Genomic DNA, 57,671 nt, shown 5'->3' on the forward strand with positions numbered 1-57,671 from the left:
AAAATGTAGAAAATGAGACCTTTGCCCTCGGCTGCAGTGTGGCTATAGAAACGCCGGATATCGTTAAAATTCTGAAGCATGTAGGCAAAGAACTCGTCCGCATCCTCGTCTGAAACAGTTCCAGGCTCAAGCGGGTATACCTCGTCCTTGACCATAACCGAGAAATCATACCTCAAGCGGAGCTGCGCTTCATCCAACTCAAACATCGCCTGAAGCGCTTCTGCAACTTGCTCGGCACGTAAGGAAAACGCACCGAATGAGCCAAAGTCGATGCCTTTGTCTGACGTCAGCGGAACAACATAGCCAAGAGGAGGCTCTCCATCGGCAATATCTCCACAAAGTAAGTAGTGAATCGCCTCCCAGGATCTATCAATACCCAGTCCAGGATAATCGTCTATTTTCAAACTCTTTAATGCAATGTCGCCTGCTGCGATTTGCCGCACCAGGTTGTCATCCATAGCAAAGTAATATCCCCGCATCGCCACGTCGTTATCCTTCTTTCTGTTTTTAGTAGTGACTATACTTCCCTATCAAAATGTAACATCTGGGAATTGTGTATTTCAAGGAACATTGTACCCATGTTGCCGTCAGGACTTCTTACGGGGTGATCAAAATCCTGCAGTTGTATCATGTCTGCAGGATTTTGATTACGTCACTCTTCGGTTACTCTGGCTTGTTGCCAACAGTCGGATCAGGTGTGTAATTGCTCTTATAACCTTTATACATAACATCCGTAACCATTCCATCCGCAGCGTGGTGCAGATCATGACAATGGAACATCCAATCCCCTGGATTATCCGCCTCGAAAGCAACCACATACTCCTCACCTGGCTTCACATTAAGCGTATCTTTAATGACAGGTGCTCCTTCAAGCGGCTTGCCATTCCGACTTAACACTTGGAAGAAGTGGCCGTGCAAATGCATCGGGTGGTCATCCATCATCGAGTTATTTACAAACGTAACCTTGACCTTCTCTCCTTTGTCGACTTTAATTTTATCGGTGTCAGGGAATACCTTTCCGTTAATTGTATAGACCATCTTGCCGTCTTTCATTTCTGTATTTAAATCCATCAGAACATCCTGATCGAATTTCTGATCCAGTGTGAATTTGGTCTGCGCTTGCTTACCATAGTTCGTGAGGTCGAATGCTGGCAACTTTTCTTTCGCATTTGACGCGTCTGTCTGAGTCGTAACACCTTCGTAAGCAATAACCGTCCTCATATTTTTCACTCTGTCATCCGAGCTGTGTTCTTCAAGCAGCCAATTGCCAGGATTGTTGGCAGTAAATTCGATATCGTAGCGTTCACCTGGTGCAATGGATATCCCTTGGTCTGTAATCACAGCTGGACTATTTACAGGTTGCCCGTCTGAAGCAATGACTTTAAATTCATGGCCATGTAGATGCATCGTATGCGTAATATAGCCTGCATTGACAAGGCGAATTCGCACTTTGTCGCCTTCCTTGACGACCAGCTTATCAATGGCATCACCTGATTTGCCATTGATCGTATATACATCATACATGCTCATATCATGGCCACCCATACTGCCCATATCGCCCATATTCATTTTACTGTGATCCATACTTTCGCTATCATTTGACTCCGTTTGACCGTGTCCCATTTGGCTATGATCCATTCCCTCCATGTCACCCATGTTATGGCCATCTCCATTTGAATCACTTTCTGTTTCTTTTCCCATATCCATGCTACCTGAACTCATCCATTCATCCAGTACTAGTGTGTAGTCACGGTCGTAACTTTCCTTCGGGTCCTCAACAATAAGCGTGCCATACAGCCCTTTATCGACTTGATTTACACTGTCTTGATGAGAGTGGTACCAATAGGTTCCGGGAACAGTAGCTTTAAATTCATACGTAAATGATTTACCCGCAACGACCGCATCCTGCGTGACACCTGGAATACCATCCATGTTATTAGGAACAGGATATCCATGCCAATGAATAGATACTGGCTCTTCTAATTCATTTTTCAAATGAATTTTTACTGTTTCGCCTACTTTGACTCGAATTTCAGGACCTGGTACAGAGTTGTTAAATGTCCAGACTGGCAATGTTTTGTCTTTAGAAACTTGCAAATTGCTCGCTTGAGCCGTAATCGTGTACTCTTTACCATCCACGATAGGTGCAGCTTTAGTTAGCTTGTTCTCATTAGTTACTTCCTTAGGCGTAGCAGCAGTCTCGGAAGTCTTTTCCGAGTCCTGCATGTTCATTTTAGAGTGATCCATACCTTCATGTTTGTTTGTATCGAAACAACCTGTTAGCACGATGCTAATTGCACCGATAGCAAGAAGAATCTTTAGCTTATTTTTCATCTCAGTACCTCCATTGTTACGTTTTGTTCCTAATGTACACAACAATTGTGTGGAAACAATGGAGATCACAAAAAAAGCAAGGCTACCTTGACGGTTTCCCTGCTTAACGCATACTTCTCGTAACATACTTCTAATAGATCTAATCTACAGCCTTACAAATAATTGCACCCAATAGTGTGCATATGTGCTAGTAGCATTTCCGGGGACGTAGCCAACACCTAAATAAGTGAAATTCGGATTTAAAATATTTGCGCGGTGAACAGGACTGTTCATCCACGCAGTCATTACTGCCTGAGGAGTTGGGTAACCAGCTGCAATATTTTCGCCATTAGCAGTCCAATTCACTCCAAAGCGTGTTAACATCTCCCCTGGTGTCCCATAGGTTGGAGAGTCATGTGAAAAGTAGTTGTTGTCTCTCATATCTGCTGCTTTAATCGTTGCAATATGCCCTAAATAATCCGTGTATACCATGTCGGCGACTCTATATTCTAACATGACTAGCGGATTAAGCCCTCTACTTGTGCGCTCCAGATTCACCAATCGAAATACTTCATCAGCAAATTCTTGTTTTGCACGAACTCTTTTTTTAATAAGCAATCCTTTCGCATAAAGCACTTTTCTTTTCTGTAACGGATATGGTTTTGTTCTTCTACATGAGGAAATGGCACGACCTTTCTTCATAGCAGCAGCCTCCCATTATCATTACTAGCACACTCTCTTACATTTCTATGAATTTTTGCTAGCATGGTGTCGGCTGATTCACCCGCTCCCATCCTTAAAATGAGGAATGGTCCTTATCCGTTAGGCTAGCACACTCGCTATATCTTCAAAATATTGATGGATTAACATAAAGGTTATTTACGCACATTTCAAATAAGGATGGATTTTCATCCAAGCATCATAATTACTAGATTCATTATCTAACTTAGAACGCTTAAGGAGGATATGAGATGATAAGAAAACAGATTAAAAGACCATTGCTTCCGAAACCAAGAAACATCCAACTTCCCATTCAAAAAAATAAAAAGGTTCCGAAAATTAAAGTAATCTTTATGTCTCCTACTGAAAGGAGTTCGGAGAGTTTAGGAAATGGATTCCGACGTCATATCTTTAATGACGTGGAGATTCCAGCGACTGATTATGCTGAAATAAGATTGTCCATTCGTAATACCAGTAGGAAGCCTGTAAGTGCCGGCTGGTCCATCTATGATTTCCATCAAGCCTATGCCGTTGAAAGTTATCCAAGAACAAATACTGAATGGGTAATCACGGTGTATAATGGCACTGGTATTCCTAGATCGATAACTCCCTATTTAATAACGAAATCGTAAGTATATTCTATTGTTAAATAAGCATAGACAACCTAGGCTCCCCGCTTACTGCGGGGTCTTTCTATTTATGGGTATTTCCTATGAAAAATCAATGCGAGTAATGATAAGGTTTTTGAATATTATACAGGGTTATATAACAAAACATTATCAAATACATAAATGTTATTTTGAAATTCTATTCATTAGTTCTCGATTACTTAAGTTAAGTTAAGTTGTAATAGAAGTAAGTGATCTTCCCGCTTCGACCTTCCCTTCAATGATTTGCTTGATATGCTTTACTACAGTCTCAGTGGATTGCAGTTGTCCGTTCGCGTATGCTTCTTGAAAAAGTCCAGCGCATGAAAACTGTGCAGCGTCTTGTTCTCTTGCGCTTTGCTGCAAAGCCGTATCTACCATGCCTGGATCAATGGCAATGATCTCAACAGGATTTGTTCGATTGGACTGTTCTACACCAACACATTGCGTAAACATATTTAAGCCCGCTTTAGCCGTACAATACACACTCATATCGGGTACAGGATAAATTGCAGATCCTGAAGAGATGTTGATAATTTTCTTTCTTATCTTGAGCTCTTCGGTATGTTTGATAAAGCTAGACGATAGAAGCATTGGGGCTGTTAAACTAATTTGTAGGTTGGATACGATCTCATCGGATGTACAGAGCTCGATTGGCTTTAGAGGTTCTAGCATAGCAGCGTTGTTAATTAAGCAGATCATGTCTGCTTGTGCATGTTTGATTTGTGCAAAAATAGAAGATACCAAGTCGTTGATTTTATCTACTTCACTTAAGTTGAAATAGATATGTTTGTAGTTATTGTACTCGGATAGAAGTTTAGACTCTCCCCTTGATACTCCGTAGACATAATGACCATCTTCCAGTAAAGATTGTGCTAATGTTTCACCGATCCCCCTTGAAGTTCCTGTAATTATAAAATAACGAGTAGTCATGACCATTCTCCTCCTTAACTTAAATTGTTCGACACTCTATTTGCTTGAGCGCAGATTTTGATTAATAGCGTTAAACAACTCGGTTTTATGTTTCGTCGCAATGACAATCGGTTTAGCTTGATGTATGACGAGCTCGATCCCTTCTTTCCCTTCTATAATGAAACCCCATTTGTGCTTATTCACGCGAATTCCCCAGAAGATAAGCGCTGGCGTGATAACAAAAATCCACGTCCATTTCGGGAATCGCTGTACTTCCTTATATAAGATTTGACGATCTTTTGGCATGAAATATCACTCCCGCTCTCTGCTATTCCAGAATATTACTTTACAGTGATTGAAACACATATATAAAACTAGTGTCAATAAGTGGCGCTCTGTGCCTGTACCTATTAACCTTACACATCCTACAGGTATACCAACATACCAAACTTGCAGTAAAAAAGATGCATACAAAGCTGTATGCACCCTTCTCATTCCGATTCCTATTCAACGTAATAAGCTCACCTTTACTCCTCGTGCTCCTCCTGCTTGACTTTTACGGTTGTGCTGGCCGTAAGTTCCCCTCTTCCCTGATTACCGTCTGGAGATTGAGCTAAGAACGTCAGCAATGCGGCGTTTACGATCGATTCTTTATCTGTATTCACTTTCACTTGATAAGCAATTCGCACCGTTTGCCGCGGAGCAATGGCCTGCAGCGGGAGTCCGCCCGATAGATTCCCATTGGGCTGCGTTATACCGTTAATCGTTAACGAACCTGTTTGAAATAACACACCTACTGGAAGTTGGTCTCGGAGTACAGCATTCGTTAACGTCAAATTACTATTGTTTATAATTTCAACTTGATACGTAAGCGTATGACACGTTACTACAACCGATTGACTGGCACGCTTACTCATTTGTACATTTAGCTCCGCAAATGGAATGATAAGCGTATTGGACGTTTGGCTTAGTGCAACGATAGTTCCGTCAGGCAGCGCCTTATTATACGTAGCTATCACTTGATTAGCGAACTCTCCTTGTACAGGAATGGCAACAACGACGAGTTGGAAAGCGATCCGAATCGATTGACCAGGCTCGATTGTACCCACTTGCACAGAACGGTTTGGACGTACAAGCAGATTCGTAATGGGCACTCCATTAACCGTAAGACTGCCTCGTACAAAGCGCGTACCTGCTGGCAAAGGATCTCTAAGAATAAAGTTGGTTAACTCTGAACCGCTTATATTCTGAATATCAATCACGTAATCGATAAAGGAACCAATAAATCCAAGTGAGACGTCTGATGATTTGATAATTCGAAGATCAGGATCCATATTGGGGATGGCAACGATATTAGAAGGAATCTCGATCGGAACTGGTGCGCTCCCTTCCGCTGCTTGTTCTGTACTTATAAAAGACTGGTTAATGACAATTCCATTCGATGTCAGACTGTCAACGATTGCGGTGAACGTAATTGTTACCGTTTGCCCAACTCCGATATTTCCAAGAGGCAGTCCTTCTATGCTGCTAGAGCCGATTGGAACCAGCTGACCATTTACACGGACACTATTTGGATCGATCCTAATGCCCAAGCTAATAGGATCTCTGAACAACACATTCTCTGCCACAGCCGTTCCTGCATTGCGCACATTCACCGTAAAATTCAATGGTTGACCAACGAATGCCATACTTGGTGTAACGGTCTTATCAACAATTAGACTTGCACTTGTTACAGGAATAACAACAGCATTCGTTGGCTGTGTAAACGTGTCTGTCTGCACGGCCGCTCGATTTACGACCTCCCCGGAAGGCGGTATGGCCAAAATAATAGCTTGAACGGTGACAATGGCGGATTCATCCGGCAGCAATGTACCGATTGGAACCGAGGCTGTGCCTAAATCAGGCTGATCATTACCATTCACCGTAATGCTGCCGCGAAGGAACACCAGTCCCTCATTTAAAATGTTTATCAACGATATATTTGCTATCGGAGCGGTGCTCGTATTGGTGATGGAAATGGAAAACGTTACGGTCTGCCCGATAATCGCGGTTGCCACATTCGCGCTCTTCGTTACCGTAAGTGTAGGAGCTGGAATTGGTGTTAAGCTTTGCACTGGAACGACAACCGTATTGGATAATGCCGTTAACGGTACCGTCGTACCATCCGCTCGTGTAAACGTAAAAGAAGCACTTGCTGTATTCGTATATGCTGTAAAATCAGGTGGCAGCGCAGCCGCCGTTACTGTGAAATCAATCGCAACGGTTGTTCCTACTGGCAACGAATCGATTAGAATACTGAAATTCGGTGTGGTTGTAACTGTAGCTGGCACAGATACGGTAACGGATCCAGGTGTAAGCTCTAGACCTAAATCGATAAGATCTGTGATTGTTACCTGACTAAGCGCGTTCGTGCCTTGATTCGCAAATTCAATATGATAGGAGTAAATGTCGCCAATAAATACGGATGATAAGCTCGCTGCTTTTGTAAACGAAGTCTGATTTTGTAGTACGGGCAATGACACCAAATTAGACAATACGGTCGCAGCAGCTCCTTGTGCCTCAACTTGGAAAGACACCGTCGCCGTATTTTCATAACGTCCCGTATTCGGAAACGCATTTGCAAATAGAACGAATGAAATCGTACTTTGACCACCCGCTGGAATATCTGGAATTGAAATACCAGCACCGATGTCCACATCTGGAAGTGCCGACCCATTAACCAGTAGTGTACCGTCTACAAATACAAGTCCTGGCGGAATAAAATCAGTAACAATCGGCTGCAGCGCAGTAACGTTGCTTTGATTCTCAACCACGATCTCATACGTGACTTCTTCACCGACAATCACGTCGGCTGCATTGGCTGATTTACGGACGAGTACAGCATCTTGAGCGACTGTTATGACAACCGTATCGGTGTCAATTTCCCCTGGCAATCTTCTTCCGTCAGGTGTTTCGAAGTCAAAGGTAAACGTCGCTTGGTTGCTCAACTCTCCCGTAATCGGAACGCCTGTTACGAACACGGTATAATTCACGGTCACCCCTTCACCTGGCAATAAAGAAGGCAAAGACACAGGAAAATCAGGTCGAAGATCAGGGTATGTCGTACCGTTGATGGTAAATGTGTTCAGCACAAAGTCCACGCCTAAAGGGAGAGGATCGACAACCTGAATGTTGTTCAACACCGATGTGCCTGTATTGGAAAGTATCAGCGTATAAGTGATCTGTTCTCCCGTCAAAACCGTTGTTCGATTGGTGGACTTGGATGCTGCTGCGCTATTGGTTACGACCGGAATGGACAGTGTATTTGAGCTGGCCGTATTGGGCGGGAATGGCCCTACATCACTCACAGGAGTAAATACGACTTGAGCTGTGTTAACAAGTGTACGGGATGGCGGAATGGCGTTAACAAGAACAAGAAAGCTGATTTCAACACTGGATTGAGGTGCAATGTTTTGAATAAATATGCCGTCATTCGGGTCTGCAGCTGATATGGAAATGCCATTTACTGTGACGGTTCCTTCGACAAGTTCAGTTCCATCAGGTAATGGATCTGTGACCGTCACATCGGTTGCCTGCGTAGTTCCCGCATTTGCTACAATTATCGTATAGGCAATGGTCTCTCCGACGAAGGCGGAAGCATGATCCGCGGACTTAGTAACATTCACTCCTGTTGTAAACACCGGAATCACTGCTGTGTTTGAGACTTGAAGCAAAGATTCGAACACCCCTCCTGGTGTAACAAAATCGAGGATGGCTGTCGCTTGATTAACAATTTGAGCAGGGTCGGGAACGACGTTCACCTGTACTTGGTACGTAATCTCAAGTGTGCTGCCTGGTGGAATGGAAGTCAGACTAATGCCTACTGCCGGATTAGCTTCTGAAATTGATACTCCGTTCACGACAACGCTGCCCGGTACAAATGAGACAGAGGGAGATAAAGGATCGGTAAACGTTCCTTTACTCGATGATATTGTCCCTGAATTTGTAATCAGAACTTGATACGTGATGATATCGCCGACACGTGCCTGTGTAGTCGACGCATTTTTCGTAATCATAAAGGATGGAACTAATACATTCGTGCTGTAGCTAGTCGAGCTAGTACCTGAAACGATAGGTCCTCCTGGTAATGAAGTAAATTCGAAATTTGCTGCAGCCACATTCGTCAATATGCCTTGCGGAGGCAAGCCAACAACGACTACATCATAGCTGACTGTAAGTGCACCTCCAGGGACAATGTCTGGAAGAGATACACCGTTAGATGGATTCGCTCCGCTAACAATCGTTCCATTTACACGTAATGTATCACTTTGAAAAATAACAAAAGAAGAAAGAGCATCCAGAAAGACGACCCTGCTTGCGGTGACTTCCGAAGTGTTGGCAATTGTAACATTATAGGTGAGCGACTGCCCGACGAACGTGTCCAACGGTGAGGAAGTTTTCGTTAAGTTCAAATCAGCAGAGTTCGCATCAATTTGTAGCCCTAGAACCGGGATTACATAGAAATCACCAGTCGACGTCTCTCTTGTAACCACCTGTGTGAGTCCATTTGTCAAAAGTCCGCTAATATCAACATTGGTAATATCCCAGCCCTGTCTTGCTCCCGACACATTTGTGCCTGGACTTCCATTTATATTGTTTCTCGTGCCAAATGTACCAGAACTATCAAGCAACCCATCATTCCCGTTGATTTGGGAGGCGAAGAAGTTGTTTGGAAAATTGTTAGGCCCTGAAACTGGTGTTAATTGTGTACTTGTTGGTCCAAACAGAAGCTGATCTCCTACAATCGTGACATCTCCTTCTCCCGCGCTTGCCAATAGTCGTCCTCTTACAGTCCCTTGGACTGGTGTAGAGAACCCTGTCAGCACCTGTGTTCCAGAAACGGCTCCACCAATAATGTCCTGATTATAATAGAGTGCAACCGCCCGGAACGGAAGTGTTGGCAAGGAATACGCTACCTGCAGTGTCCAACCTCCATAAATATTGAAATCATTGTTTACCAACGTTACTGGAATGGCTCCGACTGAATAGGTGCCAGGCTCGCTTACTAACGAAGTCACGTCACTGGTGTTCGAGTAAGCAAGACTGGTCGCATTAAATGCTTTAAAGTTGCTAATTTGAGGCAAGATGGAAAATGTACTCGAACTGGGGGTAGTTAAAGTGACTGCATTTTTAACTAGCGCTCGGGTAGTTACATCAAAATAACCTGACCATGTTAATTGCGCACGCAAAATCTCTGCCCCGGAAGGTATTTGCAAAATAGCAGCTGATGAATCTTGTGTGTAATCACCTGTCGTCCCGTTTGGGAAATTGCCAAATACAGAAGCTGTATTTAAGGTAATGAGTGCACCTAACGTACCTTGTGTGCCCTGCTGCCCAACCGTCAGATTCCCGTTTAAGCCGATGGTGTTGCCTGTAAACGATAACTGAACCCGGTCAATGGTGTTATAAATAAGCGTAACCGGCATTGATTTATCACATCCCTGTTTATTCTTTTCTCCAATGTATGCAATCGAGTGGGCAATTTCTCATAAAAAAAAGCCACGATGATGTGGCTTTAGGGTTCCAATGATTATTCTGTTACGAATATACTATCAAAGTAACTCAGTCCATCGTAAGCACGATTTTGCCACGACCGTGTCCGATTTCCATTTCCTTGTGGGCATTGGCAGCTTGATCAAGCGAGAACGTGTTTCTAATGTGAATGCGTAGCTTTTCTTGGCTGTACAGATCGACAAGTTCGTTTAACCGAGCTGCTGAACGTTTACTGGTAATCCAACGAATACCAAGCTGCTTATACAGCTCGAAGGCAAATATGGTTCCAACACGATCCTTGTCTTTAACGAGCTCCACTGCCGCCTGCAGTCCGAGACCGCCCGCCGTGTCAAGTGCAGCATCCAAGCCGGTTGGGGATATCTCACGTATCCGTTCGATCAGACCTTCTTCATAGGTGAGTGGAATCGCACCGAGGGAGCGAAGATAGTCGTGATTCACTTCTCTAGCCGTAGCGATTACCGTAGCTCCCTTATCTAGAGCTATTTGCAACGCAACCGTTCCAACCCCGCCGGCTGCGCCGTTGATGAGAACAGTATCGCCTTTGCCTACTCGAAGCTCCTCTAGTGCGGTATGCGCCGTCTGACCGGCACCAGTCAATCCACCAGCTGCTTCCCATGACATTTTCTGCGGCTTGGCTACGATTTGTTCTGTTGATACGACTACGTACTCAGCATAGCAGCCCAGCATTCGGAAACCAAGTACCTCATCACCTATTGAAAAGTTCGTCACATCTGGACCCATCTGATCAATCACACCAGCGAATTCATTTCCAACGATTTGAGGGAAGCTTACCGAGAATCCTGGAGGACTCCAACCAGCACGTATCGAACAATCTACGGGTTGCACTCCTGCTGCCTTGACGCGGACACGGACTTCACCTGTTCCTGCTAGCGGGATATCGACTTCAGTTAACTGTATAACGTCAGGACCTCCAAACGAAGTAAATGCCGCGACTTTCATTTTACTTTTAAAATGACCCATAACCCATCTCCTTTCCATCTACCAAATACTTTATAATGAATCCTACATAAACAAAAATATATCTTAAAGCATGCTATACATATACTCAGGTATATAAGAAGGATGGTGAAAACAGAAATGGAACTCTTACAATTGCAGTATTTTCGCACGGTAGCTAAGTTAGAACATATGACAAAAGCAGCACAACAACTTCATATTGCGCAGCCTGCTCTTAGCAAGACGATCGCTAGATTAGAAGAAAACATCGGCGTTCCACTTTTTGATCGAAATGGCAGGTCGATCCGACTAAATGCATTTGGTAAAGCTTTTTTGGTGAAAGTGGATGCTGCGCTTACCTTGTTAGAGGAAGGCCGAAAGGAAGCGGTAGAGCTTGCAGGCTTGGAACATGGGAGCATTCATTTGGCAACATCTACATTAGACCGTCTGTCCGATCCGCTGGCGGCTTTCCTTAATCTGCATCCCAAAGTCAACTTCCGTATCACACAAGCTTCGACAGAAGAGATGACACATCTTTTAGAGTCAGGTGATGTCGATATTGGCTTCACAGCTCTGCCTATTGAAGGAGCGGAGTTTGATGCCGCGACCGTCTTGAATGAAGATGTATATCTTGCCGTTCCTCCTGGGCATCGATTGGCTGAACTGCAAAGCGTTCCGCTGCATGAAGTGGCGAATGACCCCTTTATCGGCTATAAAGAGGGTTTACTGTTCCAACCAATGAACGATGCATTTCTTAAGAAGGCAGGAATCTCACCCCATTTTGTATGCAGGGTGGACGAACCTTCCGCAATTGCTAACCTTGTTCGTGCAGGACTCGGTGTTGCGCTAGTCGGAGGCTGCGGTAGAGACGTCGGAGTTCAGCTCCCGCTGCTGCGTATCGAAGAACCTATCTGTCAACGCAACTTTCAAGTGGTTTGGCACAAGAAGCGTTATCTCTCGATTGCAGCGCGCAAACTACGGGATTATATCATTCAGTATTACGCTGATTCCACTCAAGAAGTCTAATGGAATGCAAGCGGTAACCGATCTTGAAACATACAAAGGACCGCGGATTGATTCTGTGGTCTTCCGAAAAATTACTTAATAAGATATTCAAGCTGCATATCTCTCGGATCACTTTCATAGAGCTCTGTCTTTATCTCCTCTGCTTCTTTGCAGCCTAATGCATAATAAAAAGCAATTGTATCTTCAGCAGAACCAGCGCAAATATATATTTTATCGACTCCCCATTTTTGAGCCATATTCGCACAATTAAGAAAGAGCTTCTTACCAATCCCCTTGTTACGATGCTCCAGTGAGGTGAAGAGCGAATCTAGCAATACGTGCTTGTACTTGATCCCAAACATGTCACGATTAACCGTACCAAACCCGATTAGCTTACCGTTTTCATCAAACGCTCCGACAGCATAGCCGTTATCTTGTATAGTTTGCTTTAGTTTACTGAGATAATGCTCGTATCCGTCTGGCCAACTATTTTCATGATAATCGATTTCTACTAGTTGGCGTTGGCCGTCTACTTCACGCCAAGCTCTTTTTATGTATTGAGCGGGATTAATTTCGTTAATTCGTTCACATTCATCTAATGCCAGTGCTCGATAAGTATATGTATGCTGCATCGTTTTTCTCCTCTAAGTTGAAATATTCAATTCAAGATGTGTTTAAGTAAAATAACACCAAAGTACACCCATAAAATCTCTATTATTTATACGAACCAGCATATAGATCAATATCGATCTCCGCATGAATCGCATGAGCGAAATCTATTGCTCTTTTATTCAGAAAAAGTACTGGCGTAAGACCCTCTTCAACAATAATGACTATGAATAACTTACATTCAACACAAAATCTATTCTGTATTTCTACTATTACTTCTCTTTTATCGCTCAATACATTAATGATCTTACTTAATTGATCATCTACATCGAGTGACTCTTCATAGTCCATTCCAAGATCCCAAGCCGTTTCTTTTCGATAATGTACTCGACCATCATGCTTGATTGAGCTCTTTCTTTTGATTACGTCACCTTTCCTATACGCCATAGTAGGTTTAATTCCTAGTTGCTCCGTTACAACATCTAATGGGAAGTCATCTCCGAACAAACTAAAATACGCTTTTACTTTTGTTTTTTCCAATAGGCACCTCTATAAATTCTTTTATGATTCTAATCTTCACCCGCTCCAAGTCTTTATTCCATCTATGGCTTGGTTCTATCTCATAAAGACTATTGCTGGAACATTTTTAGCAAGCTATAATATTGAACAATTATTTAAAGGAGGGTACTTGTTATGAAATTGGTTCTAATCTTTGGTCTGCAAGCAGTTGGTAAAATGACGAGAGGTTGCTAAGTTGATAAAAGACAAGTTTAACTGGTAAACGGCAGAAACTAATATCGCTTACACTATCCCGTCCCAATGATTATTGGCCTCCGCTCTTTAACATAAAAATTGCATGATTTCTTTATTAATGATTTCAGCCTGATCATGGTTAATGGAATGCCCGGCACCGGGTACGATCTTATAGAGCAAATTGTTTTGCTTGAGCTTATTTATTGCTTTTGGATAATTGGCCAATCTATCGTGTTCACCTATTAGAAATAATACTTTATCCTGCAATGAAATAAGTTCCGTATCCTTATAAATCTTGATTTTGTGCTTAAACATGGATTGGTTATTAAAGTACTTTAATAGATAGTACCAATGATTCATCAACTCTTCATTTTGTTCAAATACGGAACGTTCGGAACCGCCAAGTTTTCGCAGTAACCGTACACAGCTTTTTCTAGTTGGAAATAGTGCCTCAGGTAAAAATGCGGCCATCATCTTCGTCATTACTTCGAATTGGCTGGAGGGAACTCTGCCAGCCATGCACACCGCTTTCTTTACTTTATCGGGTCTTTCTATAGCGTATGAACAAGCCAAGTAAGCTCCATATGACACGCCCGCTACATACGTCTCACGTATATTTAATGCTAATAATAACTCGTCAATCCACACCGTTTGACAAAAATTGCGATGATACTCACGGTTTGGTTCACTTTTTCCTGAACCTCCAATAGCATCCACAGCTATAAGGTAATAGTTCTCCGCAAGCTTTTGAGCATTGTACACCCACATCATCGATGAGTTATCTGCCGTTCCATGAAAGAGAAGAAGCGGAGGATTTGACACGTCACCAGCAGTGATCATATGCGTGTTACCAAACGAAGTCTGAATGATTCGTTCAACATAGTCCACATTCCAAGATCGTAACAACCTATCATACGACTCATAAATAAGCTGCTTGCCAATCGACGATTTATATCTCTGCAAGGACGTATCCTCCTTATTTGACAATTACGTCATTCTCATCACGCTATCATAAAAAAATCACTTACAAAATCCATTCCTTATCAAAAATTCTATTCCCTGTTTCTTATAAAAAGTAAGAAAGTCATTCGTAACATGCTCATGCTTTATAATCCCCATATAATCTGAACCAGGCTTGCTCGTTTGATAGTCCGCTTCGATAAAATAAAAGTTAAAGTACACAACGTTGTCGTTCCCACTGTTCCGAGAGGCATTGTTAAGCATTTGAATAAATTCATATTTATTAAGGTAAGTAAAACCCTCTTTGTTTTCAATGATGTAGAATGGATATTCCGCAATAGTAATTTGTTTCGTATGTTGATAGCTCTTAAGCTCGTCTGGTATTAAAGATAAGTACTTTTCAAATTTATTTAGGTTCCTAAAAACTCCTGAAATCCACTTTCTTCTGCTATCGTTTGCTTCAATGATATACATTTTTTCGAAACCACTCATTTCTCAAACTTAATATATGTATGATGTCCTTATAGCAAGGCCATTGCCTATCGAATATAAAACCTCGTCATTTTCTATATACAAGCATTTCCATTCCTTATAACTCGGCACATTAAACATCATGACGATAGGTTTCATCGATGCGGTGACTTCAACAATTTCAAAGATATTAAGATCTGCTCCTTGCATCGCCTTACTAAATAAATGCTCACACTTCTCCTCTATCAAATGTTCATGATACAATCCCATTCGTTCCTGATAGATTTCGCCCAACTCATAGTCACACCTTGGATGAAATGGGCTATAAAGTTTAGAGCCTTCCGCTCTCCACAGATCTAAAACATCTGTAAAAGTCGCCTTGGAGCCACGGCAATTCGTTGTATTTCTCTCTATTAGATTCAATTTTGAAATTAATTCTTCGTACCTACTTTTCGACCAAACTATGGAGCCACTATGTAACGGTGCAGGGGGAAAAAATTCGCGATTACACTCTACATATTTTGAATTCATCGGCTCTTTCCACACGACATAACCATCAAAATCTATTACTTCCACGAATCCATAATCCGAACAACCAGGATAATAACAATGGCTGCAAACATCAACCTGTATGAGGCTATCAAAGTTTGATTCTAAATCATAAAAATATTCCGCGATCACAGCTTCATTCAGTCTAAGTTGAAAAGTTCCTTCTTTATGAGGAATTAGTTCGAACGTATTCACCCTCATAGTTTCATCTCCACGTCTAATAGTAAGTAAGCGAATATCATGTTCTTATAAATAATTCCGAATCAACTGCACAATCTTTAAAAGTATGTATATGTCGTACATCGCTGTATATGGGAAGAGACAAATCGAAACTACCAATGATGACCGTACGGCTGTCCTTCCAGAAAAAATTATAAAAACATTGCTCACGGCCAATAGAAATGATGAACGGTCGAATTTCATCAATGGTTGTTACTTTGTATAACTCGCCATCATCGCTTCTGCCTCCTACATTATCAAAGTAGTTATGAGGCTTTTCTAGATTCTCTATATCGATTTGATTAAATATGCGTATGACTTCGTTCATTTCTTCATTCGTTGCTTTCAACATAATTGTTCAATCCCCTACATATTTCGCTCTCTACCTTGCTTGAGAGTATAATATCCCAAACCATCTTTCAATTCCTCGTGCTTAACGAAGTTCATTTTGCCAAGTAATTTCTGCGAACGTACATTTCCTACTTCCACAGTAGCTTCAATAAAATCGAGCCTCATAACATCAAAGCCAACCTTAATTAACTTCACTAAGGCTTCTTGCATATAGCCCTGCCCCCAGAACCGCGTCGACAAATCAAATCCAATCTCAGCTTTAGATTCTGTTCCTTGCACCCAACAATGAAAGCCGCATGTGCCTATAAATTCACCGTTCGCCTTGCTGAACAAACCGTATCGACAGCCCGTATCATCGATATGAAATTGAATAATTTCCTCAGCTTCTTTTATATCTTTGCAGGGCTCTATATCCATAAACCGTGTTATTTCTGCATCTGAGAAATGCTTAAATACCCCATCACCATCCGCTAAAGTAAGTTCTCTCAGAATTAATCGCTTTGTCTCTAATTTCGGAAAATATAACATACAAGACCCCTCACATTCATTATCATGATGTCGTTATACAGAGCTTTGTTTCAAAGCCAGGCGCGCGGACACTTTGTTCAAGATGCTCACCCAGCTTAGAAATCGCTGCACGTATGATTATCAGTACCTATTAGCCCCAGCATCAACCTAGTTATATTTCACCTATATATGCAACTATGTACAATGTATCATATATTCAGCATGCTGCTTCGACTGAGAATGCAAAGCAAATAAGACCCAAACCATATACAAGCGCTTGGGTACATTAAATATAGAAAAGAAACCTTGATCCATCTGCACGTGAATTGATCATTTACGATTTTCGCGCAACTGTCCCATTCTGGCCACCAGATGAACTGTACCAAAGATCCAAAGCAAACATTAGTCCAGCAGGGTTAGGTACTGGTGGAATGATATTATAATTGACGACTTGAAAGGAGATTACGTATGAAAATTCATTTCCACTCCGCTCAGGAGGAGTAGGAGGACTTATATTGGAGTAGTAACGAATATTTAGCCAGTTGTAAGGGACATCATTTGCTATTCCTGCATTCGGATCGAGACTCCCATCAATGAGATTAGCTGCGGGTGTTATCGTAGCAAATAAATCTCCTGCTGTTTCATCAAATAGATCGATCCTCACATCATGTGCATTATCGCAAAACACTCGCAAATCAAATAACATCGATTCATCGGTAGCCAATCCAAGAACACCAAACTGTGGTGCAGCGAAAAATCTAGTCTGAGGTGTTGTCGTAAATGAATCCCATACAAATTGTGGAGCTTGATTAAAAACAGGAGCTGCTGGACTATTATCATTAACGTACGGCAACAGTATTGGCCAACCAGCGAATTCACGTCCAACATTGGTTGCGAGCACACCAGATTGAGCTCTTGCTTGAGCGATTGCAGAAGCTCTATCCAGTGCGACATAAGTCGACGAATCACTGCTTACTGTCCTGTTATAGAATTGGATACTCAAAAGGTTCACATCCTCAAGAAGTAATATTCCATTCTATGTTCTCTCCATCCGAAAAGTATGGGTCCTAGCTATTAGGAAATAGACATACATGGCTGCTCGCCCTCTCCCATACTGCTATTTAATAGGTTTGATTCTACCCACTAAGCCAAAGAAAAATAACTCTATTAGCTGATCAATATGTGGATCAACTTGCTCACGGGTCACTGCTGAACTCAAATACCTTTCCAGTTCGTTCTTGTACATGGTGAAATACAGCATACTTGTTTCTTCCGTCATATCTTTTTTAATAAACCCCTCTTGCTTGCCGAGCGCAATATACTTCATATAGAACGGCATCACTTTCTCTTCACTATACTGCTGCAATTGGTTGCCCCATTCATCCATCTCAGCCCCTAAAGGCTTGACTGCTGTATCATCAAATAAAACTTTGACGCTTTTAGCTTCAAGCAGCATAATTTGCTTCGTTTTCTCAGGAAAATCAATCTCTGAAGCAAGGATCTGCTCACATTGCTCCAGTCGTTTGTCCATCCAGTCGATTAACATATCCGCATAGAGCTTTTCTTTCGTCCCAAAATAGTTGTAAATCGTAGCAGGACACACTTTTGCTTTTTTTGCAATTTCTTGCACACTCACTTTATGAAAACCGTGTTTTAGAAATAACGATAATGCAGCGGAATAAATCTGGTCGATTTTTTTCTGCTTACGTCGTTCATAGCCGTTCATCACCTTCACCTCACAAGAAGTGTAGCTCAAGTTTTAGAGTATATCAATAATATGAGTATAAAACCTATTGCATTTAGACGTTCTACAGTTATAATCATTTTAGAGTATACATATATAATTACTCTATAATCTAACGAAAAGGAGTGTAAACGATGAAGAAGCAACTGCGTATACCTTCGTTTTTGCATGATGTATTTGGTGAAAAGCAGCATATAGGCTCGCTGATCGCGGTACTGTTCTTTGGGGCACTGCTAACAGGGGCTTTACTGTGGAGGTTTCCCGAAATGATAGGTTCGTTACCTTTATGGCGCAGCATACTCGCCTGTCTTTTGATCTTCGATATATTTGCAGGCTGCATCGCTAATTTCACTGCCTCAACCAGTAATTTTTATGCTTTGCGAAGTACAAACCGTATCGTTTTCATTAGCATACACGTTCATATTGTGCTAGTCGCGTTATTACTAGGTGTAAATGTTGAACAATCCATCGCTGTATGGGCGTATACGATTATAGGCGCGTTTATTGTAAATGCACTTATCGGAAGACGATCCCAATTATTTATTGCAGGCCTCCTCTCATCTATTGGACTCGGCTTATTGCCATTGCTCCCTGACCTTCATCCCTATATGTTGACGACTTGTATATTATTTATGATCAAAGTGCTATTCAGCTTCGCCGTCGATCATTATGGCAAACCATTTCACAAAGTTGGTGAAGAAATATGAGTACTTCGTATCGTATAGCCAAGCTGGGTAAGCCAGATAAAGCCTCATTCGTATCGCTTATGTGCAGCGCATTTGCTCAAGATCCCATTTTTCTGCATATATTCGGCCATTCTGAATTCAATGAGAAAGCTCGACGCCATACAGCTCACTTCATTTCTTTTCTGTTTGATAAAAGCGCATGGCTTCATGAGGAAATATGGGGTTATTTTGAAAATGGAAAGTTGCTTGGGGCCTATGTCATTGAGAAGCCTACTACCACTAAAATTCGGCGTATGAGCATCTTACGATTGGTTGGAAAACTTATCACTTTGACTTACCGCTTACCCATTAGAAAGATTCGACAGCTAAATGAGTACATGCAAGTTACCCGCTCCATGGCCCCTAATACTGCCCCTCACTATCTGATTATCATTGGAGTCGCACCAGAGGCTCAGGGTAAAGGAATCGGCAAAGCTCTGCTGCAGCATCTATTGCATGATGTAGATTCTTGCCCAATCTCGCATGGCGTTGCTCTAGATACAGAAAACTTTCAAAATATAGCTATCTATGAAAAGTTCGGATTTACCTTGATAGAAGAAGCATGCATTGATCATTTACCCATTTACGGCATGTTCCGTCCGAAACAGTAACATTTAACCTTGTAATTCCTTTACCCTCTCTAATATAGCTGTTACTATACTCCATTACGGTTTAATTCTCTAACTCATACCCGTTTTTTGTGAAATGTATAGATAATCGTACATGTCTTAATTGTAATCGCTATCCCTGTCCTAAAGTGTTAAAATACAACAAACATAAGGAGGGCGAAACGATGTTTGTACATAAAATTGATGATGACCTATCTCTAAAATTATTGGAGTTGAAGGACGCAGAACGAATCTTTGAACTAACCGATCGTTCGCGAAGTTATCTAAGAGAATGGCTTCCATGGCTCGATATAACGACCAAAATTGAAGATACAACAGCATTTATTAAAATGTGTCTTACGGGTTTCGCAGAAAATAAGAGCTTGACCACAGCTATCGTATTCAAAGGCCAGATCGTTGGGGTAGCAGGATTCAACAGTATAAACGGGTCCAACAAAACCGCCTATATCGGCTATTGGCTTGGTCAAGAGTATCAAGGGAATGGAATCATGACCCGAGTAGCTAAAGCATTGACCGACTATGCGTTTAAGGAATTAAACCATAATAAAGTTGAAATAAGAGCTGCCGCAGGCAATACAAAAAGCAGAAGCGTTCCTGAGCGATTAAACTTTGTACAGGAAGGCTGCATTCGACAAGCCGAATGGCTGTATGACCATTATGTAGATCACATTGTTTATGGCGTATTAGCGAATGAATGGAATAGAAAGTAATCACGACTATCGTACATGAATACTGCTCTCCAACTGACTTCGGTGCGAGTAATATAGAGACAAAAAAAACCCTTTCGGGTTTTTTTAATTACAAAATTCACATCCAGCATAAACATCTACACGGTAAGCTCTCGTTACTAAATCTGCAGGGAAACTCAATATGTTTTCAATTTCAAAGTCAAATTGTTCACCTTTGCGCAGTCGCTCTCCAGACTTGTTTAACGTACTGTCGATCCCACCAATTAATTTATTGTTATTGTCATACAACATGGCGACAACATCGATTTTATCTCCATCTACATTTACATCGGTGTTATTAGCAAGCATACCATGAACAATAATTTTACCTGGATCACTAGGGGCAACTCCAAAACCTATATCAAATGCCTCAAGTTTTGTGTATGTATGACCGTTCTCTACTCTTGAAATATCTTGATCAATTTCACTTCCTGTAAAATCTTCTGCAAAATCGATAAAGCTTAGAGTCGCATCTGAACTCGCATACCCTGTTTCACCAGGCTGTAGCACTGAAGGAATGGCAGAGTACATCTTTACTTCTTGTCGCTCCCCTTGTACAGAAATGTAAGTGACGTCAAGTCCATTCACTCTTACAGGGTATGAGTTTTCGTTTTTTATAACGAGCAAAGTCTGACCATCAATGTAAGGGTCCTCTCCCCATACCTTATCAACTTTATCTACGATTGTAACTTGCGGCTCCATCTCTTCATCAGCGGCAAAAATCTCAACATTTTGCGGCGTAACAGCAGATTCAACTTTCGTTGTAGCTTCAGGTATGTGTGTTGGCTTCTCTTTATCATTGAAATTCCACAACAGCAAAACAGCTATTACTACTACCAAAAGACATATAATTAATGTCATCATAACTATGATTGCGTTCTTCATGGTGTTCCTCGCCTCTTATATTTTTAATAGAAATGAAAATAGTAAATAACCCAATATTTATCTAGTAAAATATTCCCTAGACTATTTTATCGGTAACTCTATTAGAAAGTAAATAGTATCAAGAATTTTTTCCCTAAAATATAAAAATAAAAACCGCCATTCCTAAGAAATTGGCGGCCTTTCTCCATTACTTTTGCTTCTCTAGATGGCTACTTCTTTGCGCGATTAGCCTTTTTCTCCTTCATAATTATACCGTACCTATCTTTTCATCAAGGTTAGGCCCATCATCTTATTTCTCTACAGGAATTGATATTTTCTTATTGTAAGTTTTAAGATAGGTGAAGCCCTCAAGCAGCAGGGATTCAGGTTTATCCATCGTATGAAAAGAATACGTATTTTCCCGCATAATATTATTGTTTTTCAGATCCCAAGGTCGACTTTCGGAAATGGATGATACAGGAACCACATTACCACCAGCTTTAACAGCTAAATTGTCCGTTTTCAATAATGTAAATTCTCTTCTGGCAATAACCACATTATAGCCTGTATCGGTTTTGGTTACACTTCGAATCCATAACTTTTCATCGCCTATTTTTATCGAACGCTCTGATGGTTTGGCAAGAGAAATAGGTTGTTCTAATTTATGAAATCCTGTGAATGTATCGAGCACAAGCTCTATGGATTCAATCTTGTCTGTTGGCAGCATATCAAATTTACGTTCGAATTCCGGGCTGTGCGCTTCCCCGCCTCTTTCTTCTACTTCTATTCCATTTATATAAAGTTTCGTTTTACCTGAAAATCTAGGGAGTCCTGCATATTCCATTTCATAATGCCCTTTTATAATGGTGGAAGTTGGCGAAGCAGTAATAGACTCATAATAAATCGTACCCTGATCGACTTTGATAGATTGTGCAATATCCTGTTTAATAATACTCTTCATCGCTTTATTGGCTTCAAACTTGAAAGAAATCGGATAAAACACCCGCTCCTCATTTATCCACTCATAGAAGGTAACCGTTAATGTTCTAGAAAATGGGCTAACAGGTTCAAATCTGGCCGTCCCCTCGAACTGAGACTTGTTCTTGCCATCACCACCGCTCCCTCCTTTCGATTTCGAGTTAGTAAGGAACCCTTTTACATTTTCAAAGCCGTACCGACGAAAATCATCATCCGTAAATTCGATGCCCGCAGGTCGGTCAATCGTGTAATACATCAGAAATACATTATCGTCAGCCATTACACCATTGATGGTAAGTACGGTGCCATCTCTAAGTGTTATACTTTCATCTACCTTTTGCCCGTAACCTTGTTCTGTCACTTCAGAAAAGCTGAGAGCGCTCCAATTTGTTTTAAAAAACTTCTCACTGTAATAAGCTAAAGCAGGATATTGATAGATTCCAACAATTAAAATGAGCGCCGCAGCCGCTGATGCAATCCATGCCGAAGCTTTATTTTTCTTGCTTTTTTTAGCGGGAACATGTCGAAGTGCATCGCGAAGCCTGCCCTCAAGTTCTGACGGAACCTGCATCCTATCCAAGTTCAGTTTATGCTCTCTTAACTTCTCCTCGATTGTCTTCATAATGTTCACCTCCGATCATAACTTTCAGTTTATGTATGCCTTGTGAGATTCTTGATTTAATCGTTCCAATCGGTGTACCGGTCATGTCCGCAATCGTCTGATACGGTAGATCATGAATGTACCGAAGTTCGATCGCCTCCCGCTGCTGTGCATTTAAATGAGATAGCAGTACCTCCATATTCATCTCTGACTCTGTAGAGCGATACGGATTATCCTCCGTTAATGCAGCAAATGAAGCTTCACTTTCATCTCCCACTGGAAGCAAGCGCTGCTTCTTGCGGAGTAATGTTTTGCAGCGATTGACGAGAATCGTTTTGCTCCAACTGTAAAAAGCTTCTCCTTTTTGCAATTGATCAATCTTTTCATAAAGTGTAACGATCATGTCTTCCATCGCATCCAACGCATCATGCTCGTTTCCCATGTACGAGTATGCAAGACGATAATATGCGTCCTTATCGGCCATGATGAGCTGCACTAAAGCTTCCTTGTTGCCTTTTTGAGCCTGTCTGACAAGATGGCCTATTCTCATGTTCACTCCCCTTTTCATAGATAAGAGGCCGCCTAGGTTATAAAAGTTCATTTTTACGAAAAAAATAATAAAACGGCCCCTAGGAGCCACCTCTATTAAAAGACCTTCTTCATTTTTTATAAGGTCACCGCATACACGAATACATCTTTTCCCCATTTATGAATCTTCTTTTCGACTGTCATACCTACTCTTTCAGCAACCTTGGCAGATGGCGTGTTATTGACATCAACGAAAGAAATTAGCTTTTTTAATCCTAACTGCTCAAATCCATATTTCTTGCAAGCCAATGCCGCTTCCGTTGCATATCCATTGCGCCATACGCGCCTAGCAAATAAGTAGCCAATCTCCATTTCGATTACGCCATTTACTTCTTGAGGAACAATACCACATTGTCCAAGAAATTCTCCGGTCTCTTTGTCTTCAACGATCCACAACCCTGTACCATATGTATCGTATTTACGCAGCGTCCACTCCACCCACTCGCTTGCCTGCTGCTCATTTTTCGTTGAAGGGTAATATTTCATAGCCTCAGGATCTGAGGAAATTTCCATTAATGCTCCAACATCAGCTAGGGTCATCTTTCTCAAAACTAATCTTTCTGTACTAAGAACTCGACTATTCATCTTATACCTCCTACGAATCTTTAGATCCATCAGTTCTTATAGTCTAATATACTGACTATAGTTGTACAGCATGCTCAAACCGATGTATACCAAAATCGTCGATTGATGACTTCAGCAATTGTTCCCGCAGCAGATATAAATTTGGTGTAAATCGTAATTCTACGTTCATGTCCATTAACTGCTCCAGCCCGTTGTTTATCGCTATCTTATGTAATGGCTTCACGGTCTCATGAGAAATATAATACCCTGCAGTCGCATCGAACAAAGTAAATGACTCAATAGGAAATTCATATCTATACAAGGTGGTATTTATGATTTTTGAGTACCAATGCGTTTCTACGGTAATAATCGTGTTGGCAGTTGTGTTTCCAAAAAATCTAGCCTCATCTCGCGGTAGAACTTGTTCGTTCTTCGTATAAACGATTCGAGGACAATTTCTAGGAAAGAAAAAAGTAAATTGATGCTCATCATCAATCGCCCATACGACAGGCGGCATATTTGTTCGATTTGCTTTTACTCTTGGCTTAAATATTTTGATGTTATCTTCTTCGCTAAAATGAAATAATCTCATGCAGTCCTCCGATGTGATTATGCCTCGCTGAGATGTTAATCTCTCATTTGCACACTTAGTATCCATATCAATCACTAAGTCATTATGAACGCACACATCATCTGATTCAATAACCAATAATCATTTCAATGTTCCCACCCGTACTCTCGAATAGTATCCGTTTCCAAATGGAATTTGGCCCATACTATTCCCGTGATTTTTGGGTTCATGCATATTCCTTCAAAGGACCAAACGACATCTTCATCCCCGACATTCCCAGGACTTGTAATATCCCATCTAAGTCCGATTGCATTAATTTGCTGCAAAATATCAAAGACAGCTTCACTAACCGTTAACTTTTCGGAATAAATGGTTATACAAGTTGCACTTAATAATGAATCATCTTTCCAATATGGCTCTATTTTTATGTCAAATAGTTTTTGTTCCAGCCTTTGTTCGAACTGTTTTATAAATTTTAAAATTCATCTGTTCTCCTTTATGTATACTTATTCATTCCCATTTCATTTCCTACGATCATTCCATTATAACTCTAATTACTGGTAACAAAAAAGAAGAGAGCCATCTTAACTCTCTTCCCCGTTCATTCAGTTCAATGCCTGTCATTTTATTTATATCAACGCAGTATATCAACACTCTGTCTCTAAACTGCACCTACACCTTAATCAATTCCCAATGCTGAGCCGGAGTACCATTGTCCGGCCATTGTTGAATATTAGCGCCGCTATGCTGCTGATTGCTCGCAAGATCAAGTAAAAGTCCGCTATGTTTCGCTATAAATTTCAGTGAGCCATCTGGGTTTTTAACGATATTCCATCTTTGATGATCACCAGCTGTATCTTCCCACTGCTGCACATTGGCGCCGCCAGCCGTTGAAGCCCCCGATACATCAAGCAATTTCCCGCTATGAACTGCTGCAAAAGTATATGAACCATCTGCCTGCTTCTCCAGCTTCCACTTCTGATGATCGCCGCCATTATTTTCATACTGTTGTACATTCGCACCATTTTCCTTCGAGGCGCTAAATACATCGAGTATTTTTTGGCTTCCTCTATTTCGGATAATATACACACCGCTGAAGTCGTCTTCGACCACGCCTGGACAGCACAGCTTTTTCGCTTTTTGCAGTGTATCTTGCTGATGCTTCTCGTCCGAAGTAATTTTGTTTAATGTCTTATTCAATTGTTCATTCGCCTGAAGCAATTGTTTTGCGCTCAATCTGCCATCATTAAAGGTCCGAATCGCATCTTGTATCCGAATCTTCTCTCCTGCGATTACGCCTGCTGCAGCAAGTTCTGCTTCGCCAACAGCCGTTACAATTTTCTTCTGCGCTTCGCTGCAATTCGCTTCATGCACCGCTGTGACTTCATTCGTCGTTTCTTCTTTACGGAACACTTGCCCGTCTGGCGTTAGTCTGTATTTATAGTCTACCTTCGCCTTATTCGTTACTTTCTTAGGTACTGGATCATCAATCTTCACTTGGAACGTAACCTTGGCTATCGTACCAGGCGCTACAGATCCAATATTGACGCCGCTTTCTATGTCCCCAACGATTGGGCGTCCATCGATCTGCAAGCTGCCTGGAACAAATTTCGTTCCATTCGGAATTTGATCTTCTACGACGACATCGGTCAGCGGCGTATCACCTGTATTAGCCACTTCAATCGTATACGTAATGACGTTCCCCGCCTTTACATATACAGGAAGGTCTTGTCGCTTCGCCACACTCACTTCCACTTTGCTAATAATCGTAGTTGCCTCATTGCTGTCCGCCTTGCCTGAGGAAACAGGCAGGCCGGGAGCACTTTGGAAATCATACACGACTGACGCCTTGTTAACAACATTATTGTCTGGCGGCACTTTTATGACGAGAACTTCAAAGGTGACTTCCGTTGGACCTTCGACCGAGATAGAGCCAATGTCCACCCCTTTAGTCGGATCTCCATCTGGGTTGGGCACACCATCGACCTTTAAGCTGCCATCTACGAACTTCAGCTCAGGTGGAAGCGTATCTGTCAGTGTTGTTCTCTGCGCTTCGGTCATCCCGTTGTTCTCAATTAACAACGTATAGGTAAGCTTTTCACCAACGACAGCCGCGTCTTTATCTACCTCTTTGCTTACTTTGATTTCAGGGCTGTTTACATCGATTTGAACCGCTAATCCAGTAACGATATAACCGTCCGACTTGGATGCCAACTGTACGACAGCTTCCGTTTGAGCGTTTTGCATCGCTGCAGACGCATCCACATTCGTAATATCCCAGTTATATCGTATAGCTGCTCCGGCACCTCCTGGTGCCACATTAGCATTGCCAAACGTACCACTTGTGTCCAAGTTGCCAGCATCATCGTTAATTTGCGAAGCAAAGAAGTTATCTACCGGATTGTTCGGTCCTGAAATAGGCTGTAAGGAACCTGTGTCTTTGCCAAAGAGCAGCTGATCTCCCGGTATTTTAGAGTCGCCTTCCATCGCGGTAACGAGCAATCTTGCTTTGACATCACCAAGCTCTGGCGTGGAAAAGCCGGAAATCGTTTGATTAACCGATCCTGCTCGCTCAATCGACGCTGTTCCTACATACACACTCATATTACGGAGAGAGAGTGTTGTGTCTTTGTACACAACAGATAGCGTCCAACCTGCTGTGTTATTGCTCTTAAAGCGTTGGACCGTAGCAGGTACGCCACTGACCGTATAGCTGCCAGCCCCATCCGCCTGAATCAAGCTCGTAACATTAGCCGATCGAACATAGAAAACTTGGCTTGCCTGTGTCACCTGCTGCGCGGTCGTTGGATCAGGCGATATCGTATGGGTTCCGATCGGTGTATCAAGGGTAATCTCCCGATCGATTTCACTCGTTACATCTTCTCTGCTCGTTTTCGTTGAACCGCCCCAAATCAGCTCCGCATACAACACTTCACTGCCATCAGGAAAGCGAAGTTGTGCGGTGGAAGCATTCTCCTTCCAATCCAAGGTCGTACCGACTGGATATCCTGTTACTTGCTTCGTAGTATCCGTCGTAATGAACGCGCCAATATCAGTATAGCTCGTATTCGTACTGCTTAAGCCAAGCGTGTTGCCCGTAAAGGTAACCGCACCGTTCGTCGTCGTTGAAAATCGCGAATTTAACGCCATCTATCTTTCACCCTTTCTCCATACCTCGTTCCATCTCTATTAACAACCGCAGCAAAGGTCTTTAACCTTATCGAGTTTGTTTTTCAATTCTTTTTCCAGATTCGCAATATGCTCTACAGCCGTCTTGGCACTATGATTAACCGCTAGCAATTCGATGAGGGGAATGCGGCCAGCCCGAAAGGAATTTACTGCGGCTTGAATCTTTTCTCCTTCTATATAAAGAACGGTCGCGAGTTCTTTCTCCTCTTGTGCAATCGAATGGATAATCAGGTCACGGGACCATTCACAGGCAGAGCGTCCAGCAGGCACATTCACCTGCACTTCATTGCTTACCGCATCTACGTAGCCGCCGGAATATTGAGAACCCATAGAAGCTTTATTTTTAATTACACCGCTTGGATGCGGCTTAACAACTTCCACTTGAAACGAAATCGTAATCGGCCCTTCGATAGACAGTTGCTCAAGCGTAATAAACTGGGTCGGATCTGCGCCTGGCTGAGATTCGCCATCGATTGTCACGCTATTGGGAACGAATTTCACTTCGTCAGATAAAACGTCTTTGAACTTACAGTTTGTCACCTCGACCGTACTATCATTGGCAAGCGTAAAGGTATAGGTTAAAATATCGCCAACTACCGCGTCCGTCTGATCTACTTCTTTTAAAATACTTACATTCGGCGTATCCGACATTTGCTTTCACCCTTTCTTTCTGGAAGCGAAAACGTAAATAGACATGGGGCAAATGGCATTCGTTCCAGCATGCTCAACTTATCGATTTCTTACCTGTTCCTATGCTGCATCCACTTACGTGTTACTTGCAGCCCTTGCACAAATCCTGATTTGCCGTTCGTTTGTTGGCTAGTTCTTGCGACAGTGCTGCTAAAGCTGTGGTTGTTCTATTCTTGCTATCATCTATCAACTGCTGTTCCCCGCTCGCAATTTTTCCATCTTTCACAGCCTGATGCGCAGCACGACCTTTCTCTGCTTCTACATCCAATAGCGCTTGAACAGCTTTCTCCTGCTCTGCAATTGAAAATTCCACTGTCGCCTGACTTTTCTCGCAGTTCGTAAGCGGTCGAACGATCAACTTCGTTCTCGTCTCATTGCTTATTGCTTCCCCATTGGTAACAGGCGCTCCTGGCATACTTTCGAATTCAAAGGTTACCTTCGCTGTATTTTTCACGATCTCATCTGGAGGAATATTAACAATTTGGGCTTGAAAAGTTACTGCCACCAACTGTTCAGTCAATACCGTTCCTAGCGGGACTCCACTACTAATATGTGCATTCGGTTGCGACACCCCATCTACAAAAACACTACCCAGCACAAACTTTAACTCTTTCGGAAGCACATCTTTCAATATCGCTTTTTGTGCATCTATCGCCCCTGTGTTCGTCACGAGCACGGTAAAAGTCAGTACATCCTTGACCTTCGCTTCATCTTTGTTCACGGATTTATTAAGTTCAATATGTGGATGATCGAGCGTACTGACAAGCGCCTTCGTATTTGTAAGATCACTCGCTGCAGTTTCCTTTTTAGACATAGATTCTCACCCTTCCGATCCTTGAATCAGATTTCTCACCTTTCACCGCTCAACGTTAAGTTTTAGGAACAGAAGTTACACACCACTTTCGCAGCCGCAAGCTTCTCCTTAAGCTCGGTCTCCAGCGCAATGACGCTGTCAAGCATATCTGCCACACTGTCATTAACAGCGACAAGCTCTTGAACCCAAACATCTAAATTCCCAAATGCTCGCGCTGCTGCTTCAATCTTTTCCGCTTCTGCCCGCAGGATTCGAGCGATGCTGTGCTCAGCTTCGGCAATCGTATTCATAATTTGATTTTTCCCATCCTCACAATTAGGCGGCTCGATCACTTCTACACCAGGCTTGTTGCTAACACTCGTCGCTGTCGAGATTGGCAGGTCTGGTCTGCTCTGAAAATCAAATGTCATCGAAGCTTGATTGTGTACGACTTTACCTTCGGGTTCCTTCGTAATCTTCGCTTGATACGTAATTCTGACCGTTTCACCAACTGACAAGTCGCCAATATTCACACCATTCTCAATATCTTGACTTTCAAATTCTTCGCCACGTACTCGCAAGCTATCTGGCACATACTCAAGCTCAGAATCCAGATGATCCTTAAAGATGACATTTGTCGCATCTACATAGCCGTCATTTTTCACCTCTAATGTATAAGTGATGATTTCACCTACGACAGCTTGTTTTTTATCTGAAGATTTCGTCATTTTCACAATCGGACTATTGGCATCAATTTGTACGCCATATCCGCTTACCAAATACGTGTCCTGCCTCGTGGCAATCCTTGCGATTGCTTCGGTCTGCCCATGATACAGCGTGTGCGTTACATCTACATTTGTAATATCCCAGCCAGACCGAACGCCGAATCCATCTGAGCCGACAGGTTTATTAAGCCCTCCAGCCGTTCCACTTGTATCTAAATAGCCTAGATCGTCGTTAATTTGCGAAGCAAAGAAGTTCTCCGCTGGATTGTTAGGCCCTGAAATGACCGACAATGAGGAACGGTTCGGACCAAACTCAAAATGATCACCCGGAAGATTCGCATTCCCTTCCATCGCGGTAAGCATGACACGCCCTTTAATTTCTCCACCTTCTGGCGTCTTAAAGTTGTAAATCAGCTCATCTACAGGGGGATTGAACATCGTAATAAGCTGAGAGCCCACATAGATGTTCATATTGCGAATTTTGAGCGCAGGATGCTTATATACGACTGCTAGCGTCCATCCGCATGTATTGGTCGAGCCATGAAATGTACAATCTCGAATCGATGCGGGCACACCGCCAACAATATATGTCCCAGCCCCAGCACTTCTCACATAATCGGTCACATTGGCAGAGCGGACATAGAATACTTGTCCGTTTGAAGTCTCTTCCCGAGCTGTATAGGAATCTGGCGCAATCGTAATCGTTGTACTTGGCGTTCGAAACCAAATCGACGTATTGATAGACCCGCTAATATCGGTAGAGTCATCTCGTGTTGAACCGCCCCAGATTAGCTCGGCATATAAGATTTCACTCCCCGCAGGAAAACGAAGTTCAGCTGCAGACGAGTTCTCTTGCCAACTAAATGTACTTCCTGCTGGAAAGCCGGATACTTGCTTCGAGGTATCAATAGATACAAATGCACCAATATCAGTACTTCCATCTGCGAAGCCTAACGTATTGCCGGTGAACGTAATGGCACCATTGGTCGTTTGGGTAAAGCGATGAATAAATGGCATCTTGCTCCTCCCTTTTCCTTTGAATCTCGCACGTCACTTATTTTTCCACGCTAAGAAACATTGTGCATTTCTTCACGAAACAGACCGATCTAAATAAGCTTTAGCAGCATACTTTCTTCGCAATTTCTAGCTTTTCTTTCAATACCTTCTCAAGCAGCGCCGCTTTTTGCACGACTTTCTCAACACTCAAATTAATAGATGCAAGCTCTTGGGCCGTAATTTGGTCATCCCTAAATGCCTCGATCGCTTTTTGTATTTTCACACGCTCTGCTTGTAAGATTTTCGCTAGGGCCAGCTCTTGCTGCGCTATGGATTCGAAAATTTGATTTTGCGCCTTGTTACAGTTCGTCTCCAGCCATGCTGTTATTGTGTTACTAGACGCGGTATCTTGACGCACGTCACTTCCTGGTTTCAACTGTATTTGATAGTCCACTTCTGCCTTGTTGTCGACTTTTTCTGGCAATGGACTTTGTACCGCTACTTGGAAAGTAATCACAGCCGATTGTTCAGGAAGCAAAGTGCCAATTGGAACTCCAGTTGTTATATCGCTTGACACAGGTATGCCGTTAACCGCAAGACTACCCGGCACAATCGCTGTTCCTGCTGGTACCGTATCTTTAATCGAAACGGCATCAACCGCTGTATCTCCGTTATTCGTAATATCAAGCGTATACGTAATGACATCTCCCACTTTGTCATAGACTGAGCGATCTTCGCTCTTCACCACATCTATTTGGACATGCTTAATGATCGTATCCGCCACATTGGAACTGTCAGACCCTGATGTAAGTGGAAGTCCCGCAGCGCTTTGATACTCATAATCAAGCGTACCTACATTGCTCACCTTTCCACTCGGCGGAACGCTAGTCACTTTCACTTTAAATACAATTTCAACTGGTCCTTCGATACTGACAGAACCGATATCGATGCCTGTAGTCGGATCTTCCCCTGGTCTTGCTTGTCCGTCTACCGTCACGCTATTCGGTACAAATTGCAGCTCATCCGGCAGAATATCTTTGAAAATAGCATTTTGCGCTTCTGCCAGTCCGCTATTTTCGACAAGAATCGTGTACGTTAACTCATCTCCGACAAGCGCGATATCTTGATCTACCTGTTTATCTATTTTAATGTCTGGACTGTTTACATCGATTTGAATGCCTAGCGCGGAGAGGACGAATCCATCCATATCCGTTTTGAAGCGTGCCGTTGCTGAAGTTTGAGAGATATTCATCGCATCTGAAATATCAACGTTTGTAATATCCCAGCCATAACGTTGTGAAGTTTGCTTTTGTCCTGGGGTCACATTGTTCGTCCCCTGTGTTCCACTTGTATCTAAATTGCCGCTGTCATCATTAATTTGCGAAGCGAAAAAGTTATCTACCGGGTTATTTGGGCCCGAGATCGCTTGTAAACTGCTTGGAGATGGACCGAACAAAAACTGATCTTTCGTAATAAAGCTGTCGCCTTCAATCGCAGACAATAAAGCTCTCGCTTGAAATGGTTTGGACTCAGGCGTGCCAAAACCGTCAATCATCTGGTCTACTACATTTCCTCGCTCCACATTGGCGGTACCTACATATAGGTTCATATTGCGCGGTGGCAATGCATCATTTTTATATACAACAGCAAGGGTCCAGCCTGCTGCGTTGCTTTTACTTGGACGTAAAATCGTTGCTGGCACTCCATTCACTGTATACAACCCTGCTCCGCTTGCTTTTACAAGTGCGGTTACATTTGCCGAACGAATATAAAAGGTATGTTTTTCATGCACAACGGTTTGGGCGGTTGCGGAGTCAGGCGAAATGGTTTGAGCTGATCCGTTGGGGTCAATAAATGTGACGGGTGTATCCAAATCCGCAGTCACATCTGATGTATTAAACTTGGCAGTTCCTCCCCAAATCAATTCGGCATACAGCACTTCGCTAGCTGCTGGAACTCTTAATTGAGCCTGTGAAGCATTTAGTTTCCAATCCCTTGTACTACCGGGTGGATAACCTGCCTCTTGCAAAGTGGGATCCAGCGTAATGAACGCACCAATGTCGTTGTAACTAGGATTGATCACCCCGAATCCTAAGGTGTTCCCAGTGAACGTCATCGCTCCATTAGTAGTCGTCGTATAACGGCGCAGTATTGGCATTCTCTTCGTCCTTTCTTTCCCGAGTAAATGAGATTTACTTAAATTGTGTCCATCTAAACTCGTTTCTGTGAGATGGACTGTAAAGCATATTAGCTCGATTCGAAAAAGATAACCTGATAATTTTGGGAAAATAAGGGTTACCGTATACAGTATTTTTGAAAACGAATACAAAAAAGAGCGTAGGATATTCCCTACGCCCATAATATATTCATGTTATTTTTAGCAGCAAATTATGAAAAATTCGAATCTATAAATGAACCTCCATTTCCCCTGTTTTCAACTATATGAACATACTCATATTTAGTATAATAGTTTGGAAGAATGTAGAAGGAGGTGTTACCATGCTCAAAAAAATAGCAACACTCTCTGCTGCTATGATGCTGTTTGCTGGTACAGGGAGTGTATTTGCGTATAGTGCTCAATTGAAACCGTACTCCGATGTGAAGAAGGATTGGGCGACAGATAGTATTTATAAACTTTCCGTAACAGGAGTTGTCTCCGGTATGGGCAATGGAAATTTTCAAGGAAATGGTGTTCTAACGAGAGAGGCGTTTGTAAAAATGCTAATGGCCGCTACTCCAAAGGTCACGGAAACTACTAAGCCCATGAAATTAAAAGATCTACAAGATCCTACTCACTGGTCCTATGACTATGTGCATCGCGCTTATGCTCAAGGACTTATCCAATTTATGATTACGAATCATACATTTAAACCTAAAAATGAAATTACCAGAGAAGAAGTCGCTGTGCTTACAGGCAACTTGCTGCTTCAAGCAATGACGGAAGAAGAACGTAAAACATGGACGAATTCTGGATGGAAAACCGAGGCCAGCAATCGCCAGTTTGTTGATGCCAAGAACATGAATCCGAAGTATTTGCCAGAGCTCTACTACAGCTCCTCACTAGGCGTTATGGTTGGCGATAAGACAGGTGCCTTCAGACCTGCTGCCTCTTTAACAAGAAAAGAAGCAGCATCCATTATAGAGCGTGTCATTAATGAACGTATCAAAGATCAACCTCTATCAGGCATTGGCTATTATGCGATTGAATCTTTTAAGCAAGCCAATCAAATGAGTATGCTGAATGACGTGAAATTTGGTTGGTCTGAGTTATCTTATCCAGCCGACGGAACTGCTTCATTAGAAATGAAAAATGGTGAGTATGCGGTACCAAGCGGATGGGAAGCAGCAATCCAAATTGCAGATCAGAACCAGGTACAGAAAGAGCTTAGTATTTTCGCTCATAACGGCAAAGGTCAATTAAGCAAGTTCCTTAAGGATGTGCCTGCACAGCAAGCATTTATTCAATCCGTGCAAACAGAACTGACGAATAATCCGTATGGATTTACAGGCATATCGGTTGATTTTGAGGGGATTAAGGAGGATTCAGAACAAGCTGCGTTTGTATCCTTTTTGCAGCAACTGAAACAGAATTTGAAAGGGTTTACGCTGTCTGTAGCTGTCCCGCCAACCAATTGGTATAAAGGCTACGATCTCAAATCTATCGGTAAGCTTGCCGATCAAGTCATTCTAATGGCTTACGATTATACGCATGCAGAAAGTAAGCTACCTTCTGCTCCCCTGCCATTAGTCAATGAATCGATACAAACAGCGCTTAAAGTCATTTCGAAAGAAAAGCTCGTATTAGGTATTTCCAAGCAAGCAAATCAGTGGATTACTCGTCCAGATGGAACGGTAGTTTCGGAACAACCAGCGATCAAATTAGTGGAGCAGCGAGCTACCAAACCAGGCAGCAAGGTAGAATTCGTAGCACCGTACTTCTTGAGCAAGATTACGTTCAAAGATGAACGCGGTAGTCATGAGATTTGGTATGAAGATGCGAAAAGCATTGAGCATAAAATATGGCTGGCTAAGTTTTATGGCTTACAAGGCGTATCCTTATGGCATATGGGTAACTATACAGCAGCCGATTATGAGGTTGTAAAGAAGCATACGAATAGACGATAAATAGGTTTATGAAAAAATGCAACAAAATGGGTGATCCAAATGTCATGGTACATGACGATGGAGACACCCTTTTTTAAGGTCCATTTGAGGACATACGTTCCTCTATTTCAGCGGTCGGCACCAAACCTTCCTCCTGCTGCTCTTTGCTTGGATGAATGGCAAACAAAGCAATGACGCAGCAAAGAAGTCCTGCACCTGTGAATATATAGAACACTAATCTATCGTTATCCAAAAAAAATGAAGTGATTAACGGACCTGCTGCTACGCCTATAAAACGCATACTGCTATATAAAGAAGTTATCGTCCCACGTTGCTTCTTATCTATCCCTTCTGTAATTAAGGCATCAAGGCTAGGAAGAATGAGTCCAATACCTAGTCCTCCAATGGACAACAAAATCAGGTTCGTGAGCAAACTGGTCGTGTCCAGAAACAAAAACATACCCATACTTCCGGTCAAGACCACTGCACCCGAAAAGTTAAACCACTTCATTTTGCACTTGTCAGTTCCAATTAATTTTCCAGTTATATACGATGCAATACAGACAGCACTTAACGGAATAGCCAGCAAAGCGCCTTTCTTAATCCCGTCAATCCCGTGCTTCAACTCCAACATGGTGGACATGTGATACAAAAAGCCAAACATAATATACATCGCGATTCCACCAATGGCGAAAATCGCATAGAGCCATCGTCCATCTTTATATAAAATATCACCAACATCATGAAGGAATGCTTTAAACGTGATCTTCTGCTGTTCATTCTTTTTTGGCACCTTCACAAAGATAGCGATGGCTGCAATTGAGATTAGGCAGAATAAAGGGATAATCGCAAGAGGTAGAAACCATACAACAAGCGTAAGTGCGGAACCTAATATGGGGCTCAGAACTTTCCCGAATGTGTTGGAAGTCTCAATCATACCAAGTGAACTGCTTACTTGTTCTTCACTCTTAAACATATCCCCAACTAACGGTATGACAATAGGAAAAGCTCCTGCTGCTCCTATGCCTTGAATGAAACGTCCAATAAGAATGCCAATATAGGCTGCATGTTGTTCGAATTGCCATGCGGACCAACCTGATACAACCCCACCTATTGCTGCAATTGATAAGCCAATCACAATAATCAATTTACGACCATAGCGGTCCGACAAGTAGCCGGCAATTGGTATACAGACAATAGATACAGCAGCATAAACGGTTATAATTAAGCTAGCCATGACTGAGGTAATGCCTAATTTTTTCTGCATCAAGGGCAGCACGGGAATGAGCATCGAATTGGCCAACGTCATAATTAGCGGTATCGAGGCAAGTGCAACTAAGTCATGTTTCTTCTTGTCATCCATTGATGCATCCTCTTTCTTAGTACCTAAGGATAAATACTTCATACTCCGATAAGGTAACCCTCTGAGCCGAGTTCTATTCCAGTATTACCTCATACTACACCATCACCCTTCTTTGACTTCGTTTGTAACCCACAAATTTTATGGTATACTTATAAAAACCGACTGGTTGGTTTGGAATGGAGGGTGTTATGATCAATAAATCTGATTTATTAGCTGCTGCACTTAGAATTATTTATAAAGAAGGTATCAACAAATTTACGCTTGATGCCGTCGCTCTTGAGGCTGGCGTTAGTAAAGGTGGGCTCATTCACCACTTTAAGAACAAAGAAGAATTAATCAGAGCACTAAATGAACAGAGCTTGATGCGCTTTAAAGAACAATTGCTTGAGGAATATGAACGAACAAATAGCTATACGCAATCTTATGCTACCGCTACTTTTAAGCAATGGGATGATCCAGACCCGATAAACGCAGAACTTAGTATGCTGGCAGCTTTGGCGAATAAAAAGGACTTATTACATTTATGGGAGTCAGAATATCAAACGTTGAGGCAAAAAATGATTGAAGAGTTGGTCTCGACGGAAAATGGTCTTGCAATAAGACTTATATGCGATGGCCTCATTTTCTCAAAAATGTTTCATATCGATCCATTAACCCATGCGGAACAAGATAGTGTGCTGCAGTATATTGAGCGCTTAGTTCGAGACAATTCTGTATAATTTCGACTATTCGTAGGAGGATATTATGAACGAAAAGAATGTAAATATACAGGAATACATCCTTAATCAATGCCGGAAAAATAAAATACCATTGACGATTCTTTTGAAAAATGGGGTTCCGATAGCAGGTACCTTGCTATGCTTTGATAGATTCACGATCCTTGTTCAGTCTGACAGAAAGACGTCGTTACTATTCAAAAATATGATTTCAACAATAATACCGCTTGAAGCGATTGAATTGCCTATACATGAGGAGCCCTAATAGTTAGGGCTCTCTCTTCTCTGTACGATAGACCATCATTTATAAACGAACATGTTACAACGACTTAACCATACGTACAAAGGTATAATGCATAAGTTTGAACTGACTCTGTTCTACATACCCAAGTTGATTGTATAGCCTTCTCGCTTTCTCATTGCTAGCATCCACTGTTAATGAGCATTTACGAAAACCATTCTCTCTCGCTAATTTTTCTGCCAAGTCCATCAATTTCGAACCGATTCCTTTACCACGGAATTTAGAATCTACACTCAGTGTCGTGATATAGTATTCATCATTCAACGCTTCTTTTGTTTTTAATAAGCTGCCTGCATGTTTGGCCACGTTTTTCAGCGTCTTTCCTGTAATAAAGGAAAAGCTACTTACTGCTGCACGCAGATTAAGCCGATCAAGATTGCTCCCCGCAGCTGTTGTAAGAATACCTGCTACTTCTCCATCAATATCTACGACATACGTATATTCGCTGCTAAATCTCGTGCCTGTCTTCAAATACAGCGTTTGAACAAGCTCTGTGCTTCTCTCTGTGTTTAACTGCAATAAATCCCCCAGCCAATCCATCGCATCAAACATTAATTTTGCAGACTTCTTCGCATCTTGTGGGAGAGACTTTCTTATTGTCACCATATAGCTGATTACCTCCTGAATACGATCTACAGCGAATCGCTGTTATTTAGCTAGCAGGATCGTCTTAACTTTTTTAAACGTATGAATAAATTGTTCGATTTCTTCTTCAGATACATCTGATAATAACGTTTTAAAATAGGTGAAGGTCAGCTCATTTGCATCCTTCGTTGCGGCTAATCCTTTATCCGTAATAACAACATGCTTAATGCGATGGTCATCGTTTATTTGTTCAAATCGAACAAAGTCTTTTTGAATTAACTTTTTCAATCGATTGGAAGTAGCGCTTTTATGTCCACCTTGAAGCTCAGTAATTTCAGTGGATGTTAAAGGCCCCTTCGTACTTAGCAAGTCTAACAGCCTCACCTGTTCTACAGATAATTCTTTAAAAATATCTAATTTCAGCTCATTCATAATGTGTGTTGTTCCATAGATCATAACTTCTTCAAAGAGCTGTATCGCTTCACATAATTTTTTATCCACTAAAGTTTACCCCCTAAACAATTATTAGTTTACCCCATCAACTAATTGGTGTCAAATATCATGAAAAAGCGCTTCCTGCAAGGAAATCGTGAGGCGCCCTCACATACACGTTCCCTTGTTAATAGTAAGACTATTGATATGTCTGTATGCGAACTTGCGCGGTTTCTCATTTTGACTTATACTTTAGTACATTAATAAATGGAACGTTGAAGATATATTCATTATTACACGTACGGACTTATATAATAATATTCGTAAGATAGTAGAAGAAAAAGCGAAATGCGCGAAAGGAGAGTATCCAAATGAAGAAACGATCATTGCAATCTTTGTCTAAAGGCACAGGATACTCTACCGCTGTTTTCTTTGAATACGCTAATCACGGGATACGTATGTCCAAATTGGATATAAGCGACTTCTATCTTAAGTGTTAACGTCTTAGGATACAGTGGAACGAAACACCACAGGTCGCTACCCTGTGGTTCATTATTTTGACATGTACACCGCAGGGTTCCTGTGGTGTTTTTTTATTATTTAAAAAGAGGAGAAATGGACAATGACAAGATTAAACGGAGAAAACATTTATGTGAAACTGGTTGAGGAATCGGATTCTGAGTCCCTACTCTCACTTGAAGCGAACAACCGCGAGTTCTTTCAACAGTTTACAGGTGCAAGAGAGGAATCATTCTATACCCTTCAAGGGCAAGTAGATCGAATTAAAGAAGAAATAGAAATGAAAGAGGCAGACCGCGGTTATTTATTTGTTATCTGCTTACCACACTCGGAACAAGCAATTGGCCAAGTCTTTTTAACAGAAGTCGTGCGTTATAACCTACAGAGCTGCTGGATCGGCTATTTCCTTGATCAAGAACATAATGGGAAAGGATATATGACCGAGGCAGTTAAACTCGTTGTAGACTATGCCTTTAATCAGCTGGATCTCCATCGTATAGAGGCAGGTGTCATGCTGCACAATCAGGGATCAATGAAAGTATTGCTGAAGTCTGGATTCCACAAAGAAGGCATCGCTAGGAAAAATGTAAAAATAAACGGTCGTTGGGAAGATCATCAGACCTTAGCTATCGTAAGAGATGAACCATCCGATAATGACATGGTGAAGAACAAACAAGTCCAACGGATTAATCCAGCGACACTTGTACCGCCTATCGGGCCGTACACTCATCTTACTGTTGTTCCAAAAGGAGCTGATTTGCTCGTACTCTCTGGTCAGGTGGGAACTGATTTAGAAGGAAATATCCCTTCAGATCTGAATCAGCAGCTGTATAATACGTTCCAGAACATATTGCGTGTTCTACAAAGCCAATCTGTACCTGTAGAAAACATTTTTAAAGTGAATATTTGGGCTACTGAAGAAATAAATTGGGAGTTCTTTGGTGAAGCTTGGGAGAAATTCCACGGGGGAGCCACACCAGCTATGACGTTTTGTTATATTCCTGCCTTGGCAGTTGAATCGTTAAAGATCGAGATCGAAGTTTGGGCCGCTAAGTACTAATTAGGGATTCTTTTTCTTATAAAAAAACTCCCCACATTTTTCGATTAAATGTGGGGAGCATTTTATATAATTAAGTAGAAACACTTCGATACTTTACATGAAAAATCGAATTCCTGCCATACAAACGACCCCCACTACTACTGTGATCGCCATACTTTTTGTATAAAGAGCAGTCAGTATCGTTGGAATCAGCGCCAGTATAACGTTCCAATCCATACTTATTAGTGAATCCACTTCCTTATTTATAAGGCTATCTGCCACAAGTGCTGTAAAAATACAAACCGGAATAAAGGAAAGCCACTTTATAGCGATTGGTGGAAGCTGTATATTTCGCACAATGATAAATGGTAAAATCCGAGGAATCAAGGTTACGAATGCACACCCTATAATGATCCAAAAAATCGTTGTATTTACGCTCATTTGTCTTTCAACACCCCAATTGTCGCCCCAATCACTGTGGCTATAATAATCGCTATGTACGTGGGCATAAACATGGATAAACCGATCATGAGAGCTGTTACGATGATAATAAGAAATAGATATAGTCTTACCTTTTTATGCTCAATGGTTTGGAATAGCGATACAAGTAAAGCAACAAACATAGCCGATAAGGAAAAATCGAGACCATACGCTTCTGGATTCGGAATCCATTTTCCTAACAAAGCTCCGGCCACACAAGATACTACCCAGACGGAGTATGCGGTTACATTTAAACCATTCATCCACTTATCCGTGATCGCTTCTTTCCGTGCCAATTTATTTACAGCAACTCCGAATGATTCATCTGTTAGCAGCGCCCCTATCCCGATGTTTTTAAGCAGCGAATAGGAATTAAATTGCGGAGCCAATGTCATACTCAACAGGAAGTGTCGGATGTTCACTATAAACGTTGTAAAAATAATAACGGAAATCGGGCTCCCCGCCGCTAATAAGGCACAAATAATGAATTGAGCTGATCCCGCATAAACAAAAACAGCTAGCAAACCTACTTCTAAAACAGTTAGATTAGACGACACCCCGACAATCCCCATCGCGATTGCGATGCTTATATAGCCAATTAAAGTAGGAACACAGTCTTTGACACCTTCCAAAAAACTAGGTCTAACTTCATCTTTATAGATCGAATTCAATTGTACGTTCATTACCCCACCCATTCGTTCAATATAGTGAACATTTGTTTTATATAACATACTTAATTGTATGCTATAATAAAAACAAAAATGGGTCAAGGAGATTGTATGGAATTGATTCAAGCTGCAATCGCACAAAATTTTTCGAGGATAAGAAAAAATCGTGGATTAAGTTTAGATAAAATAGCTGAGATGACGGGCGTTAGTAAAGCGATGCTAGCTCAAATCGAAAATGGGAAGTCCAATCCAACAGTTACGACGTTATGGAAAATTGCAAATGGATTACAAGTATCTTTTTCTGCCTTCATCAAGGAACCGGATAAACCAAAAATAGAAAAAGTAAACATTCAAGATGTTAAATCAATTGTGGATGATGATGATCAATACAATGTTTATACGCTGTATCCTTTTCATCCTGAAAAGCGTTTTGAAGTTTTTATGGCTGAATTAAAACCTGGCATGGAGCATCGTTCAGAAGCACATATGGGAGAAGAATATCTTATGATTCAAGAAGGTCAACTTACGATAGATATAGATGGAGAGCAAATCCATATCAATCGGAATGAATCATTGAAATTTGATGCGAATACGCCACATATTTATATCAATGATACAGAAGAGGATGTTCGATTCTATTCTATTATTGCTTATCCAGAATCCGAGTAAAGAAGCACACCCCTATAGAGATTCAGCGGTTTACGCCCAAAATCTCTACAGGGGTGTGCTGCAATTTCGTTCAGGGAGACTACCAACCCGACTATTCCAATCGGACACGGCTATTGTCTTGAATAGGCTCGCTGCTCTCCAATATAATCCGATCGTCCTCGCTTAGTTCATTGGATTGAATCATCGTATCAACATGACTCGTTTCCATATATTCGATGTCCACTTTTCTCGCTATGAACACATTGCCTAATGCGCCTCGCTGCTCTTCCACTTTATACACATACTTCCCTTTGCGATCCTGATGAACCGCCTTATCCAGCACGAGCATCCCTGTTTTTTCGGATTGTTTCGTAAGCATAACGGATACTTGTTCTCCACCTTTGAGCGATGGCTCTACTAGTTTAACGAAAATCGTTTTTTGAGCTATCGTTGATCGTCCAGTCGATCTATCTGACTCGGGATTAACATCCTCTTTTCGAGGTTCCGAATGCGCAATTCGGGTGATAGCTCCCTTAAGTATTCTTTTCGGTTGATCTCCCAGCCCAGGTGCTTCAACTTCAATTTGACTATTAACGGTAAGGGCCAAACTCGATACTAACGCTGCATCAACCACCATTTCAAACTCATATCCAAGACGGCTGTCAATCATGATTACATCAGGCTCCCCGGTTGAGGTTATACCTTCCACAACGTTTATTTTCGAAACAAGCCCATCGAAAGGGGCTACGATTTCCTTCTTTACTTCCAACAGTTCTCTTTTTTCTTGTATATTGCGTTCCAATATTTCCATATTAAGCTTATGCGTTGCCACATCACGCTTGGCCTTACGGACAACCATCTCATCGTCTTCTCTTACGATTTGTATGAAATGATCCTGAATATTTTGCAGCTCGATCTGCTGCTTTTCCAATTCTGCTTCATCATTTCGCAGCTCCCGTTTCGCATCGGCACCATCATAAGTGACCAGCGTTTGACCCTTTTTTACCCGATCCCCTTCTTTAACATGGATGGTTTTCACTTTCCACTCACCTGAGCTTACTAACTTAACTTCCGTTATAGGACGAAGAACACCGCTTCCTTCAAACTTATGTTCAATAGCTCCCATTGTTGGAATTTCCGTTGTGACTTTTGGCAATCTTATCGACTCTATCGTATTGCTAAATAGTGTAAAAAATATCAATACACCCGTAAATAAAAGGAATGCAATTTGAATGTATCGTTTACGTTTTGTGTCGTTGCCAACTTTCTGTATCTGCACCCCTATGTTCAAAGCACTTCCTCCTAATCACGACAACTACCCTTTAATGCCAGATAGTTGAATCCCTTCGATAAAATTCGATTCCGCATATAGAAACAGCAGTACCATTGGAGTCATATATAGGATCGAAGCAGCAAAAGCAACGCCTCGTTCTCCTTTATTAATGTCTGATAAATATACCGATAGCGGCTGTTTAAACGGATCGTCTAGAAAAATAAGCGGCTGCTCTACCATGTTCCAATAGTCAACGAATAGGAGTACAACAAGTGCGGCTAAACCAGGCTTCACCATAGGAAAAATAATAGTCCAAAAAATTCGAATATGCCCCGCACCATCCATTTTAGCTGCCTCGATGTAAGTATAAGGGATTTGCTGCATGAACTGTCTCAGCATAAACACGCCAAAAGCTGCGAATATACCTGGTAAAATGATCGCACTCGAACTATTTAACATCCCAAGCCGATCCGCCATAATATAATTCGGCACGAGTGTAACTTGGAACGGCATAAGCATCGTCAATACATAGACGATAAACAATATCTCTCGCCCACGGAATTTTAACTTGGAGAACGCATAGGCAGCGAAAGCCGCTACAACCGTTTGTCCCACAATAATGGGCACGATCAGAAATACAGAGTTCCAGAACAATTTCAGAAAAAATGGACTATCGATCAACACTTTCTCGTACTGCTCCCACGATACTTTATCAGGTAACAGCTTGAGATTTACGAATGGGTTCTCTTCCCCTGATTGTACTTCCTTCATTACTCCGATTAATCCATAATTAATCCCAATCTCGAGCTGTGACATAATCGAATTCGTGAATGTAATCACAATAGGAAACAACAAGATGACTGCTATGACGGTCATTACAACCGTTAGTGATAAACGCTGCAGCACATTTCTACTTTGCTTCAACTCTACTTCCCTCCCGCCCTTATTCCATTGACTTCTGGAAACGGCGTTCTAACGCAAATAACACCAATACAATAACCAGAATACAGCCAACCATCATCACAGCCGCCGCCATTAGCTTCTGAATATCGAGCGACATAAACATGTTGTTCATGAAATGCTGCAGCATATAAATACTGTCATGTGGATAGTCACCTGCAATCAAATACGTTTCCCGATACACTTTGAATGAATTAATGATCGACATCAATACAATAAATGAGGTCATCGGAGTCAAATATACAAGCGTAATACTGCGAAATTGGCGCAGCCGCCCTGCCCCTTCTACTTGCGCAGTCTCATAATAATCCTTTGGTATTTGCTGCAGGCCAGCTAAGAACAAAATGATGTTATAACCAATGTTCTTCCATAAATACACGATAATGACAACATTACGAGCTGCGTCTGTCTTCATCCAATCTACTCGATCCACACCAAAGTAATCCAACCAAGCGTTAAGAGAACCATTCCAGTCAAACAGCATTTGCCAAATAAGAATAATGGACGCTACAGGAACAACAAGCGGCAGTACGTAGACGGTTCTTAACCAGTTGCGAAGGTATAGCTGTTGATTGAGCAGCAAAGCAAGTGTTAACGACAGCACGAGCATTAGCGGAACACTAATAGCAGTGAAATAAAATGTATTGGATGCTGCTTTACGGAAGGAGCCGCTGTCAAGCAGCTCCTTGTAATTATGCAGTCCAACGAATTGTCCACTGACTGAATTGTCTATAAACGAATAGTAAATACCCATCAGAAATGGAACCAAATAAAATAGTGTAAATCCAATTACACTTGGAGCTAGGAACAATAACGCTGCAGCGGTGTCCCTACGAGACCATTTTCTCAACCTTATATTCATGATTGTTCTTCCTTCTAAGAAACGAATGACTTCTCGAAATGAATCCCATCTAATCTAAAACCATGATTACGCTACTCGTTCAAAAACGTCGTCACTCGATTTTGAACGAGCTTAGCTACTTCCTCAGCAGATTTTTGCTTGGCGAAAAAGGCGACTGATTCTTCATACACAATGTTCGTTATCTCTACATCCCATGTTGAAGCGGCACTCGTTTCTCGAGCGAACTGCTTGAACTGAGCCAAAGCTTCGTCTGGTACTTCAACTGCCTTGCCGTCCAGAGGCGGGAACGTACCGCTTTTCACCTGCTCCTGAATCTCGTCTAACTTCTTATCATTGAGCGGCATAAGTAATGAAAAACCTTGTCGTTCTGGTAGCGATTGTACTTCTTCTGACAATAAGAAGGAAATAAACGTCCACGCCTCATCTTTGACCTTACTGCTGGACTTAATCCCAAGCTCCTCCGCCGTAAAAAATCTGGGCCCACCCGATTGACCTTCAGCATGAGGTTTATGGAGCAACTTAGGATTGTTGAAAGACGGATATATCACATGAACAAAATCAATCGGCGACCTTATATCCATGTAACTAAACAACTCCTTGCCAGGCTTCGCCGCTTCCTCTGTCATGATGCCATCGTCGTACATCTTTTTAACTTGATGCATCATATCTACAAATAAGGGAGAATCAAAATTAGCTTTTTTATTCGTACGATCTACAAGATCATTGTAGCTATCGATTACGAGTTCATATAGGATAAAATCTTTTGGAACAGCAGCCCTAGCATAAAGCTTTTCATCCTTGCCAGCCTGCCCAATCAAGTTCTTCGAAAGGTCAATGAATTGCTGCCAAGTCCAGCTCTTATCATCGATACTTACATTTTTCAAAGCGTTACCGTCACCTACGAATGTCCTAAGCGAAAATGAATAGGGCATTGTATAGAGGCCATCATTGATCTTTTTAGCATTCAACACATTCATTTGAAGGTCACTTTTGTTTATTGAATTGTCCTTTTCCAACAAATCACTCATATTTACTAACAGATTTTTGTTTATGTACTCATCAACAGGCAAGCTGCCTATTTCAATAACATCAGCACCTTTTCCAGCTAAAAATTCCGTGTTTTTCGTTTTTGTGTACTGCCTATGCTCGTCTGACTTCCACTTTTCTCCCATCTGCTTATAAGCTTGAATTTGCAAGTCAATGTCCGGATATTTCGCTTCAAATTTCTTCTCTACCACTTGATAAAACGGATTTGATTCTTTTATAGAGAAAGTAACAATTGTCTTCCCCTCAGCCGACTTAGGCTTCGGTCCTCCACTGTCTCCAGCACCGCATGCAGTCATTGTTGCAAGCAGTACGCAGCTCGCAATAAGTGCGAATGGCTTCTTTTTCATTTTCATGTACACTCCTTCAGTTCATAAGTAACAACAAAAAACCCTACTTCTTCATCTCAGTATCTTCATGCCTTTCATACAGAAAGGATAAAGAAAACTTTTTAAAAAGAAGTAGGGTAAAAATAAAGTTTTTCTTAAAGTATGGTAAATTACTGAAGTCGTGGCAGCCTCACTTCAAACTTTGTACGAACGACATTACTCTCAGCAGATATGGTACCTTTATGCTGCTCTACAATATTTTTCGCAATAAATAAGCCTAGGCCTGTACTACCTTCTTGATGCGAGCGTGCTTTGTCTCCTATATAGAACATATCGAACAGATGCGGCAAATCTTCCGGTTCAATCTGAGAACCATAGTTCACAACCGTTACTACAATTTCATTTTCGTCCACATAGCCGTTTATATCTACAAATTGACCCTCATTCCCATAGCGAATGGCATTGGTCAACAAATTTTCAAACACACGAGCTAGCAGCTCTCCATCCCCTCGAATTGTTAAATCTGGGGTCACCCGAAGTCTTGAAACAAGATGGTTGCTTTCAAACATCGGATATAATTCTTCATTTAACTGATTCAGCAGCTCACTCAAATCAAAAGTTTGATGCTCCATCGAAACCATACCGTAATTCATTTTCGTAATGCCAAATAGCTCGTCAATCAGCTTCTCCAACCGCTTCGACTTCGTGTAAGCAATCGTTGTATAATGTCTCGTCTGTTCGGCAGTAAGCTGCTCATCCTTCAGTATAAAGTCCAAATAGCCTAATACCGAAGTAAGCGGTGTACGTAAATCATGTGCTAAATTCAGTACCAATTGTTCTTTACTTCTTTCTTCCAAGTCGCCTCGCTTAACGGCTTCCTGCAATTTTTCACTAGCTACGTTAATATCCGCAGCAATAGCGCCGAACTCATCATTGCTTGCGAGCTGGACACGATAATTGAAGTCACCGTTCGCAAGATGATGAATGCCATCCGATATTTGATTGAAGTAATCAGCATAGCGCTTCGTCAGAAGAAAGAAAAAGAAAATCGATAGAGGAATAAAGAAAATCAAGAAAAAGTTAATATCTCCAATTTCCCTAATCCAAAAACGAACGTCCTTAAGTGGACTTTCAAATTTTACTGCCGTACGATAATATAACTGAAATACTTTATAGATAGCATAAGTAACGATACTGGAGCACAGTAAACTCAAGCCAAAAATCATAATCATTTTAGCACGAAAGCTTTGGACCATCTTCATCTTAGCCATTGAATGTATAACCTACTCCCCAAATCGTTTTAATAAATGTATTCTTATCTTCTCCCAACTTTTTGCGCAGGGTACGGATATGCACCATCACGGTGTTCCCACCTTCAAAATAGGCTTCACCCCACACCTGTTGAAAAATAAGCTCGGTAGGATACACTTTCTTGGGAGAGCTGGCTAGCAAATATAAAATATCAAATTCTTTCGGAGTAAGTTCAATGTTATTGCCATAAAGGGAGACCGTACGCTGATCATACGAAATTGTTAATCCCCCGAACTCTAACACAGGCTTACTCACAGGTGCTTGTTGATTTAACTGCATGGAACGTCTCAGCTGAGCATTTACACGAGCAATCAGTTCCATCGGATTGAACGGCTTCGTAACATAGTCATCTGCTCCTCTTACCAAGCCTGTAATCTTATCCAGATCCGTTGCTTTCGCACTCAGAAAAATAATAGGCATAGAGTTCAGTTCGCGAATACAACGCGTAGCCTCATAACCGTCCATTTCAGGCATCATAATATCCAAAATGGCCAGATCAATCGAATTTGTCTGAACCGCTTGGATAGCTTCCTTTCCGTCGGACACGATTATGGGGTGATAGCCCTCTTTCTTTATGTGCAGCGCAATTAACTCTGCAATCTCTGCTTCGTCATCCGCTATTAGAATAGTTATACGCTTCAATTGATTCATCTCCTATACGAAGTTAACATCGTCACCATTATAGCAGACCTATGTGCCCAAATTGAAAGTACAGATTTTTAATAATTGAATGTTCGTGGGCGAATCAGGATGCTGCTGCATGGATGTTCCTACAAAACAAATAGAGCCTGAGATATACTCTGGCCCCTATTTGCTTCACTTTATTAAGTTCCATCATACCACAAACCAACACTCCGCTTTATGAATTAACAAAGCTAACGAGCAGCTTATTCAGTTCATCTGCTTGACAGATTGGTGCGCCGTGTCCACTATTCGTCAATGGAAAAAGCTTAGAGCCCTTAATCCGTTGATTCGTCAATTCAGCACTCTTGTACGGGATCAGTTGATCATGAACACCATGAAAAATTGCGGTAGGCACTTGAATTTGACTTAGGTCTTTTTCGACATTTTCATTAGCGGCTGCTTGTAATAATTTAATAAGAGCGTACGAAGCAGAGTCTAAAGCCATACTCACAAACCAATCATTCGTAGCATTCCCTAAATTCCGATTAAAGAATGTGGGAGCAAGACCATCAAGAAAAACAGGTAGGTTCACGTACATTTGACTGATAAGTGCATCTGCTTGTTCCTTTGGAACTCCATAAGGAGAATCAGCATCCTTCACAAATGACGGAGATACCGCATCGACCAACGCCAATTTTGATACACGCCGCCCTTTATATCGGGACATATAGCGAATGGTTATTGCTCCGCCTACGGAAAAACCAAGCAGCGTAATATTTTCCAGCTTCAAGGTCTCAAGCACAACAGCGATGTCGTCTGCTAATCGATCAAACGTGTAGCCTCCCCATGGCTTGTCGGATTGACCATTCCCTCGAATATCCATACTGACACAGCGAATGCCATGCTGCGGCAGTACGTTGTACTGATATTGAAACATGTTATGATTAAGCGGCCAGCCATGCACGAAAAATATCGTTTTGTTATTTGTTCCTCCTGGGTTAATATCTTCAACAAAAACATGTATACCTTTTTCAACTTCAATATACATGATATACCCTCCTATTTTTGCTGTCCAAAATTAGACTAACTGCGTCACAGAACGCCCTATTGAAGGATATATGTTTAACGGTTTGTACGCTATGTATAAAAAAAGTTAGGTAGACACTTTTCTCAAAGCATCTACCTAACAAAGTTAATGTATTCGTTTCAACTCCCACTTCTTGTACGCCAACACCATTCCAAATAAGATGACAGATGCAATAAGCGCGACTAACGGCAATATAGCTACAACCTCTTCTGGGAAAACAAAAGGAAGCAGCGGGAAGGCAAATACCGCAGGAACACGAATACCGACAATACGCAGCAAAATTAGCATGCAGATGATATCCAGAATCGTAACGATAATCCATGAGTCGATTGCATAGTACAGCATGGTCCCTACCGTTGCTGAAATGGTTAGTACGAGCGCTTGTTTAAAGGCCATTTTTTCGTTGTACATCGGTTTCTGAAGCGACTCATATACGACCACGAAAATCGGCGGAATAACAGAAAGCTGCGGATAGCCAGCGAGCGTACACAGCCCCATCCACACGAAGCTAATAACTAAGAATACAAACATGTACTTATAATTGATGTTCACTTTTTTCTCAATGCCTTTATTTAATCCAAATAAAATGACGCCCAGCATGAGTATAAACGTGAACACCAATACGGATATAACAAACGACCATTCCGTTGCATTTGTTACTAACGGCAGTAAACCCGTTGCGATTGACGGTGCCAGATTGGACCGAATAATGCGTAATGAGAGCATCATTAGGACAAGCGTCAAACTAACTTTAGCTAAGTACGTGATGTCTAATTGATTAACGGCGAATCCAATAATGGCTGTTAGCGAAGGTGCAATAAATATTTTAGACGGCTGCCTTATCCATCCCGCTTCTCGATACACCCACACACCAATTGCCATAGCAGCAATCTCAGGTAGTATGATTTCTTTATCATTAAATAGTAATGAAGCCACAACCATGCCCAAAATAAGCGCAATGGCAATGAGATAAGAAATATACGTTTCTTTTTTGGAAATAGCTGAATTCATTGCTGTATACTCCTCTTCTGATCTCTTCCATCTTAATAAGTGTAGCCCACAACACCTACTGTATACAGGTGGATGCAGCTTGCAATGATGATAGAAAAGAAAATAATTCGCCCATACCCCTTGGGGGTATATTGTGAAATAAAGTATAAACGTGATAAACTAGATGTGTCAAGGCTAACATATATTATTAGGCTGTTATCATTGTCGTTAGTTGTTTAGGTTGTACAATAGATACATAACGTACAGTAAAGAAGGTGAATCGACGTGATGCAATCGGAACAGATTAAGGATGCGATTACTTGCTTCCCCTGTCTTGCAGATATTAGCGATGAAGATTGGAATGAAGATGGGATATCCGTTGTGACACTCCCAGCGAATCATATTATTCATGAGGGTGAATTTCTAGAAAGTGCGGCATTGATTATGCATGGCACAGTTCGTATGTACAAGCTAGGCGAAAACGGGAGAGAAGTTACGCTCTATCGGATACACGATGGTGGCTGTTGTCCATTAATGGCATCCAGCATTTTAGGTGAAACCGCTTATGAAGCAAATATTTGCATAGAGAAGCCGACAAAAGTTCTGTTCGTACCAGCCCGTATTTTTCAAAGATGGATGGGAACCTATATGAGCTTTCGCCAGTTTATTTTCAAATCATTCGCCGAGCGACTCATCATTATGTCTAATCTCATTGATAACATGGTCTTTAAGTCCATTCGCATTCGAATTTTCGAATATTTGCTCGAGAAGACGACGGCTGAACATAATACGTTAACGATTACCCACGACCATTTGGCGATTGAGCTGGGTACTGCCCGTGAAGTCATTAGCCGGACTCTCAAAGGAATGGAAAAGGAAGGACTCATTAGCTTATCGCGTGGACAAATTACAAACATTCAACATGATCAGCTGATTGAGTTAGTCGAATAAGCTTACCCTTTCGCATTTGCATAAATCGCTTTCTTTTGGTGAAAATAGCCGCAGCTTATATGATCTGAAGAAAATATCCTGCTGTGTGATCAAGTTACAGAACAGCGGTTGCGACTTTGTTAATATAGGTCTCAAGAGATTGCTACTTATACAAAGCGGAGGTAATTCATATGACAAATTCAACAACTCAAACTGGATTAACTGTTAACACAACTGAGGAAAAATTGACATTCGTACTTATCCATGGTGCTTGGGCGAAGGCAAGCTTCTGGGACAATACAGCTGCTGTGCTTCGTGAAGCGGGACATACGGTCTATGCTCCTGAATATGCTGGACATGGCGACAATATCGATCCCCATGTAACCCATGAACAAATCGTTTCATCCGTTGTAGATTATATTACACAAGAAAACATTCAAGATTTCGTACTTGTAGGTCACAGCTTCGGTGGCACTGTCATTGCAAAAGTAGCTGAATTTGTGTCTGATCGCGTGAAGCGACTAGTCTTCTTCGATGCCTTCATTCCGAAAGATGGCGAAAGCTTGCTTGACCAAATGCCAGCGCCTGTACAACAGGCATTCCATGGGCTAATCCAAGCATCTGGCAATAACACGATTACACTGCCGTTCCCATTGTTCCGTGATACATTCGTGAACAGAGCAAACCTGGAACTGGCTAAGCAAATTTACGAAGCATCTCCAGCAGAACCAGCTGGACCATTGCTGCACAAGCTTGATTTGAAAAAGTTCTACAGCCTGCAAATTCCGAAAAGTTATTTGTTCCTGACTGAGGATGTCGCTTATCCTCCTGCTCCTTTTGCTTTCCATCCAGGCCAATCGAGCAACTTGGGCGTATATCGTCTCATCGTTTCCGATGGCGACCATATTAGTACAGCGTACACACATGCGAATGTGCTTGCTCAAAAGCTTGTGGAAGCTGGTAGAGACTAATTGGCTAGTAACAACTTATAACGATATGAAGGGGATCCGAACCATGCCCGTGGTTTAGGGTTCCCTTTTTTTATTCAATGGAGAAGTTTGTTTATCTCTACGTAATTTCTACACAATTGTCCATTAAGGTTAGTACTAGTTCTAACAAAAGCTTATTAACATCACCGATTTGATGATTGTTTACATAGGAGGTGGAATAACAATTGTAACGATTCTTCCGCATTGCTGTGAACTACTTTATAGCTCATTTAGCTAACAAATCTTAATCATCTAATTATTTTTAGTTTAGTTCACTTCCCTACTTTTTCGTCTCTCCTTCATAGTCATTCGACTCCAAATCTAACCGTTGCATGGATCAAAATAGATATAGATATAGAAATCGATACATTTGCCTATAAAGAAAGAGAGCTCGAATTCAATTGAGCATCATCTAGCTGTTAAATGAGGTACAAATCATGTGGTATACACTTGCCCTGCTAAGTTCACTTACGTTTGGACTGGGCGGCTTTATGATGAAAGTCAGCTCCTCGAAACGAGGTTCCACTGCTCATTTGTTGTGGGGACTCTATTTATCAGGTACGATCTGCTTTTTTACTTGGGTGCTTCTAACCGACAGCTGGTTGCTTAATATGGAGGTCATACTAGCGGGTCTCATCATCGGATTTGGAACGGCCATTGGTAATCTGCTATTTATGTTTGCGCTGGAACATGGACCGGCGAGTCTTACCTCTCCTGTTGTCAACAGCAATGTCATCTTTACTATTGGGCTATCTATGGTGTGGTATGGAGAAGAGCTGGCCTTTTTCGAATGGTTAGGCGTCTCAATGCTCGTCTTTGCTGTACTGTTACTGCCTATTGATCCCAATGAAAAATTGCGCATACGCAGTCTCACATGGTATTTGCTCGTTATTGCTGCCATGTTTCTATTCTTTCTGCGCAATGGAGGATTAAAAGTAACGGAAGAGCTGCATCTGCCGAATGCGATGATTTTATTCATTAGTTACTTCTTTGCGCTAATCTGGTTCTCCATCGAAATTATACGGCGCAAGAACAAGGATGTAGCTTGTGAAAGAAGGAAGATCGGTATCCGCTGGGGATTAGGTTCTGGCATATTCTCCTTTCTTGGCATGCAAATTTATGCAATAGCTGTAGCCAATGGCCCTGCGAGTATTGTCGCACCTATATTTTCAACGAACAGCCTTGTGGTAGCACTGCTATCCATTTGGATCTATAAGGAACGCCTTTCCAAGTTGCAAGCCATATCACTAATCGTACTCTTTGTAGGTTTGGTCTTTACTCGACTTTAACGATCGATGTGACTAGGAGGAAATTGTTGATGATCTATCGCAATATTACCGAGTGTATCGGAAATACACCTATTGTGGCACTAGAGGATGAATTGGTTCCTGTTGGCAAGCAACTGCTGCTTAAGCTCGATTATTTTAATCCTACGTTCAGTGTAAAAGACCGGACTGCCTTTGGCATCGTGAAGCAAGCGTTAGAATTAGGAGAAATAAAGCCTGGAGGGCTTGTCATCGAATCTACTTCGGGCAATCTCGGCAAATCGCTAGCGATGCTTGGTGCTGTATATCATTTTCAGGTGTTAATTGTCGTCGATCCGAAAATAAGTCCAAGTTTGTTGAAGTGGTATAAAGCTTATGGTGCAGAGATTGAAATGGTAACAGAAGTGGATGAAGACGGTGGCTATCAAAAGACGCGATACAGAAGGATTCAGGAGCTGCTGCGCGAATATCCTGATGCTTACTGGCCGAATCAATATGACAACCCCGCCAACCCTGCCTTTCATTTTGCAACTACAGCTCAAGAAATAATCGACTTGCCGATTGATGCGGTTGTAGGAGCTGTAAGTACAGGTGGTCATTTGTGCGGGATCGGCAGGTTTATGAAAGAATCAAAACCCGACATACAAGTCGTGGCATGCGATGTAGAGGGATCTGCTATTTTCAATCACCCTTTTCATACGTACTTAATTAATGGGGTCGGACTCAGTTGGAGAACCGAGAATACAGATTTGTCAGTCATTGATCAAGTCTGTATGGCTAGTGATCAAGAGGCGATCTCTACTTGCCGCCTATTAGCCAGCGATCATGGTTTGATGATTGGTGGATCGGGAGGATTAGCTGTTATTTCCGCACTTTCTTATCTTTATCATAGCAGCGCCAGTACCGCAGTGGCTATTATTCCAGACACTGGGACAAATTATTTGGATCAGCTGTATGATGACGAATGGCTTAGTTCGAAAGAGATAACTTTACTGGATCGTGCACAGCTGCAGAAAACCATCCATACAAAGAAATTGTTCTCCCCCAACAGAGATATCCTTTACAGTTCATAATACATCCAGTTTTTAATGCAATTATGCTAAAGACGCCAGTATATCTACTGGCGTTCTTGTATTCTATTTCTATACATAATGATAACAAGCTTCTGATTATTTATTAGCATAATAAAAATGAATCTGCCCAGCTGTCTTTGCAACGACCTCATCTTTAAAATAAATACCAGATGCATCATCGATTCCATAGCCAAGGGAGAGTTGGGTTTTCTCCATGGCAGTGAGTAAATTCTGTTCTTCATTCCAAAATGTAAAGTGTGCACTTATGACACAGTTATCAATTAAACCTAGTCCTTTCAAGAAAAGATGCTCATTTTTACGATTATCTATCGGTGGAATGACACACACTTGAGGGCTAATCAAAGCACCTGCTGAAAAACCCGCAACCGGAACGCCTTCTTCATAGCGAGCCCTAATCAATGCACCAATTTCCGAATCTACAATATAGTCTCGATATAGCTCCGTATCTCCTCCGCAAATTACGATGCCTGAAGCTAATTGAAGCTGCGCAAGCATTTCATCAGATGGCACAGGAGTCAATATAAAATATACAAAATCGGTTATATCATTCTGCTCTAATCGATCTGTATATTTGGGCATGTACTGCTGCCAACCTTCTTGCTCTACTTCAATTACAAGCTTTATTACTCCTGCAAAATGGTTTACTTAGATAAAAAAAAGAAAGAACATTTCTGTTCTTTCTTCTCATTCAATATTTACGACTTACTATACCTGATTAAAAAGAATACTCCCAAAACACTTCGGTGCTATGCTTCCCTGTATCCGCCGCATCTTCTTTTTTCAAACTTTCGAGCAGCATTTGAGATTGGGATTGATGTGCCTTAATCGCATGTATTTTTTGATCGACATAATGACTAATGTCATTAACAATCGTAGGTGCTCCTAATGCTTTTCTACGATTTGGTGTAATTGCCACACAATAAACCTTTGGTCGACTGTGACTCGGCATACGCTTAACCGCTTCGATTACAGCTGCACCCGTCGCATCATGATCCGGATGAACCCCATGACCAGGGTAGAACGTGTAAACAAGGGATGGTTGCAAGTCAGAAAGCAGCTGCTCGATTTTTATTGACAGCTCTCCTTGTTCTTCAAACTCAACCATTTTATCATGATATCCCCACATTCGAACATCTTGAATACCGATTCGTCGGCAAGCCTCTTCGAGCTCCTGCTTGCGGATCTGTGGCAATGTTACTCGATTCGCAAAGGCCGGATTCCCCATATTCCGTCCCATTTCTCCGAGTGTTAAACATACATAAGTCATCTTAGCACCTTGTTGAATATGTGCAGCTAATGTGCCTGCAATCATGCTTTCGTCATCAGGATGCGGCAGCACAACGACAATATGACGATGTCTCTCCATTTGAAGTCTCCTCTTCTGTCATATCCATTTAAAATGGTGATTCACTGAGCATCAAACAAACCATAAGCTTCCCCTGTTGATCATGCCCTGCTATGATCAGCTGATTGACTTCCTGCTCGTCCCAGTGCGTCAATCCTTCCGCATATACCCAGCCATCTTCCGTTTTCAGACCTATCCGATACGGACCATTGCCTGCTATCGTTCCATGAGAATATTGAATCGATGTATTTTTCGTAAAGACGGAAGCCGTCAATTTAGACTTGTCTCGATGAGAAGCATAGGCCCCTGTTGTCATTTCCAAATGAAGATATACCTTTTTGTTCTGAAAGGATTGCAGCAATTGCTGCACACGTTCTTGCTGTATCAGTTGCATGATTTTGCTCCCCTCGCATACAGAAAGCCCCTCACATCGCATCGACAATGCGTTGAAGGCAAGAGACCTTCTTCTATTTTATCGTCGCACCATCCGACAATAATCAACTTTATTCACTTATCTATGATAATAGTTTACATGATTAATCATTTTAGGGAAAGCAACGCCAATAGGGATTTGCATGTACGCATACATGATTGATAATCATCAGCACTATTATGTTCTCCAAACAACGCTCCTATTTATTTCTCTCCATAATGAACACAGATAAGTGAATCGTCGCCATCTTGCTCAGCAAAGCAAAAAAGGAAGCCAATCAACGAAGATCAGCTCCCTGCACCAAAACTTTTTTACATAAAATCATGTGTGCGATAAAACGTTGGCGTATGTATGCCATTATTACGATATGTACGAGCTAAGTACGCCCACCCGTCAATTTTCTCATTGCTCGTATATGGATTGCTGTAGCATTTCAATACAATCGGGCCATTTTGCACCGTGTTAACGATCGCAACATATCGATACTCATCTTCCCAACTGTTATCGATAATCCGAAATGATTCAATCATGTCTTCATAATAGAACTGCAACAGATACTCCAATTGCTTTTCAGTAATCATCCTATCTTTCCTCCCACACTCGAACGATACCAAAATGTTTTAGCCCTGAGAAGTATGATTATGATAAAGATAGGAGGGATGCTGTAAACCCGTTGGCGGATAATACTCATCATGTGTATATGTAAACCCGAGCTTTTGTAATAATTTTTTGGAGTCTTTATTCTCAGGATTATGTCCCGCAAATAAATCGACGGCTTTTATTTCATTAAATGCATATGCAATCGTTGCTTCTGCTGCCTCACCGGCATAGCCTTTTCCCCACTGTGTACGCTTCAGATGGAACCCTAGTTCATATATACCTTTATCTAGCTGATAAGGCTGTAACCCACAACACCCAACAAATTCACCTGTTTCCAGCTCGAATAATGGCCAATATTGAACGTCATACAGCTGCTCCTGCCTAATTTCTTTCCTTAATCGCTCCTGCACTTGCAATTCTGTAAACACTCCGGTGGCTGAGATATGGATTGTTACTTCCGGATCTCCCCATAAAGATGCAGCCAATTTACCATCCTCTTCTGTCCAGCGAGAAAAACCGAGTCGTTCTGTTTGAAGAAAATATGTTCTCATCGTAGTATCCTTCCTTCACCTATGAGTAAGTTACATATGATGCTATTTTACACCAAACAAAGAAAAAACACCCACAATCAATGATTGGGGTGCTCGATCTATCATTTAAATAATCTTATTGCGGTTTACGTCTAGCTATCAACAGCATTAGAAAGGATATAACAATCATGGAGCAGGTCCATGCCCAAGCCAGAGCCATATTTCCTGAGTCTACCGCG

The 57,671-nt window shown here is 41.7% G+C and carries 60 protein-coding genes (2 of these 60 cut by a window edge); 15 read left to right on the plus strand and 45 right to left on the minus strand.

Going from position 1 to position 57,671, the window contains the following annotated elements; all coding sequences use genetic code 11:
• The 3 genes from NQ117_RS02905 to NQ117_RS02915 form a co-directional block, all read right to left on the minus strand.
• Window positions 1–479 carry the 5' portion of a YfbM family protein gene (locus NQ117_RS02905; protein ID WP_258278149.1) on the minus strand. The gene continues 4 nt to the left of window position 1, outside the view, so the window shows 479 of its 483 coding nt (coding positions 1–479); it begins with the start codon at window positions 477–479; its stop codon lies beyond the left edge, outside the window.
• A 184-nt stretch (window positions 480–663) separates the two neighbouring features.
• Entirely contained in the window at window positions 664–2,334 is a 1,671-nt protein-coding gene (locus tag NQ117_RS02910; RefSeq protein ID WP_258276510.1) for a multicopper oxidase family protein, read from the minus strand.
• A gap of 144 nt (window positions 2,335–2,478) precedes the next feature.
• Complete coding sequence (locus NQ117_RS02915) at window positions 2,479–3,015, minus strand: CAP domain-containing protein (protein WP_258276511.1); 537 nt, start codon at window positions 3,013–3,015, stop codon at window positions 2,479–2,481.
• Window positions 3,016–3,284: 269 nt separating this feature from the next.
• On the opposite strand from NQ117_RS02915, the gene NQ117_RS02920 reads away from it, so the two are divergent.
• The gene (locus tag NQ117_RS02920) at window positions 3,285–3,665 is read left to right on the plus strand and encodes a hypothetical protein (RefSeq protein WP_258276512.1); all 381 of its coding nucleotides are present in this window, start codon (window positions 3,285–3,287) and stop codon (window positions 3,663–3,665) included.
• A gap of 207 nt (window positions 3,666–3,872) precedes the next feature.
• On the opposite strand, the gene NQ117_RS02925 is transcribed toward NQ117_RS02920, so the two are convergent.
• The 4 genes from NQ117_RS02925 to NQ117_RS02940 all read right to left on the minus strand — a co-directional run bounded on the left by NQ117_RS02925 (window position 3,873) and on the right by NQ117_RS02940 (window position 11,105).
• A complete protein-coding gene (locus tag NQ117_RS02925; protein WP_258276513.1) occupies window positions 3,873–4,613 on the minus strand; it encodes an SDR family NAD(P)-dependent oxidoreductase in 741 nt (246 codons plus the stop codon).
• 36 nt (window positions 4,614–4,649) lie between these two features.
• Window positions 4,650–4,898, minus strand: coding sequence for a hypothetical protein (locus tag NQ117_RS02930; protein WP_258276514.1), 249 nt, complete (start codon window positions 4,896–4,898; stop codon window positions 4,650–4,652).
• Window positions 4,899–5,119: 221 nt separating this feature from the next.
• Complete coding sequence (locus NQ117_RS02935) at window positions 5,120–10,057, minus strand: hypothetical protein (RefSeq protein WP_258276515.1); 4,938 nt, start codon at window positions 10,055–10,057, stop codon at window positions 5,120–5,122.
• A gap of 136 nt (window positions 10,058–10,193) precedes the next feature.
• Entirely contained in the window at window positions 10,194–11,105 is a 912-nt protein-coding gene (locus NQ117_RS02940) for an NADP-dependent oxidoreductase (protein WP_258278150.1), read from the minus strand.
• Window positions 11,106–11,243: 138 nt separating this feature from the next.
• Here NQ117_RS02940 and NQ117_RS02945 point away from each other — a divergent pair, with 138 nt between their 5' ends.
• Complete coding sequence (locus NQ117_RS02945; RefSeq protein ID WP_258276516.1) at window positions 11,244–12,128, plus strand: LysR family transcriptional regulator; 885 nt, start codon at window positions 11,244–11,246, stop codon at window positions 12,126–12,128.
• Window positions 12,129–12,199: 71 nt separating this feature from the next.
• Here NQ117_RS02945 and NQ117_RS02950 read toward each other — a convergent pair whose 3' ends face one another.
• The 9 genes from NQ117_RS02950 to NQ117_RS02990 form a co-directional block, all read right to left on the minus strand.
• The gene (locus tag NQ117_RS02950) at window positions 12,200–12,739 is read right to left on the minus strand and encodes a GNAT family N-acetyltransferase (protein WP_258276517.1); all 540 of its coding nucleotides are present in this window, start codon (window positions 12,737–12,739) and stop codon (window positions 12,200–12,202) included.
• A gap of 82 nt (window positions 12,740–12,821) precedes the next feature.
• Window positions 12,822–13,256, minus strand: coding sequence for a DUF4279 domain-containing protein (locus NQ117_RS02955; protein ID WP_258276518.1), 435 nt, complete (start codon window positions 13,254–13,256; stop codon window positions 12,822–12,824).
• Between the two features lie 300 nt (window positions 13,257–13,556).
• Window positions 13,557–14,432, minus strand: a complete 876-nt coding sequence (locus NQ117_RS02960) for an alpha/beta fold hydrolase (protein ID WP_258276519.1) — start codon at window positions 14,430–14,432, stop codon at window positions 13,557–13,559.
• 57 nt (window positions 14,433–14,489) lie between these two features.
• Window positions 14,490–14,903: a hypothetical protein gene (locus tag NQ117_RS02965; RefSeq protein WP_258276520.1), complete on the minus strand. Its 414-nt coding sequence runs from the start codon at window positions 14,901–14,903 to the stop codon at window positions 14,490–14,492.
• Window positions 14,904–14,930: 27 nt separating this feature from the next.
• Window positions 14,931–15,650 carry a hypothetical protein gene (locus tag NQ117_RS02970; RefSeq protein ID WP_258276521.1) on the minus strand — a complete coding sequence of 240 codons (720 nt, stop codon included), beginning with the start codon at window positions 15,648–15,650 and terminating at the stop codon, window positions 14,931–14,933.
• Window positions 15,651–15,687: 37 nt separating this feature from the next.
• On the minus strand, window positions 15,688–16,020 hold the full coding sequence (locus tag NQ117_RS02975; protein WP_258276522.1) for a hypothetical protein: 333 nt from the start codon (window positions 16,018–16,020) through the stop codon (window positions 15,688–15,690).
• Window positions 16,021–16,034: 14 nt separating this feature from the next.
• Window positions 16,035–16,547, minus strand: coding sequence for a GNAT family N-acetyltransferase (locus NQ117_RS02980; protein ID WP_258276523.1), 513 nt, complete (start codon window positions 16,545–16,547; stop codon window positions 16,035–16,037).
• 313 nt (window positions 16,548–16,860) lie between these two features.
• Window positions 16,861–17,529 carry a hypothetical protein gene (locus NQ117_RS02985; RefSeq protein WP_258276524.1) on the minus strand — a complete coding sequence of 223 codons (669 nt, stop codon included), beginning with the start codon at window positions 17,527–17,529 and terminating at the stop codon, window positions 16,861–16,863.
• A 114-nt stretch (window positions 17,530–17,643) separates the two neighbouring features.
• The gene (locus NQ117_RS02990) at window positions 17,644–18,252 is read right to left on the minus strand and encodes a TetR/AcrR family transcriptional regulator (protein ID WP_258276525.1); all 609 of its coding nucleotides are present in this window, start codon (window positions 18,250–18,252) and stop codon (window positions 17,644–17,646) included.
• Between the two features lie 152 nt (window positions 18,253–18,404).
• On the opposite strand from NQ117_RS02990, the gene NQ117_RS02995 reads away from it, so the two are divergent.
• From NQ117_RS02995 to NQ117_RS03005, 3 genes are all read left to right on the plus strand, one after another.
• On the plus strand, window positions 18,405–18,977 hold the full coding sequence (locus tag NQ117_RS02995) for a hypothetical protein (protein WP_258276526.1): 573 nt from the start codon (window positions 18,405–18,407) through the stop codon (window positions 18,975–18,977).
• A complete protein-coding gene (locus NQ117_RS03000) occupies window positions 18,974–19,606 on the plus strand; it encodes a GNAT family N-acetyltransferase (protein WP_258276527.1) in 633 nt (210 codons plus the stop codon). The genes NQ117_RS02995 and NQ117_RS03000 overlap by 4 nt, the downstream gene beginning before the upstream one ends.
• A 182-nt stretch (window positions 19,607–19,788) precedes the next feature.
• The gene (locus tag NQ117_RS03005) at window positions 19,789–20,334 is read left to right on the plus strand and encodes a GNAT family N-acetyltransferase (protein ID WP_258276528.1); all 546 of its coding nucleotides are present in this window, start codon (window positions 19,789–19,791) and stop codon (window positions 20,332–20,334) included.
• A gap of 84 nt (window positions 20,335–20,418) precedes the next feature.
• Here NQ117_RS03005 and NQ117_RS03010 read toward each other — a convergent pair whose 3' ends face one another.
• The 10 genes from NQ117_RS03010 to NQ117_RS03055 all read right to left on the minus strand — a co-directional run bounded on the left by NQ117_RS03010 (window position 20,419) and on the right by NQ117_RS03055 (window position 33,069).
• Window positions 20,419–21,237, minus strand: a complete 819-nt coding sequence (locus NQ117_RS03010) for a hypothetical protein (RefSeq protein WP_258276529.1) — start codon at window positions 21,235–21,237, stop codon at window positions 20,419–20,421.
• A 289-nt stretch (window positions 21,238–21,526) separates the two neighbouring features.
• Window positions 21,527–22,816 carry a DUF4179 domain-containing protein gene (locus NQ117_RS03015; protein ID WP_258276530.1) on the minus strand — a complete coding sequence of 430 codons (1,290 nt, stop codon included), beginning with the start codon at window positions 22,814–22,816 and terminating at the stop codon, window positions 21,527–21,529.
• Window positions 22,782–23,345, minus strand: a complete 564-nt coding sequence (locus NQ117_RS03020) for an RNA polymerase sigma factor (RefSeq protein WP_258276531.1) — start codon at window positions 23,343–23,345, stop codon at window positions 22,782–22,784. Before NQ117_RS03020 ends, NQ117_RS03015 begins: the two co-directional genes overlap by 35 nt.
• Window positions 23,346–23,461: 116 nt before the next feature.
• Window positions 23,462–23,968 (minus strand): GNAT family N-acetyltransferase, encoded by a 507-nt coding sequence (locus NQ117_RS03025; protein ID WP_258276532.1) that lies wholly within the window; start codon window positions 23,966–23,968, stop codon window positions 23,462–23,464.
• Between the two features lie 55 nt (window positions 23,969–24,023).
• Window positions 24,024–24,539 (minus strand): DUF6886 family protein, encoded by a 516-nt coding sequence (locus NQ117_RS03030; RefSeq protein ID WP_258276533.1) that lies wholly within the window; start codon window positions 24,537–24,539, stop codon window positions 24,024–24,026.
• A gap of 651 nt (window positions 24,540–25,190) precedes the next feature.
• On the minus strand, window positions 25,191–27,668 hold the full coding sequence (locus NQ117_RS03035) for an RICIN domain-containing protein (protein WP_258276534.1): 2,478 nt from the start codon (window positions 27,666–27,668) through the stop codon (window positions 25,191–25,193).
• Between the two features lie 39 nt (window positions 27,669–27,707).
• On the minus strand, window positions 27,708–28,358 hold the full coding sequence (locus NQ117_RS03040; RefSeq protein ID WP_258276535.1) for a DUF11 domain-containing protein: 651 nt from the start codon (window positions 28,356–28,358) through the stop codon (window positions 27,708–27,710).
• A 121-nt stretch (window positions 28,359–28,479) separates the two neighbouring features.
• Window positions 28,480–29,211 (minus strand): DUF11 domain-containing protein, encoded by a 732-nt coding sequence (locus NQ117_RS03045; protein WP_258276536.1) that lies wholly within the window; start codon window positions 29,209–29,211, stop codon window positions 28,480–28,482.
• 62 nt (window positions 29,212–29,273) lie between these two features.
• Window positions 29,274–30,932 carry a DUF11 domain-containing protein gene (locus tag NQ117_RS03050; protein ID WP_258276537.1) on the minus strand — a complete coding sequence of 553 codons (1,659 nt, stop codon included), beginning with the start codon at window positions 30,930–30,932 and terminating at the stop codon, window positions 29,274–29,276.
• A gap of 100 nt (window positions 30,933–31,032) precedes the next feature.
• Window positions 31,033–33,069, minus strand: coding sequence for an alpha-helical endospore appendage domain-containing protein (locus tag NQ117_RS03055; protein WP_258276538.1), 2,037 nt, complete (start codon window positions 33,067–33,069; stop codon window positions 31,033–31,035).
• A 341-nt stretch (window positions 33,070–33,410) separates the two neighbouring features.
• Between NQ117_RS03055 and NQ117_RS03060 the strand changes: the two genes are divergently transcribed.
• The gene (locus NQ117_RS03060; protein WP_258276539.1) at window positions 33,411–35,036 is read left to right on the plus strand and encodes a glycosyl hydrolase family 18 protein; all 1,626 of its coding nucleotides are present in this window, start codon (window positions 33,411–33,413) and stop codon (window positions 35,034–35,036) included.
• Between the two features lie 73 nt (window positions 35,037–35,109).
• Here NQ117_RS03060 and NQ117_RS03065 read toward each other — a convergent pair whose 3' ends face one another.
• A complete protein-coding gene (locus tag NQ117_RS03065) occupies window positions 35,110–36,378 on the minus strand; it encodes an MFS transporter (protein WP_258276540.1) in 1,269 nt (422 codons plus the stop codon).
• A 188-nt stretch (window positions 36,379–36,566) separates the two neighbouring features.
• On the opposite strand from NQ117_RS03065, the gene NQ117_RS03070 reads away from it, so the two are divergent.
• Window positions 36,567–37,097, plus strand: a complete 531-nt coding sequence (locus NQ117_RS03070; RefSeq protein WP_258276541.1) for a TetR/AcrR family transcriptional regulator — start codon at window positions 36,567–36,569, stop codon at window positions 37,095–37,097.
• Between the two features lie 25 nt (window positions 37,098–37,122).
• Window positions 37,123–37,359 carry an RNA chaperone Hfq gene (hfq, locus tag NQ117_RS03075; RefSeq protein WP_258276542.1) on the plus strand — a complete coding sequence of 79 codons (237 nt, stop codon included), beginning with the start codon at window positions 37,123–37,125 and terminating at the stop codon, window positions 37,357–37,359.
• A 54-nt stretch (window positions 37,360–37,413) separates the two neighbouring features.
• Here hfq and NQ117_RS03080 read toward each other — a convergent pair whose 3' ends face one another.
• Both NQ117_RS03080 and NQ117_RS03085 read right to left on the minus strand, forming a co-directional pair.
• Entirely contained in the window at window positions 37,414–38,001 is a 588-nt protein-coding gene (locus NQ117_RS03080; protein WP_258276543.1) for a GNAT family N-acetyltransferase, read from the minus strand.
• A 42-nt stretch (window positions 38,002–38,043) separates the two neighbouring features.
• Window positions 38,044–38,481, minus strand: coding sequence for a MarR family winged helix-turn-helix transcriptional regulator (locus NQ117_RS03085; protein WP_258276544.1), 438 nt, complete (start codon window positions 38,479–38,481; stop codon window positions 38,044–38,046).
• Window positions 38,482–38,783: 302 nt separating this feature from the next.
• Here NQ117_RS03085 and NQ117_RS03090 point away from each other — a divergent pair, with 302 nt between their 5' ends.
• The gene (locus tag NQ117_RS03090) at window positions 38,784–38,912 is read left to right on the plus strand and encodes a hypothetical protein (RefSeq protein ID WP_258276545.1); all 129 of its coding nucleotides are present in this window, start codon (window positions 38,784–38,786) and stop codon (window positions 38,910–38,912) included.
• 122 nt (window positions 38,913–39,034) lie between these two features.
• Window positions 39,035–39,991: a GNAT family N-acetyltransferase gene (locus NQ117_RS03095; protein ID WP_258276546.1), complete on the plus strand. Its 957-nt coding sequence runs from the start codon at window positions 39,035–39,037 to the stop codon at window positions 39,989–39,991.
• Between the two features lie 93 nt (window positions 39,992–40,084).
• On the opposite strand, the gene NQ117_RS03100 is transcribed toward NQ117_RS03095, so the two are convergent.
• Both NQ117_RS03100 and NQ117_RS03105 read right to left on the minus strand, forming a co-directional pair.
• Window positions 40,085–40,411, minus strand: coding sequence for an AzlD domain-containing protein (locus NQ117_RS03100; RefSeq protein WP_258276547.1), 327 nt, complete (start codon window positions 40,409–40,411; stop codon window positions 40,085–40,087).
• Window positions 40,408–41,133: an AzlC family ABC transporter permease gene (locus NQ117_RS03105; RefSeq protein WP_258276548.1), complete on the minus strand. Its 726-nt coding sequence runs from the start codon at window positions 41,131–41,133 to the stop codon at window positions 40,408–40,410. Before NQ117_RS03105 ends, NQ117_RS03100 begins: the two co-directional genes overlap by 4 nt.
• Before the next feature lie 96 nt (window positions 41,134–41,229).
• Here NQ117_RS03105 and NQ117_RS03110 point away from each other — a divergent pair, with 96 nt between their 5' ends.
• The gene (locus tag NQ117_RS03110) at window positions 41,230–41,787 is read left to right on the plus strand and encodes a helix-turn-helix domain-containing protein (RefSeq protein WP_258276549.1); all 558 of its coding nucleotides are present in this window, start codon (window positions 41,230–41,232) and stop codon (window positions 41,785–41,787) included.
• 91 nt (window positions 41,788–41,878) lie between these two features.
• On the opposite strand, the gene NQ117_RS03115 is transcribed toward NQ117_RS03110, so the two are convergent.
• The 8 genes from NQ117_RS03115 to NQ117_RS03150 form a co-directional block, all read right to left on the minus strand.
• Window positions 41,879–43,057, minus strand: a complete 1,179-nt coding sequence (locus NQ117_RS03115) for an efflux RND transporter periplasmic adaptor subunit (protein WP_258276550.1) — start codon at window positions 43,055–43,057, stop codon at window positions 41,879–41,881.
• A 24-nt stretch (window positions 43,058–43,081) separates the two neighbouring features.
• Window positions 43,082–43,915: a carbohydrate ABC transporter permease gene (locus NQ117_RS03120; RefSeq protein ID WP_258278151.1), complete on the minus strand. Its 834-nt coding sequence runs from the start codon at window positions 43,913–43,915 to the stop codon at window positions 43,082–43,084.
• A 67-nt stretch (window positions 43,916–43,982) separates the two neighbouring features.
• Complete coding sequence (locus NQ117_RS03125; protein ID WP_258276551.1) at window positions 43,983–44,861, minus strand: carbohydrate ABC transporter permease; 879 nt, start codon at window positions 44,859–44,861, stop codon at window positions 43,983–43,985.
• A gap of 71 nt (window positions 44,862–44,932) precedes the next feature.
• Window positions 44,933–46,261 carry an ABC transporter substrate-binding protein gene (locus NQ117_RS03130; RefSeq protein ID WP_258276552.1) on the minus strand — a complete coding sequence of 443 codons (1,329 nt, stop codon included), beginning with the start codon at window positions 46,259–46,261 and terminating at the stop codon, window positions 44,933–44,935.
• A gap of 143 nt (window positions 46,262–46,404) precedes the next feature.
• Window positions 46,405–47,496: a sensor histidine kinase gene (locus NQ117_RS03135; protein WP_375163045.1), complete on the minus strand. Its 1,092-nt coding sequence runs from the start codon at window positions 47,494–47,496 to the stop codon at window positions 46,405–46,407.
• A 1-nt stretch (window position 47,497) separates the two neighbouring features.
• Window positions 47,498–48,187 (minus strand): response regulator transcription factor, encoded by a 690-nt coding sequence (locus tag NQ117_RS03140; protein WP_258276553.1) that lies wholly within the window; start codon window positions 48,185–48,187, stop codon window positions 47,498–47,500.
• Between the two features lie 217 nt (window positions 48,188–48,404).
• Window positions 48,405–49,217 (minus strand): alpha/beta fold hydrolase, encoded by an 813-nt coding sequence (locus NQ117_RS03145; protein ID WP_258276554.1) that lies wholly within the window; start codon window positions 49,215–49,217, stop codon window positions 48,405–48,407.
• 144 nt (window positions 49,218–49,361) lie between these two features.
• The gene (locus NQ117_RS03150; protein WP_258276555.1) at window positions 49,362–50,267 is read right to left on the minus strand and encodes a hypothetical protein; all 906 of its coding nucleotides are present in this window, start codon (window positions 50,265–50,267) and stop codon (window positions 49,362–49,364) included.
• A gap of 267 nt (window positions 50,268–50,534) precedes the next feature.
• Here NQ117_RS03150 and NQ117_RS03155 point away from each other — a divergent pair, with 267 nt between their 5' ends.
• From NQ117_RS03155 to NQ117_RS03170, 4 genes are all read left to right on the plus strand, one after another.
• Window positions 50,535–51,197 (plus strand): Crp/Fnr family transcriptional regulator, encoded by a 663-nt coding sequence (locus NQ117_RS03155; RefSeq protein WP_258278153.1) that lies wholly within the window; start codon window positions 50,535–50,537, stop codon window positions 51,195–51,197.
• Window positions 51,198–51,367: 170 nt separating this feature from the next.
• A complete protein-coding gene (locus NQ117_RS03160) occupies window positions 51,368–52,147 on the plus strand; it encodes an alpha/beta fold hydrolase (RefSeq protein ID WP_258276556.1) in 780 nt (259 codons plus the stop codon).
• 455 nt (window positions 52,148–52,602) lie between these two features.
• Entirely contained in the window at window positions 52,603–53,454 is an 852-nt protein-coding gene (locus NQ117_RS03165; RefSeq protein ID WP_258276557.1) for a DMT family transporter, read from the plus strand.
• 29 nt (window positions 53,455–53,483) lie between these two features.
• Window positions 53,484–54,503, plus strand: a complete 1,020-nt coding sequence (locus NQ117_RS03170; protein WP_258276558.1) for a PLP-dependent cysteine synthase family protein — start codon at window positions 53,484–53,486, stop codon at window positions 54,501–54,503.
• A 96-nt stretch (window positions 54,504–54,599) separates the two neighbouring features.
• Here NQ117_RS03170 and NQ117_RS03175 read toward each other — a convergent pair whose 3' ends face one another.
• The 6 genes from NQ117_RS03175 to modB all read right to left on the minus strand — a co-directional run.
• Window positions 54,600–55,103, minus strand: coding sequence for a Type 1 glutamine amidotransferase-like domain-containing protein (locus NQ117_RS03175; RefSeq protein ID WP_258276559.1), 504 nt, complete (start codon window positions 55,101–55,103; stop codon window positions 54,600–54,602).
• A 136-nt stretch (window positions 55,104–55,239) separates the two neighbouring features.
• Entirely contained in the window at window positions 55,240–55,890 is a 651-nt protein-coding gene (gene bshB2 / locus NQ117_RS03180; protein ID WP_258276560.1) for a bacillithiol biosynthesis deacetylase BshB2, read from the minus strand.
• 28 nt (window positions 55,891–55,918) lie between these two features.
• On the minus strand, window positions 55,919–56,263 hold the full coding sequence (locus NQ117_RS03185; RefSeq protein ID WP_258276561.1) for a YojF family protein: 345 nt from the start codon (window positions 56,261–56,263) through the stop codon (window positions 55,919–55,921).
• A gap of 350 nt (window positions 56,264–56,613) precedes the next feature.
• Window positions 56,614–56,883, minus strand: coding sequence for a hypothetical protein (locus NQ117_RS03190; RefSeq protein ID WP_258276562.1), 270 nt, complete (start codon window positions 56,881–56,883; stop codon window positions 56,614–56,616).
• Window positions 56,884–56,922: 39 nt separating this feature from the next.
• Entirely contained in the window at window positions 56,923–57,453 is a 531-nt protein-coding gene (locus NQ117_RS03195) for a GNAT family N-acetyltransferase (protein ID WP_258276563.1), read from the minus strand.
• Between the two features lie 115 nt (window positions 57,454–57,568).
• Window positions 57,569–57,671 carry the 3' end of a molybdate ABC transporter permease subunit gene (modB, locus tag NQ117_RS03200; RefSeq protein ID WP_375163046.1) on the minus strand. 566 nt of this gene lie beyond the right edge of the window, so the window shows 103 of its 669 coding nt (coding positions 567–669); its start codon lies beyond the right edge, outside the window; the stop codon is at window positions 57,569–57,571.

Source organism: Paenibacillus sp. SC116, assembly GCF_024733555.1.
Classification (GTDB): domain Bacteria; phylum Bacillota; class Bacilli; order Paenibacillales; family Paenibacillaceae; genus Paenibacillus_B.

Excerpts from the sequence above, each read along its gene's own strand:
- NQ117_RS02910 (WP_258276510.1), bottom strand. The coding sequence starts at position 2,334 with ATGAAAAATAAGCTAAAGATTCTTCTTGCTATCGGTGCAATTAGCATC.
- NQ117_RS02915 (WP_258276511.1), bottom strand. The coding sequence starts at position 3,015 with ATGAAGAAAGGTCGTGCCATTTCCTCATGTAGAAGAACAAAACCATAT.
- NQ117_RS02920 (WP_258276512.1), top strand. The coding sequence starts at position 3,285 with ATGATAAGAAAACAGATTAAAAGACCATTGCTTCCGAAACCAAGAAAC.
- NQ117_RS02925 (WP_258276513.1), bottom strand. The coding sequence starts at position 4,613 with ATGACTACTCGTTATTTTATAATTACAGGAACTTCAAGGGGGATCGGT.
- NQ117_RS02930 (WP_258276514.1), bottom strand. The coding sequence starts at position 4,898 with ATGCCAAAAGATCGTCAAATCTTATATAAGGAAGTACAGCGATTCCCG.
- NQ117_RS02935 (WP_258276515.1), bottom strand. The coding sequence starts at position 10,057 with ATGCCGGTTACGCTTATTTATAACACCATTGACCGGGTTCAGTTATCG.
- NQ117_RS02940 (WP_258278150.1), bottom strand. The coding sequence starts at position 11,105 with ATGAAAGTCGCGGCATTTACTTCGTTTGGAGGTCCTGACGTTATACAG.
- NQ117_RS02945 (WP_258276516.1), top strand. The coding sequence starts at position 11,244 with ATGGAACTCTTACAATTGCAGTATTTTCGCACGGTAGCTAAGTTAGAA.
- NQ117_RS02950 (WP_258276517.1), bottom strand. The coding sequence starts at position 12,739 with ATGCAGCATACATATACTTATCGAGCACTGGCATTAGATGAATGTGAA.
- NQ117_RS02965 (WP_258276520.1), bottom strand. The coding sequence starts at position 14,903 with ATGTATATCATTGAAGCAAACGATAGCAGAAGAAAGTGGATTTCAGGA.
- NQ117_RS02970 (WP_258276521.1), bottom strand. The coding sequence starts at position 15,650 with ATGAGGGTGAATACGTTCGAACTAATTCCTCATAAAGAAGGAACTTTT.
- NQ117_RS02975 (WP_258276522.1), bottom strand. The coding sequence starts at position 16,020 with ATGTTGAAAGCAACGAATGAAGAAATGAACGAAGTCATACGCATATTT.
- NQ117_RS02980 (WP_258276523.1), bottom strand. The coding sequence starts at position 16,547 with ATGTTATATTTTCCGAAATTAGAGACAAAGCGATTAATTCTGAGAGAA.
- NQ117_RS02990 (WP_258276525.1), bottom strand. The coding sequence starts at position 18,252 with ATGAACGGCTATGAACGACGTAAGCAGAAAAAAATCGACCAGATTTAT.
- NQ117_RS02995 (WP_258276526.1), top strand. The coding sequence starts at position 18,405 with ATGAAGAAGCAACTGCGTATACCTTCGTTTTTGCATGATGTATTTGGT.
- NQ117_RS03000 (WP_258276527.1), top strand. The coding sequence starts at position 18,974 with ATGAGTACTTCGTATCGTATAGCCAAGCTGGGTAAGCCAGATAAAGCC.
- NQ117_RS03005 (WP_258276528.1), top strand. The coding sequence starts at position 19,789 with ATGTTTGTACATAAAATTGATGATGACCTATCTCTAAAATTATTGGAG.
- NQ117_RS03010 (WP_258276529.1), bottom strand. The coding sequence starts at position 21,237 with ATGAAGAACGCAATCATAGTTATGATGACATTAATTATATGTCTTTTG.
- NQ117_RS03015 (WP_258276530.1), bottom strand. The coding sequence starts at position 22,816 with ATGAAGACAATCGAGGAGAAGTTAAGAGAGCATAAACTGAACTTGGAT.
- NQ117_RS03020 (WP_258276531.1), bottom strand. The coding sequence starts at position 23,345 with ATGAGAATAGGCCATCTTGTCAGACAGGCTCAAAAAGGCAACAAGGAA.
- NQ117_RS03025 (WP_258276532.1), bottom strand. The coding sequence starts at position 23,968 with ATGAATAGTCGAGTTCTTAGTACAGAAAGATTAGTTTTGAGAAAGATG.
- NQ117_RS03030 (WP_258276533.1), bottom strand. The coding sequence starts at position 24,539 with ATGAGATTATTTCATTTTAGCGAAGAAGATAACATCAAAATATTTAAG.
- NQ117_RS03035 (WP_258276534.1), bottom strand. The coding sequence starts at position 27,668 with ATGGCGTTAAATTCGCGATTTTCAACGACGACGAACGGTGCGGTTACC.
- NQ117_RS03040 (WP_258276535.1), bottom strand. The coding sequence starts at position 28,358 with ATGTCGGATACGCCGAATGTAAGTATTTTAAAAGAAGTAGATCAGACG.
- NQ117_RS03045 (WP_258276536.1), bottom strand. The coding sequence starts at position 29,211 with ATGTCTAAAAAGGAAACTGCAGCGAGTGATCTTACAAATACGAAGGCG.
- NQ117_RS03050 (WP_258276537.1), bottom strand. The coding sequence starts at position 30,932 with ATGCCATTTATTCATCGCTTTACCCAAACGACCAATGGTGCCATTACG.
- NQ117_RS03055 (WP_258276538.1), bottom strand. The coding sequence starts at position 33,069 with ATGCCAATACTGCGCCGTTATACGACGACTACTAATGGAGCGATGACG.
- NQ117_RS03060 (WP_258276539.1), top strand. The coding sequence starts at position 33,411 with ATGCTCAAAAAAATAGCAACACTCTCTGCTGCTATGATGCTGTTTGCT.
- NQ117_RS03065 (WP_258276540.1), bottom strand. The coding sequence starts at position 36,378 with ATGGATGACAAGAAGAAACATGACTTAGTTGCACTTGCCTCGATACCG.
- NQ117_RS03070 (WP_258276541.1), top strand. The coding sequence starts at position 36,567 with ATGATCAATAAATCTGATTTATTAGCTGCTGCACTTAGAATTATTTAT.
- hfq (WP_258276542.1), top strand. The coding sequence starts at position 37,123 with ATGAACGAAAAGAATGTAAATATACAGGAATACATCCTTAATCAATGC.
- NQ117_RS03080 (WP_258276543.1), bottom strand. The coding sequence starts at position 38,001 with ATGGTGACAATAAGAAAGTCTCTCCCACAAGATGCGAAGAAGTCTGCA.
- NQ117_RS03090 (WP_258276545.1), top strand. The coding sequence starts at position 38,784 with ATGAAGAAACGATCATTGCAATCTTTGTCTAAAGGCACAGGATACTCT.
- NQ117_RS03095 (WP_258276546.1), top strand. The coding sequence starts at position 39,035 with ATGACAAGATTAAACGGAGAAAACATTTATGTGAAACTGGTTGAGGAA.
- NQ117_RS03100 (WP_258276547.1), bottom strand. The coding sequence starts at position 40,411 with ATGAGCGTAAATACAACGATTTTTTGGATCATTATAGGGTGTGCATTC.
- NQ117_RS03105 (WP_258276548.1), bottom strand. The coding sequence starts at position 41,133 with ATGAACGTACAATTGAATTCGATCTATAAAGATGAAGTTAGACCTAGT.
- NQ117_RS03110 (WP_258276549.1), top strand. The coding sequence starts at position 41,230 with ATGGAATTGATTCAAGCTGCAATCGCACAAAATTTTTCGAGGATAAGA.
- NQ117_RS03120 (WP_258278151.1), bottom strand. The coding sequence starts at position 43,915 with ATGACCGTCATAGCAGTCATCTTGTTGTTTCCTATTGTGATTACATTC.
- NQ117_RS03125 (WP_258276551.1), bottom strand. The coding sequence starts at position 44,861 with ATGAATATAAGGTTGAGAAAATGGTCTCGTAGGGACACCGCTGCAGCG.
- NQ117_RS03130 (WP_258276552.1), bottom strand. The coding sequence starts at position 46,261 with ATGAAAATGAAAAAGAAGCCATTCGCACTTATTGCGAGCTGCGTACTG.
- NQ117_RS03135 (WP_375163045.1), bottom strand. The coding sequence starts at position 47,496 with ATGAAGATGGTCCAAAGCTTTCGTGCTAAAATGATTATGATTTTTGGC.
- NQ117_RS03145 (WP_258276554.1), bottom strand. The coding sequence starts at position 49,217 with ATGTATATTGAAGTTGAAAAAGGTATACATGTTTTTGTTGAAGATATT.
- NQ117_RS03150 (WP_258276555.1), bottom strand. The coding sequence starts at position 50,267 with ATGAATTCAGCTATTTCCAAAAAAGAAACGTATATTTCTTATCTCATT.
- NQ117_RS03155 (WP_258278153.1), top strand. The coding sequence starts at position 50,535 with ATGCAATCGGAACAGATTAAGGATGCGATTACTTGCTTCCCCTGTCTT.
- NQ117_RS03160 (WP_258276556.1), top strand. The coding sequence starts at position 51,368 with ATGACAAATTCAACAACTCAAACTGGATTAACTGTTAACACAACTGAG.
- NQ117_RS03165 (WP_258276557.1), top strand. The coding sequence starts at position 52,603 with ATGTGGTATACACTTGCCCTGCTAAGTTCACTTACGTTTGGACTGGGC.
- NQ117_RS03170 (WP_258276558.1), top strand. The coding sequence starts at position 53,484 with ATGATCTATCGCAATATTACCGAGTGTATCGGAAATACACCTATTGTG.
- NQ117_RS03175 (WP_258276559.1), bottom strand. The coding sequence starts at position 55,103 with ATGCCCAAATATACAGATCGATTAGAGCAGAATGATATAACCGATTTT.
- bshB2 (WP_258276560.1), bottom strand. The coding sequence starts at position 55,890 with ATGGAGAGACATCGTCATATTGTCGTTGTGCTGCCGCATCCTGATGAC.
- NQ117_RS03185 (WP_258276561.1), bottom strand. The coding sequence starts at position 56,263 with ATGCAACTGATACAGCAAGAACGTGTGCAGCAATTGCTGCAATCCTTT.
- NQ117_RS03190 (WP_258276562.1), bottom strand. The coding sequence starts at position 56,883 with ATGATTACTGAAAAGCAATTGGAGTATCTGTTGCAGTTCTATTATGAA.
- NQ117_RS03195 (WP_258276563.1), bottom strand. The coding sequence starts at position 57,453 with ATGAGAACATATTTTCTTCAAACAGAACGACTCGGTTTTTCTCGCTGG.